This is a genomic window from Lentzea flaviverrucosa (assembly GCF_003350445.1).
In the GTDB taxonomy this organism is placed as follows: domain Bacteria; phylum Actinomycetota; class Actinomycetes; order Mycobacteriales; family Pseudonocardiaceae; genus Lentzea; species Lentzea californiensis.
The window spans coordinates 167,579-218,072 of record NZ_QQAU01000019.1; the positions used below are offsets into that span (position 1 = coordinate 167,579).

A 50,494-nucleotide genomic window follows, 5' to 3' on the forward strand; every position below is an offset into this window, starting at 1 on the left:
GCAGTCGGTGTCGGCGAGGCGGGCCGCGAGCTCGGCGGGCGGCAGCGTGCCGGGCAGGATCGTGAGCACCTCGTCGCGTTCCACCAGCGGCGTGCCGAGGACGGCCGACGCGCCGCTCACCGACGTCACGCCCGGGACGACCTCCCACTCGTAGCGGTCGGCGAGACGTTTGTGCATGTGCATGTAGGAGCCGTAGAAGAACGGGTCTCCCGCCGCCAGCACGACGACGTCGCGTCCGGCGTCGAGGTGCGCGGCCAGCTTGGCGGCGGCCTCCTCGTAGAAGGCGTCGATCTCGCCCTGGTAGTCGTCCGTGTCCTCGGTCGTGACCGGGTAGACGAGCTGTTCCAGTACTTGGCCTTCGCGGAAGTACGGCGCCGCGATGGTCTTGGCGACCGACTTGCCGTGCCGGGCGCTGTGGAACGCCACCACGTCGGCTTCGCTGATGAGTCGCGCGGCCTTGACCGTCACGAGTTCCGGGTCGCCGGGACCCAGGCCGACGCCGTAGAGCTTGCCCGTCATTCCTCTTCGCTCGCAATCGCGTTGATAGCCGCCGCCGTCATGGCACTGCCGCCGCGCCGGCCGCGCACCACCAGGAGCTCCAGATCCGTTGCGGCCAAAGCTTCCTTGGACTCCGCCGCCCCGATGAACCCGACCGGGATGCCGAGAACGGCGGCGGGCCGCGGTGCTCCGGCGGCGATCAGGTCGAGGAGGTGGAACAACGCCGTGGGGGCGTTGCCGATCGCGATCACCGCGCCGTCGAACCGGTCGGCGAGCAACTCCAGAGCCGCGGCGCTGCGGGTGTTGCCGATCTCCTGCGCCCGCGCGGGAGTGCGCGGATCCTGGAGGTAGCACAGGACCTCGTTGTCCTTCGGCAACCGGCGGCGGGTCACGCCGGACGCGACCATGTTGGCGTCGCACAGGATCGGAGCGCCCGCACGCAACGCCGCGCGGGCGTCGCGCACGACGTTCGGGGAGAACGCGACGTCGTCCGGCAAGTCGGTCATGCCGCACGCGTGGATCATGCGGACGACGACTTTCGCGACGTCGCCGGGGAACCTGGTGAGGTCCGACTCCGCGCGGATGGTGGCGAAGGACTGGCGGTAGATCTCCGCGCCGTCCCGGATGTACTGCGTCACCTGATCTCCTCGTAGCCGTCGCCGGTCGCGACGAACTCGATCACATCGCCGGCGGGACGACCGCACCGGCGGGCACAGCCCGACCAGTGCACCGCGCCGGGCCTGTCGGACCTGCTCCCTAGAATTGAAATTGGGGGTACCCGGCCTGGCGCGTGTGTGTGGTGCGGCGCATCGGTCCGTGCGGGCGAATCGTTCCGTGCGGGCGCATGGGCCTGTGCGGGCGCATCGACCCAAGCATGACCATCGACCCAAGCGCGCACATCGGCCCGCACGTCGGAGAGCGACTTCGCGCAGCCGGGACGGCCGGTGCAGGCGCTGACGCCGTGCCAGGGGGAGGCGGGGTCGGTGATCAGGCCGGTGACGTCGGTGCCGGCGGGCACGACCAGACCGCGCCACGGCGTCAGGCGGAGCGCGACGCCGGGGAGCTGGGAGGCGTCCAACCGGCCCAGCGGAACACCTGGCGTCAAAGGTGAAGGTGCGACAGGCGTCACAACGGGGGTGAACGCGGCACCGGACGAGACGCCGAAGTGCGCGGTGATCTTTCGCACACCGCCGTCCACTTCGGACAGGCGCCAGGCGGGTCCGCGCATCGACTGGAACAGGCGGGCGGCGGTCACCACGGCGTCCACCGGGTCGGACACGCGGACTCCTGTATCGGTACCGGAGAGCAGGAGCACATCGCCGACGAGGCCGAGGTCGCCGCCCAGCCCGCTCACCGAAGCGCCGACCGTGACCAGGAAACGCCCTGGTAGCGAGGCCAGCTCGGGGTCCGCGCACAGGGCTGTGTCCAGCGCGTCGACCAGGTCCTGGTTGTCGTCCAGGGGCGCCGCGATGATGTTGCGGATGCGCTCGTGCGACCAGGAGGGCAGCAGGCCCGCCGCACGCAACCGCTCACCCAGCTCCACGCCGTCCGCGAGCCCTCTGATCTGGAGGTTCGCGCGCGAGGTCAGCTCGATCGAGCCGTTGCCCAGTTCGGCGGCGGCGAGCCGGACCACGTCCCACTGAGCAGCGGAAAGAGTGCCGCCGGGCACCCGGATGCGCGCCAGCCCGCCGTCGGCCGCGGCGTGCAGCTCGACGGCGCCGGGGCAGGCGTCCGGGTGACTACGCATAGGTCGGACTGTAACCCGCCGGTTAGGGTGAGCCCGAACGACGAAGCGCAGGAGGAAGCCGGTGTGAATCCGGCGCGGTCCCGCCACTGTGACCAGCGAACACCGCTGGGAGTCAGGAACTCCGCTTCGCCAGTCACCCGCACTTTGGGGCGAGGACCCCACGAGGGATGGAGCCTGCGTGATCCTGCTGCTGTCGACTTCCGACACCGACCTGCTGTCGGCGCGTGCGAGCGGTGCCGACTACCGGCTCGGCAACCCCGCCCGGCTCACCGTCGACGACCTGCCCGCACTGGTGGACGGCGCCGACCTCGTCCTCGTGCGCATCCTCGGCGGCCGCCGGATGTGGGAGGAGGGCCTCGACTGGCTGCTGGCCGGGGGCCTGCCCGTGGTGGTGCTCGGCGGTGAGCAGCAGCCCGACGCGGCGCTGATGGAGCTCTCCACGGTGCCCGGTGGCGTCTGCGCGGAGGCGCACCTCTACCTCGCGCACGGCGGCCCGGCGAACCTCACCGAGCTGCACAAGTTCCTGTCCGACACCGTGCTGCTGACCGGCCACGGCTTCGAGGCACCCGCCGCCACTCCCTCGTGGGGTGTGCTGGAACGGGAGACCCGGCCGGAGGAGGGCCCGACGGTCGCGGTGCTCTACTACCGCGCGCACCACGTCGCCGGGAACACGGCCTTCGTGCACGCCCTGTGCGACGCGATCGAGGCCAAGGGCGGCAGGCCGCTGCCGGTGTACTGCTCCTCGCTGCGCACCGCCGAACCCGAGCTGCTCGACACGCTGCGCGAGGCCGACGCGCTGGTCGTGACGGTGCTCGCGGCCGGTGGCACGAACCCCGCCAAGGCGTCCGCCGGTGGCGACGACGAAGCGTGGGACGTCGGCGCGCTGGCCGCGCTCGACGTGCCGATCCTGCAGGGCCTGTGCCTCACGTCGAGCCGCGAGTCCTGGGACTCCAACGACGACGGACTGTCTCCTTTGGACACCGCGACCCAGGTCGCGATCCCCGAGTTCGACGGCCGGATCATCACGGTTCCGTTCTCCTTCAAGGAGATCGACGCCGACGGCCTCACGGTCTACGTCGCCGACCCGGAACGGGCGCTGCGCGTCGCGGGCATCGCGGTCCGGCACGGCCGTCTGCGCCACATCCCGGTCGCGGAACGCAAGGTCGTCGTGATGCTGTCGGCGTACCCGACGAAGCACTCCCGCATCGGCAACGCGGTCGGGCTCGACACGCCCGCGTCGACCGTCCGGCTGCTGAAGGCCATGCAGGAGCACGGTTACGACATCGGCGACGAGCTGCCGGGCGTCCAGGAGCTCGACGGCGACAAGCTGATCCACGCGCTGATCGCCGCCGGTGGCCAGGACGCCGACTGGCTGACGCAGGAGCAGTTCGAGAGCAACCCGATCCGCATCGCGGCGGCCGACTACCGCGAGTTCCACGAGACGCTGCCCGACGAGTTCCGCGAGTCGATGCGCGAGCACTGGGGTGAGGCGCCGGGCTCGTTGTTCGTCGACTTCTCGAAGTCGAAGGACGGCGAGATCGTGCTGGCCGCGCTGCGGTCCGGCAACGTCGCGGTGATCGTCCAGCCGCCGCGCGGGTTCGGCGAGAACCCGATCGCGATCTACCACGACCCCGATCTGCCGCCGTCGCACCACTACCTCGCGGCGTACCGGTGGATCGAGTCGAACTTCGGCGCCGACGCCGTCGTGCACGTCGGCAAGCACGGCAACCTGGAGTGGTTGCCGGGCAAGACGGTCGGCATGTCGGCGTCCTGCGGCACGGACGCGGCGCTCGGCGACCTGCCGCTGATCTACCCGTTCCTCGTCAACGACCCCGGCGAGGGCACGCAGGCGAAGCGGCGTGCGCACGCCACGCTGGTCGACCACCTCGTGCCGCCGATGGCCCGCGCCGACAGCTACGGCGACATCGCGCGCCTGGAGCAGCTGCTCGACGAGTACGGGAACATCTCCGCGATGGACCCGGCCAAGGTGCCGGCGATCCGCGCGCAGATCTGGACGCTGATCAAGGCCGCGAAGCTCGACCACGACCTGGGACTCGACGACCGGCCCCACGACGCGGAGTTCGACGAGTTCATCCTGCACGTCGACGGCTGGCTGTGCGAGGTCAAGGACGTCCAGATCCGCGACGGCCTGCACATCCTCGGTGAGGCTCCCACGGGCTCCGTCCGCGTCAACCTCGTGCTGGCGATGTTGCAGGCGCGGCAGATGTGGGGCGGTCAGGTCGCCGCGCTGCCCGGCCTGCGCGAGGCCCTCGGGCTCACGACCACGGGCCGTGAAGACGTCGACGTGGTGGAGGAGCAGGCTCGCGTGCTCGTCCAGGCGATGGAGGACGCGGGCTGGGACCGTTCCGCCGCAGCGGGTCTGCACGAGTCCGAGGACGTGCGGAGGATCCTGGAGTTCGCGGCGGACGAGGTCGTGCCCCGGCTCGCGCGCACCACGGACGAGATGACGAACGTCCTGCACGCGCTGGACGGCGGCTACATCCCGGCCGGCCCGTCCGGTTCTCCGTTGCGCGGCCTGGTGAACGTGCTGCCGACCGGCCGCAACTTCTACTCGGTCGACCCGAAGGCCATCCCGTCGCGCCTGGCGTGGGAGACCGGCCAGGCGATGGCCGACTCGCTGCTGGAGCGCTACCGCACCGAGAACGACGGTGAGTGGCCGCCGTCGGTGGGCCTGTCGGTCTGGGGCACGTCCGCGATGCGCACCGCCGGCGACGACATCGCCGAGGTGTTCTCGCTGCTCGGCGTCCGGCCGGTGTGGGACGACCAGTCGCGCCGCGTCACCGGTCTCGAAGTGATCCCGTTGCAGGAGCTGGACCGGCCGCGCATCGACGTCACGGTCCGGATCTCCGGCTTCTTCCGCGACGCCTTCCCGCACGTCGTGTCCATGTTGGACGATGCCGTGCAGCTGGTGGCCGCGCTGGACGAGCCCGCGGAGCACAACTTCGTGCGGGCGCACATGCTCAAGGACCTGGAGGAGCACGGCGACCAGCGCCGGGCCACGTTGCGCGTCTTCGGTTCCAAGCCGGGTGCGTACGGCGCGGGCGTGCTGCCGTTGATCGACAGCCGCAACTGGCGCGACTCGTCCGACATCGCCGAGGTCTACGCGGTGTGGGGCGGCTACGCGTACGGCCGCGGGGTCGACGGTGTGGCGGCGCGGGCGGACATGGAGTCGGCGTACCGGCGGATCGCGGTGGCGGCCAAGAACATCGACACCCGCGAGCACGACATCGCCGACTCGGACGACTACTTCCAGTACCACGGCGGCATGGTCACGATGGTGAAGGCGTTGACGGGCAAGGCACCCGCCGCGTACGTCGGTGACAGCACGCGCCCCGAGGCCGTCCGCACGCGCACGCTGACCGAGGAAACTTCACGGATCTTCCGGGCCCGCGTGGTGAACCCGCGCTGGATCGGTGCGATGCGCAACCACGGGTACAAGGGCGCGTTCGAGCTGCAGGCGACGGTCGAGTACCTGTTCGGCTACGACGCCACGACCGGCGTCGTCGCGGACTGGATGTACGAGAAGCTGACCGAGAGCTACGTGCTCGACCCGGAGACCCGGAAGTTCCTGCAGACATCGAACCCGTGGGCGTTGCACGGCATCGCCGAGCGCCTGCTGGAGGCGGCCGAGCGCAAGATGTGGGAGCACCCGGAGGAGTCCACTTTGGACGCACTGCGGGCGGCCTACCTGGAGACCGAGGGCGACCTCGAGGACGGCGTCTGATCGACCCGGACGCAGCACTGACCCGGTGACGGATCGAGGCGAGCGGACGCACCGCTCACCCCGATCCCGTCCAGCAGGCCGCTGACCAGGCACAGGTTCATCCCGCACACCAGCTGCGTGTGCCGGTGCGCCAGGCTGTGGAACGGGCAGTTGCCCAGCAGGATCGAGCCGCCGTCCTCCCGCGGTTCGAAACCGAAGCCCGCCAACGCTTCCACCACGCCGTCTGGAGCCTGCGCCGCGAGATCCGCGCCCCACTCGTAGGCGCGCCGGTTCAGGACCTCGCGCGCCGGTTCGCCCGTGCTCTCGGCTTCCACCAACGCGTCCGTGAGCAGATGGCTCGCGGCCTCGTACCGCCGGTCGGGCAGCGATACCTCGATCTGTTCCTCCGACCGCCGGTAGAGCTTCGCCGGCCGACCGGCCCCAGGCCCGCTGCGCCCTGTCCGCCGCTGGTGCACCACTGTGAGAAGGCCCATCTCGACCAGCTTGTCGAGGTGGAACGCGGCCGTCGTGCGGGCCAGTTCGACGGCCTGCGCCGCCTCGTCCTTGCTGATGGGAGAGGTCTGGCGCACCACGAAGTCGTAGAGCCTGCGGCGGGTCGGTTCGTCGAGGGCCGCTACGGCGGCGACGGGGTCGGCCATCTCTAAAACCTACTCTTGTTGACTAAATTCGGCCACCGGATCTACCGTGGCGGCATGGACGTCGAAGCGGCGCAGCAGGCGGTCACGGACCTGCTCAAGGCGCTGGGCAAGGACCCTTACTCGGTGCATCTCGCCGACACCCCGCGCCGCGTCGCTGAGGCGTACGCGGAGATGCTGACCCCGCGCGCCTTCACCATGACGACGTTCCCCAACGACGAGGGCTACGACGAGCTCGTTCTCGCGCGCAGCATTCCCGTGCAGTCGTTGTGCGAGCACCACATGCTGCCGTTCCACGGCGTCGCGCACGTCGGATACCTGCCGGGCGAACGGATCCTGGGCCTGTCGAAGCTCGCGCGCGTCGTCGAGATGTTCGCGCGCGACCTCCAGGTGCAGGAACGGCTCACCAAGCAGGTCGCCGACTGGCTGCAGGACCGGTTGCAGCCCTTGGGGGTCGGTGTCGTGATCGAGGCCGAGCACATGTGCATGGCGCACAGGGGAGTGCGGGTCAGCGGCTCCAGCACGGTCACGTCGGCGTTGAAGGGCGTGCTGCGGACGAACCCCGCGTCACGTCAGGAGTTCTTCGCCCTCGTTCACGCGGCCTGAACGGGCCCGAACACGTAGGAGCCGGCGGCGTCGGGGTCGTCGCCCGCCCAGAACTCGGCCCACAGCGTGGTGAACTCGTTGCGCGACAACCTGCCGTCGCCGTCGAGGTCCAGCCTGGCGAAGTCGGTCGCCTCCGCGTGGCCGAGCCAGGCCTCGATCATCATCCGGTACTCCGCCTCGGAGACGTAGTCATCGCTGTCCGAGTCCACGGCGCCGAACATCGCATCCGCGGTCCCGAGCACCGGCTCGATGTTGTCCGGCAGCACGTCCACGACGTTCAGCACGTCGTCCAGGGTCACCTGGTCAGCGCCTCCCGCGGCCGACTGCAGAGTGGTCCACCAGCCCAGCATCACCTGCGTCAGCAGTTTCTCGTCGCTGCCGCGCAACGCCGCCCAGCGCTGGGCGAGCAGCTCGAAGTCCTCCTTGTTCAGGCAGCCGTTGCCGTCGGAGTCCATCGCGTCGAAGACCAGGTCCACCTTGCTGCGCTGAAAGTCGCTCGCCATGCGCAGGACGATAGGCCGAATGCCGCAACGGAAGCCATCGGCCGAATGGGTCCGAACCAGTGCCGTGGTGTGAAATCCCGCCGAGATTTCACGCCACGGCACTAGTCCACGAACAGAGCATCCGCCAGGTGCAAACGGCCTGACACGCCCAGCTTCCGGTAGATGCCGGAGAGCACCCCCTCGACCGCGGTCGGAGCCATGAGCAGCGTCGATGCGATCTCGTCGTCCGAACGGCCACGCGCCGCCAGTTCCGCCACCTGGTGCTCCGTCGGGGTGAGCGCGGTCGGCCCGGTCTGCCGCATCCGCCGAGGTCCGGCGCTCGTCGCCACCAGTTCGGAGTAAGCGCGCGCGGCCATCGCGGCCGATCCGCACTTCTGCGCCAGGTCGACGGCGTCACGCAGGCACGTCCGCGCGAACGCCGTGTCGCCCTGACGCCGCCCCACGACGCCGAGGTCCACCAACGCGCGTGCCAGCTCCAGTCGGGCGGGGGAGGCCCGCAGCACCCGTACGGCCTCTTCCAGCAACGTCCGTCCGGCCGTTCCCGCGGTCACCCGGCCCTCCGCGCGCAACGCCATGCCCAACGCTCTCGGCGCGCCCCAGACGCGGGCGAGCGCCACCTCTTCCTGGGCGAGGTCGCGGGCCCGTTCGCCGTCGCCCATCGCCGCGCAGGCCAGTGCCGCTCCGGAACGCCACGACAGGGCCGCCGGGTTGCGGTACGGCCAGGCGGCGCAGTGCCGTCCGGCGGCCAGGAACGCTTCCAGGGCATCGTGATCGTCGCCTCGCGCGGTCAGCACGCGGCCGCGCACGGTCAGCACGCCGCCGAACGACCACGTGCGCCGGGCCTCGTCCGTCGAGGCTTCGGCGATCACCGCCGCGGCCTCGTCGAGACGGCCCTCCTCGAGCAGGATGTCGGCGAGCAGCGCGGCGTGCCAGGTGGAGACGGCGTGCCAGCGCCGGTCCTGCCGCAGGTGGTCGGCCGCCACCTCCAGGTCGGCGCGGGCGGAGGTGAGGTCTCCCTTGCGGCGCTGGACGTTCGCGCGCATCACGTTCGTCAGCGCGCGCAACGCCGGTGCCTGCGCCCGGTCGACCTCGTCCAGCACGGCCAGTGCCTCGTCCAGCGAGTCGGCCAGGTTCAGCGTCATCGCGGACGTCAGCGCGGCGAGAACACCGTCCGGCGAGACGAGCCGGACCGCCTCGGTGGCGCTGATGTCCCCGACCATCACGTGGTGCAGCACTCCTGCTGGCGTGTCGAGCGAGACGGCCGACGGCACGGCCTCCTGCCACACCAGCCCGTGCACCGCCAGATGTGCTCGTGCGGAAGCGGATTCGCGCGACAGGACCGCCGGGATCTCGGCGGGACTGCCTTCGGCGTGCAGGGCGTAGGACAACGCGATCGCGGACTCGGTGTCGTCCACATCGGACTGGAACGCCTCGCGCAACCGGGCCGTCGCGCCGGGCAGGTCGCCGACCAGTTCGGCGATCCCCAGCAGCCGCAACGCCCGGGACGGGTTCGCCACCGGTTCGCGCAACGCCCGCCACAGCAACCGCGCGGCACCGGCCGTGTCGCCGTGGTTCACCGCCTCCTGCGCGGCCCGGTCGAGCACCTCGCCCGCCCACGGTTCCAGGCCCGGCGAGGTCTCCAGCAGGTGGTCGGCCACCGCCCGGTCCGAGGCGCCGTGCGTCCGCAACGAGCGTGCGGCCCGCAGGTGCAGCTCGGCCCGTGCCGCGGCGGGCATGTCGCCGAGCACCGCGGGCCCGGCCACGCCGAGCAGTTCGACGGTGTGGACGGCCTCGGCGAGCTCCACCGGGCTCAGCCGCGTCAGTTCGGCCAGCACACCGGGATCCGGGGACGGCCCGAGCGCGGCCAGGCAGTGCGCCGCGGTCACGACGGAGGCGGAGCGGCGGCGCAGCCTGGCCGCCATGATCTCGCCGGACACCTCAGCGCCGTGCCGGGCCACCCGCCACGCGGCCTCCGCGGTCGGCGGGACCTCGTCCTCCGCCAGGGCTCTGACGAGCCGGGTCACCGCCAGCGGGTTGCCGCCGGTCGCGTCGAAGCAGGCGGCCGTGAACTCGGGCGCGGCCTCGCCCAGTGCCGCCGAGACGAGACGGTCCGTCTCGGCGGAGGTGAGGTTGTCCAGCGTCACCCGCTGGCACGAAGCCATGATCTCGTTGAACGAGGGGTCGTCACACCGTTCGCCCAGGCCTACGGCCAGCACCACGGCGATGCGCAGCCGCTGCACCCTCAACGCCAGGTAGGCGAGCCAGCGCAGGGACGCGGCATCGGCCCAGTGCGCGTCGTCCACGACGACGAGCAGGTCGCCCCGTGCGGACAGCGCCGCGGCGAGCCGGTAAACGCCGTGCAGCACGGGGAAATCGGCCGCCATCGCGGTGAGCTGCAAAGCGCCCGCCGCCTCCGCGGGCACGAGATCGGAATCGACCAGGTCGAACAGCTGGGCCACGATCCCAAACGGAAGATCGCTTTCCAATGCACTTCCGCGCGCTCGCACGACCTGTCTGCCGGACGTTTCCCAGCGCGTGGCCAGGTCGTCCAGGGCCGCCGTCTTCCCCGTGCCGGGTGCGCCTTCCACGACCGTGGTCGTGCCCGGCACCGCCTGATCACCGATTCCGGCGCACCACACTTTCAGCCGGTTTTCCAAGATCTCTCCACAATCCGCCGCTGAAAGCTCAGCGGAATTGATGCTAGGAGAAAGCGCTCCACTTGCCCAGGTAAAGCTTCCTGAGCTGTGGCCGTCTCAACAGGATGAAGGCCCGTATGATCCCGCGGGCTACTACTCGAATGGGTAGCGTCAAGTCCGGCGACTGCGCTTCGAGGTCGTCCCGACGGCGTAGAGGGGCCGCTCGGGGCTGGTCGCGATGCTGGTCGTCGTGGTAATGCAGCGCTTGTTCTCCGCCGCCGCGGAGCGAAAGGAAGAATGGGTGTCGGGGAATCGGGACGGGATGTTCCGCGGCCGTGAGGGAGAACGGGAGCTCCTGAACGGCGTGCTGGACGCGGGCACCGGTGTGGTGCTGATCGACGGCGCGGCGGGCACCGGCAAGACGCGGTTGCTGGCCGAGATCGCCGCCGTCGCCGCCGGCCGCGGCTTCGAGGTCGCGACCGCGCAGGACGAGCTCGACCAGCCGTTCCTGTTGGCCCGCCTGGCAGAACGCAGGCCCGGCGGTCCCGCGCTCGTCGTGCTGGACGATCTCCACCTGGCCGAGCCGGGCACCCTGGCCGCGCTGCGTGCTCTGTTACCCGCCTCCACCCACGAGAAGGTGGTGTGGCTGCTCGCTCGCCGTCGCGGCGAGGGCACGGACCGCCTGTTCGGTGCCGCGGCCCAGCGCGGTGCCACCAGGATCGAGTTGCGGCCGCTCACGGACGACGTGGTGGAGGACCTCGTCGCCGATCTCGCGGGCGGCGTTCCCGACCAGGACCTGAAAGCGCTTGCTTCCACCGCCCAGGGCAATCCCGCCGCGTTGATCGCGCTCTTCGGGGCCCTGCACGAGGACGGCCTGGTGCTGACCGGCGCCGGGCAGGCCTCGATCAGGGCGGGCCGGCCGTCGCACCGCACCGAGGCGTTGCTGCGCGAGGGCGTGGACGCGTTGAGCGTCAAGGCGAGGCACCTCCTGCAGGTCGCCGCCGTGCTCGGGCCGCGGTTCGAACCCGGCGACGTCGCGGAGATGCTGGCGTCGAGCACCGCGATCCTGCTGCCCGCCCTGGACGAGGTCCTCCGCGCGGGTGTCGTGGCGGCCCTGGACGACAGGCTGGCGTTCCGGCACGAACTGCTCTGGCGCCTGGCCGCCGACTCCGTGCCCCCGCCCGTGCGGCGCGCGTTGCACCGCGAGGCCGGCGAGATGCTGCTGAGGCGCGGCGACTCCGCCGTCCTCGCCGCCGAACACCTGCTGCACGGTGCCCAGCGCGGCGACGCCCGGTCGATCGACGGGCTGGTCGCGGCCGCGAAAGCCGTGCTGTGGAACGCTCCCGAGGCCGCCGCCGACCTCGCGGTGCGCGCGCTCGAGCTGACCGACCAAGCGTCTGCTTCGCTGGTGCACCGCACGGTCATGGCGGTGCGGGCGCTCACCGCGGCGGGCCGGCTCACCGCCGCGCAGGCGCTGGCACAGGAGGCCCTGTCCCGTCAGGTCGCCCCGGAGCCCGCCGCCAAGCTCCGGCACTGCGTGGCCACGACGACGTTGCTGGGAGCCGGGTACGCGGAGTCGCTGGAGATCTCCGAGGCGTTGCTGCGCGAACCCGACCTGGCGCCGGAACTCGCGCCCTGGGTGGAGATCACCCGGCTGATGGCGTTGCTCGGCCACGACCGGCACCGCGCGGAGGAACTGGCCGAGGCCGTCGTGCGCACCCGCCAGAGCGCGCCGGACGACGTGCTGGCAACGGCTTTGGCCGTGCTGGCGGCGATCGCGCGCGACACCGGCAGGCCCGGTACCGCGCTGGAGCTGGCCCGGGAGGCCGCGCGGTCGAGCACGTCGCACGACCTCGGCGCGTACCCGCAACTGCTGCTCGCGACCCTGCTCGCGGGGCTGCGGGAGTTCGCCGACGCCGGCAACGTGGTGCGGCGGGTCCGCGGCGGGCCGTCCGCTGTGGTCACCAGGGAGGTCATGACCGCGGTCGTGCAGGCCCGGATCCTGTTGCAGGCGGGGCGGATCGAGGAGGCCGCGGCCGAGGCTCGCGCCGCGCTGGCCGTGGCGGAGGAGACCGGGCACGAGGCGGTGGTCGCGCCGGCGTTGGCGGTGCTGGCGATGGTCGCGATCCACACCGGCGACCTGCCCGCGGCGCTCGAGCACGTCGAGCGGTGCCGAGGCCAGGTCCCGGCCGACGGCGTCCTCTTCTCGCGCGCCTACTACCAGTGGACCGACGTGCTCGTCACCTACGTCGGGTCCGGGCTCGACAAGGCGCTGGCGCTGCTCGGCGACGAGTACCCGGGCCTGGTGTCGTCGGGACTGTTCGCGGAGGAACCCCGCGCCGCCGGGTGGTTCCTGCGCCGTGCGCTGGAGGCGGGGGACGAGCGGCTGGCGAACGCCGTAGTGGACCACGCGGAACGGCTGGCGCACGACCACCCGGGGTTCCCGGCGATCGGAGCGGCCGCGGTGCACGCGCGCGGCCTGCTCGACGGTGACGCGAAGTCGCTGGAACTGGCCGCGCGCGAACACCGGGACCTGTGGGCGCGCGCGAACGCGTCCGAGGACCTCGGCGTGCTGCTCACGGGCTCGCCGGACCGGTCGGAGTCGGTGAAGGCGCTGGAGGCCGCGCTCGGGCTCTACCGGGAGATCGGCGCGTCACGGGACAGCGCGCGCGTCCTCGGCCGGTTGCGCAAGCTCGGCCGGCGCCGCAGGACCGCCCCGGCGCGGCCCGAGTCCGGGTGGCCCAGCCTGGACGACACGGAACGGGCCATCGCCAACCTGGTGGCCAAGGGTCAGACGAACCGGCAGATCTCCACGCAGCTGTTCATGTCGCCGCACACGGTGAACTTCCACCTGCGCAAGATCTTCCGCAAGCTCGGGATCAGCTCTCGCGTCGAGCTGGTGCTGAGGTCGAGGGACGACCGGTGACCGGCACGGTCCGCTTGGCCTGACGCCGCAGCTGCAGGATCCGGGCGGCGCCGACGACGGCGACCAGCAGCGCGCCGCCGATCGCGCCGAACAGCAGCGCCACGCCCAGGGGCAGGCTGAACTCGCCCCACAGGAAGTGGATCGTGGCGTTGCCGCCGTTCTGCAGGATGAAGACCAGCAGGAAGATCAGCACGACGATCGCCACGAGCACGGCGATCCAGGTGCCGCTGATCCGGGTGGGCCGCAGCTTCTTCGGTGCGGCCACCGGCGCGGGCGGTGCGGCGGTCGGCGGAGCGGCCGGGATGGGTTCGGTGACCGGTGTCTTCGGGGTCTCGTCGCTGGAGGTCGCCACGGTCTGAATTATCGGCGACCAGGGGTGATCTCGCGCGCTGGCGAGCGGTTACAACTTGCGCAGCCCGGACAGCACGCGTTCGAGCAGCGCGACGTTCGGCTGGGCGCTCGGCTCGTGCACGGCGACCAGGTTCAGCGTGATCAGGTCGCTCAGCAGCACCCGCGTGACACCGAGCGGGATCTTCATGAGCGCCGAGATCTCGGCGACCGACCGCGGCTGCAGGCACAGCCGCATCATCGCGGCCTGGTCGTTGGTCGCGCGGTGGAGCCGGTCCTCTTCGGTGGAGAGCAGCGTCTCCAGGCGCAGGTCGTGGCGGGCCGTGGTGCGGCCGCCGGTGCGGGCGTAGGGACGGATGAGCGAGCTGTCCCTGGCGGGGCTGTTGTTCTGGTCTTCTTGCACAGGCCACTCCGGTGGCGGTTCCGGTGGGCGTTGGCGCAACGGTTGCTGACGAGGCAGTTGTTGCGTCTCCGAGCCGTTGAAGTCTTCACTTCCGTCGGCGCGCAGCCGTCTACGGGTCGCCGGAGACCCGAAACGCGCCCCCGTGTAACCGATTTCCGTCGCTTCCTCGTCGTGCACGTGCCCAAGCTATAACGAAGACGCCCAAATGTATGTGGATCACGTTGCCTTTTTGTCAGTCAGGTCGAATCTGACTTGGATTGCAGTGCCCGAGGACGTCGTTTGGGTGCGCACGAGGTCCGCCAAACGGTTGACGAGCAACAGACCGCGACCACCCGGTTCGTTTGCGTGAACAGGGGTCCGGCCAGCCAGAACATCCGTGATGTGGCCGTTGTCGTTGACTTGGCAAACAATACTTCTGCTTTCCGACCACACGCGGACCGTGCTCTCGCCGCCGCCGTGCCGCACGCTGTTCGTCGCGAGCTCGGTCACGGCGAGCGTGAAGTCGTCGACCCGATCATGAGCCAGCCCCAGCTTGACGGCCTGCTCACGGGCGAACGCCCGCACGGCCGCCATCGCACCGGCGCCGACGGAGGTGCTCGCCGCGTCGGACGGGATGGCCAACGGTAGTGAGTGCGCGGCGACGACCACCCGCGCGGGGTGGAAGTGGTCGCTCGGGCGGTGGCCGCTCGCGTCGATCACGACCGGGTGGGTCTTCTCGGCGTCGGCCAGGACGTCGTGGGTGAGGGTGGTGCTGTAGGGGCACAGGATGCTCAGGTCACGTCCGCTGAACGCGTAGTTGACCAGCGCCTCGTGCAGCGTGCACGCCGGGTATTCGACGTCGGTGCGCAGGTCCCACACCGGCTCGCTGATGATGCGGACGGCCCCGCGGTGCCGGTCGGCGAACGCGCGGAGCTCGGGGATGATCCGGCCGGGGTTGCGGCCGGTGTCCGTCATGTCGAGGAACGTGACGAGGTGGGCGAAGCCGCTGAGCGCTTCCTCGAGCAGCTGGAGGTTCCTGCCCGGTACCGCCACCACGACGGGTTCGGCGCTCGCGAGGCCCTCGACCACGAACGGGACCGTCCCGTCGATGTAGGACTCCTCGTCGGAGTAGAACAGCGCCGGATGTGCGAACGTCATGTGCCACCTCTCGTCAACGTCCCAGGGTGCGCACCCGGAGCGTTGTTCAAACCCCATCATTTCTTGACTCTCACACCGTGTCAGCCCCTACACAGGAGCAGTCATGTTCACCATCGGAGACTTCGCCCATCTGGGGCGCGTGTCGGTGCGGATGCTGCGCCACTACGACGCGGTCGGCCTGCTCCCGCCGGCGCACGTCGACCCGTCCAGCGGCTACCGCTTCTACACCGCCGCCCAGCTGCAACGACTGAACCGCCTGGTCGCGTTGAAGGACCTCGGCCTGACGCTCGACCAGGTGCGTGTCGTGCTCGACGAAAAGCTTTCCGTCGAACAGTTGCACGGCATGCTTTCGTTGCGGCGGGCCGAGCTGAGGCAGCAGATCCTCGCGGACGAGTCGCGGCTGCGCCGGGTCGAGGCACGTCTCCGTGCCATGGAAAGAGAAGGCGCCATGCCCACCGACGAGATCGTCGTGAAGCCCGTCCCCGCCGTCCGGGTCGCCCGCCTGACCGCGACCGCCGCGTCGTACGAGCCCGAGGACATCGGCCCGGTCATCCAGCCGCTGTACCCGGAGCTCTTCGAACGCCTCGGCCGTGCGGGCGTCGCGCCGTCCGGCCACGGCATCGCGACCTACGAGTCCGCCGAGGGTGACCAGGTCGTCGTGCGGGCCGGCGTGACCGTGGCCGTCGAACCGTCCGCCGCCTACGACTTCGAGGTCGTCGACCTGCCCGCGCTGGCCGAGGCGGCGACCATCGTGCACCGCGGCACGATGGACGACGTCGACACCTCCTACCAGGCCGTGGCGGCGTGGATCGAGGCGCACGGGTACCAGCAGAACGGGTTCGCCCGCGAGGTGTACCTGAACTACGGCGAGGGCGACCCGGCGGACTGGGTGACCGAGCTGCAGCTGGAGATCACCAAGCCGTGAGCCGGGGATGGTCGCGGCGCTGGTTCCGGTGGATGGTGCTAGTCCTGGTGGATGCGCCGGTGGAGGGACTCCATGCGTTCGTCCAGCTGCGCCGCGATCATCGCCGTCGACATCAGCTCGCCCACGAAGTCCGCGGGCGGGCTGTCGTCGTACTTGTAGAACAGCTTGTGCTCCAGCGTCGCCCAGAAGTCCATGGCGATGGTCCGCAGCTGCACCTCGACCTTCACGTGCTCGACCCGGTCCGACAGGAACACCGGGATGCGCACGATCAGGTGCAGGCTGCGGTAGCCGTTCGGCTTCGGTGCGGCGATGTAGTCCTTGGTGTGCAGGATCTCCACGTCGTGCTGGCGCGCGAGCATCGCCTTGACCCGGTAGACGTCCGAGACGAACGGGCAGATGACCCGCACGCCCGCTATGTCGTCGAGCCAGTCGCCGATCGAGTCGAGGTCGAGCGGAAAACCCTTGCGCTGCAGCTTCTCCAGGATGCCCTCGGGTTTTTTCACCCGATTGGTGATGTGCTCGATCGGGTCGTGCTGGTGGACCGAGTCGAACTCCTCGCTCAGGATGCGGAGCTTCGTCATGAGCTCCTCGATCGCGAACTTGTAGACGAGCAGCCGCCGTTCGAGGTCGCGCAGCAGGCCCAGGTCGTCGGCGAGGTCGGTCACCACACCAGAGTACTGATCACGCTCGTCAGAACTGCGCGACCGCCTCGGGCGCGTAGCCGTAGAAGCCGGGAAGACCACCTGTGTGGAGGAACACGACGGGCACGTCGCTGCGCGGCGCGATCTCGCGGAACTTCACCGCCGCCTTGCCGGTGTAGACCGGGTCGAGGATCACGCCCTCGGTCTCGGCGAAGAGCTTCAGCACGTCCCACATCTCCGGCGTGGGCACGCCGTAGCCCGGCCCGATCGTGTCGTCGGTGACGGTGACGTGGCCGAGTTCCGGGGCCGGCTCGCCGAGGAGGGCGGCGGCGTCCGCGGCGAGGGTGCGGAGTTCCTGCTCGGCGTCCGCGGCGGTGTGCGAGACGCTCGCGGCGTGGACGGTGCCGCGCCAGCCCAGCAGTTCGGTGCCGAGAGCCACGCCGGCCGCCGTGGCGCCGCTGCCGTCCGGCACGACGATGGTGGCGTTGTCGATGCCGCGTTCGTCCAGCTGCCCGACGAGCTCGACGGCCGCCGCCACGTAACCGAGCGTCCCCAGCCCGTTCGAGCCGCCCACGGGCAGCGTGACGGCCTTGTCGTGGTTGACCTTCTCGTACGCCTTGACGGTCTCGTCGGCGTCCGCGCAGACGTGCACGTTCGCCCCGAACATGTGGTCCAGCACGACGTTGCCGGACCGCTCGTACGCGGCGCCCGTCATCGGCACCTTGGCCGTGAGCACCAGTTCGCAACGCAGGCCGAGCTTCGCGCACGCCGCCGCGGTCTGGCGGCCGTGGTTGGTCTGCAGCGCGCCGAACGTGATGATCGTGTCCGCGCCCTGCTCGATCGCCTGGCCGAGCAGGAACTCGAGTTTGCGCAGCTTGTTGCCGCCCGCGCCGAGGCCGTTGACGTCGTCGCGCTTGATCAGGACCGGCGGGGCGCCGAGTGTCGCCGCGAGCCTGGGGGCCTCCTCCAACGGGGTCGGCCAGGTGCCCAGGGAGACTCGGGGGAACGCGCTCAGGTCCATGGACCGAGTTTAAGTGCCTCGTTCGCGGAGGGTTCCTCTCCGATGCCGTGCAGGACGTGGGCGAGGACCTCGATGCCGCGGACCACGCGCGGGCCCGGCCGGTTGAAGTACGCCGGGCCGTCCAGCACCCACGTCTCGGGCAAGGGCTGGTCGGGGAGTTCGCGGAGCGTCCGTTCGGGCGGGAAGCCGCACGGCATGAGCAGCACCACGTCCGGCGCGGCGTCGTGGACCGCCTGCCACGTGATCGGCCCGGTGTGCTCGCCCTTCCCGGCGAGCAGCGGGACGCCGCCGGCGGCCTCGATCTGCTCCGGCACCCAGTGCCCGGCGGGCCAGCACGGGTCGAGCCACTCGATCGCGGCCACGCGCGGACGGACGAGGTCCCTGGTCTGCCGCTCGACGTCGGCGACGCGCTGCCGCAGGGCGGCGATCCTCTCCGCGCTGTCGACGCCGAGCACGTCGCCCACGGTCTTCAGACAGCCGAGCACGTCGTCCAATGTGGAAGGTTCGAGGCTCAGCACCACCGGGCCGGCGTCCATCATGCGGACGGTGTCGGTGACCTTGCGGTAGGAGATGGCGCAGACGTCGCAGAGGTCCTGGGTGAGGACCACGTCCGGTTCGAGGTCGTGCAGCAGGTCCGCGTCCAGGCCGTAGAGCGACGACCCGCGGTGGACCGTCGAGTTGATCTCCCTGCTGCTCAGGGCGTCCTGGTCGACGCCGGTGCTCGTGACGACGGGGACGCCTGCCACCTCTGCCGGCCAGTCGCACTCGTGGGTGCGTCCCACCAGCTGTCCGGCGAGGCCCAGTTCGGCGACGATGTCGGTGGCAGCGGGCAGCAGCGAGACGATCCGCATCAGACCTCCCTGCCGAACTCCGCGTACCGCGTGGAACCGCTCTCAAGGGCCGCCAGGGCGAGCGTGAGGCGGCGGTGCAGTGACGGGTAGATGCGGGGCTTCGCCTCGTCCAGCGTCAGGTACAGCACGCCTTCCAGTTCGGGGTCGCACGCCACGGCACCGTCCACGACACCACCGTCGAACACGAACTGGTGGCAGTCGCGCCAGACCCCGTTGCGCGGCGTCCAGTCGACCACCAGCAACGGCCCCAAGGTCACCGAGAGACCGAGCTCCTCCTGGACCTCCCGCAGCGCCGCGGCCTTCGGGGACTCGTCGTCCTCGGTCATGCCGCCGGGGATGTCCAGCACCGCCTTGTACGTCGGCACGACGAACAGCACGCGTCCGGTGGAGTCACGGATCAGCGCCCCGCCCGCGCAGGTCTTGGTGGGCCGTCGGGACGCCACTCCTGGCACGTGCTCCAGTTCGGCCGGACCCTCGTCCAGAACATCGGCGGCGAATGATGCGGGGTCTCCCGCGTGCAGTGCGGACACGAGCCGATGATCACACCACAGGGTGAATAGTGCACGCCCTGCACGCGGGTTTCGCGCTGGTGAGCGGATGTGCGGTCGATGACGGTCTGCGACCAAACGATCGGGGAGTACGCTTGGCCCTGTAACTCCGTGCGATCAATCGCCGATGTCCAGGCAACATCGGTGGAGGTGACGCCAATGGGGGCAACCGGTGCCGCCAAGCGCAGACATGACGGTGGATCGGCCCCGTGGTCGGTGGTCGGACTGACTGTCGTGTTCGTCGTGGTGGCCCAGGTCCAGTTCGCCATCGCGGTCGCGGAGTCGGTCTGGTGGCCGGCCGTGGTCGGGGTGTTGCTGCTGGCAGCGGCGGTCGCGTTCGTCAAGACGGCGCGCAGGCTGCGTTGGGAAGACAGCGACTCGTACGAGGCACCGCCCGAGGTGGCCATGCCGCTTCCGGCAGAGCACTACGAGAGCCACGTCGACGCCGACGGAAGCCTGGCACGCGCGGTCGGCGAAGTCGTCCACGCGTCACGGCGCTGGCGGGCCTGACAGCCTCACAACGCGGAGACCGGGCCATGAGGTGGTCCGGTCATCTCGTCCTGTCCAGGCGTCTCCCCCCACCCGCGGAATGGATCCATGCCGACGTCTGCCGAGTGGCTCGAAGTGCGCGCTCACCTGCTCGAACACCGCCACGCGCTGGCGCTCGAAGCCGTCGCCGAGTACCCGGACGTGCCCAGGGTCGCCGGTACGCCGCTGCTCACGTCGCCGGACTGGATGCCCGCCGGTCCGGTTCCGCTGGCCGGCCTCTCGCTGGAGCTGACGGCCTCCGCCGCGCTGCCCCCGGTGCCGGCCTCGCAGTTGCCCGACGGGTTCGGCAGCTACTCGGAGGCGATGGCGGCGCTCGCCGCGCCGGCCGTGTTCCAGAACCGCGAGACCTACCGGCTGCTCGGCTTCACCGGGCGGCACCTGACGTTCGGGCTCGGCAGCTACTTCGACGGCATCGACGTGGGCGAGGCCTGCGCGCACGAGTACGCGGCGCGGGTCGCCGGGCTGCCGTTGCGCTCGGCGGTCGGTGATCCGTGCGATCCCCGGCGGCGGCCGGTCAACGTCGCCATCAGCACGCTCACCCTGCGGCACGACGAGGTCTCCGGCGAGGCGACGTTCTTCCTGCACTGGCGTGACCCGAAGCGCGTCGGGCACGCGGGCGGCATGTTCCAGGTGCTGCCGGTCGGGGTGTTCCAGGGTTCGTCCGAGGCGGACTTCTCATTGTGGCACTGCATGATCCGCGAGTTCGCCGAGGAGATGCTCGGGGCGGAGGAGATCCACGACGCCGACTACGCGGCCTGGCCGCTCGCCCAGCGGCTCACCGAGGCGGCTCGCGTGTTCTACCTCGGCATGGGAGTGGACCCGCTGACGTTCGCCACCGACATGCTGACCGTGGCGGTGATCGAGGCTTCGCGGTTCGACGAGCTGTTCGGGGATCTGGTGTCGCACAACGACGAAGGCCAGGTGCTGCGCGGACTCCCGTTCACCGCGTCGAACGTCGAGCGGTTCGTGCACCACGAACCGACGCAGGCCGCCGGTGCCGCACTGCTGTCGCTGGCCTGGCAGCACCGTGCGGAGTTGCTCAGGGCCTGAACGGGTTCGGCAGGTAGGCCCACTTCGTCGTCCGCGGGTCCAGGCGCATCAACGTGAGTGGCTTGGCGGGCAAGGGGTCGTGCAGCAGCGCGTGCCGGTCCGGCGTGTCCGGGACCGTGCGGGCCACCACGTCCCACAGGTCGGCGTCCGGGGCGTCGAGCGCGTCGACCAGCCCGGTCAGCGCGGTCGCGAAGAACGTCGCGAACGTCTTGGCGCGCAACGCCTCCGGGCTCGCGTGCAGGCGTTCGGGCAGGTCGGCGCGCGGGCTGACGCGGATGTCGGCGAGGTCGCGGTAGATCACCCGGCTCGGCCTGCCGCCGACCAGGCCGACCAGCAGGTTCTGCTCGTGCGCCTCCAGGGCCACCCCTTGCGCGAGCAGCGTCATCAGCGGCGGCACGGTCAGCTCGGCGAACTCCGCGAGCCAGCCGACCGGGTCGGCGATCGGCACCCCCCTCAGCGCGGCCAGGGGCAACAGCGTCTCACCCTCGCGCGGCAAGGGTTTGTCGCGCAGGATCACGCCGAGCCGCCGGTCGGGTTCGCCGTCGGTGAGCACGGCGGCCGACGCCCGGTTGTGCTGCAGTTCGACGCCCTCGACAGCGCCTGCCAGGAAGTCGGAGACCGTGGTCGCGGTGGCGATCGAGCCGCCGGAGATGTCCCGCACGGCCGAAGTGATCTGGGCGCTCAGCGTCGTTTTCACGTGCCAGGTGCCGGCCGAGAGCGTGCGCAGCGCCATCAGCGGGCTCGCGTCGAGGGTGCCGGCGGTGGTCACGCCGAGCCGGTCCGCCTGCCAGGGGTGCACCGGGAGGAGGATCCGCTCGCCGTCGCGCAGCTCGTCCGGCCAGTCGCCGAACACCACGTGCCGTGCCACGGGGTGCAACCGCAGGGGCACGACCGGGCGGTGCTCGGGGCCGTAGGCGAGGTGGTCGGCGGCGGTGAACCCGGTGCGGTTGCGGCAGCACGGGTGCAGCGGATGGCCGTCGACCACGCTCTGCTCGTGCTCCTCCAGCGACCTCTGCGCGAACGGGGTCGTGAGAGGGCTCGCCGTGCGGGACAGGGCCAGTCCGGCGACGCTGTGGGCGACCTCGGTGATCAAGCTCTCCGAACGGGGCCAGCGCAGTGCGGTGAGGAGGCCGACCGGGTGGGAGTACGCGTCCGGATCGACGCTGACCTGCGGCAACGGCTCGATCGCGAACGCCCGGCGCAGGCGCGCGAGGATCGCCGCACGGGCTCCGGGCAGCGCCGCGATGAACCTTTCGGCGCGTTCTTCGTCCAGCGCGGCGGCGAACTCGGACTCGACCGGTGTTTGCGTCAGAATGATCTGATCCTGACACATCGCCGGAGGGAAGCGGACACCGGTGGAATCGAGCACTGACCCCGACGGCACCACGACGACGGCCCTGCTGAACTGCCTGCGCCGTGAGGTGGGGGAGTGGGCGGACGGGACGCTCCGGCTGCCCCGCACCGGCACGCTGCTGCGCGTGCGGGAGGGGCGCTGGCTGTCGGACCCCGAGGTGTTCACCGGTTCGTGGCAGCCGTTGTCGTGGCACGAACTCGCCGTGCTCGTCACGAAGGAGCTCGGCGACCCGCCGGTCGGTTTCCTGGACGAGATCGCGGGGTCGCGGTCGGCCATCGCCGCCGTGCTCGACGCCCGCACCGCTCCGCCCGCCGATCTCTACCGGCGCTCCGAGCAGGCGCTGGTCGCCGGCCACCGCTACCACCCCGCCCCGAAGGGCCGCGGCGGCCTTCCCGCGCGGGAGTGGTTGCCGTACTCGCCCGAGGTGCACGCGAGTTTTTCCTTGGCGCAGCTGGAAGGCTCGTTCGTCGATGACGGCGAAGTGCCGTTGCCCGCCGGGATTCTTCCCGCGCACCCGTGGCAGCTTTCGTTGCTGGGACTCGAAGGTCCGGTGTCCGGGCCCGAGGTGTGGCCGACGTCCTCGGTGCGCACGGTGTACGACCCGGCGGCCGACCTGTTCTACAAGTTCAGCCTCGACGTGCGGATCACCAACGACGTGCGCCGGTTGTGGGCGCACGACCTGCGCTGGATCCCGCCGCTCGCGCGGCTGCTGAGGCCGGTGTTCGCGGACATCGCCTCGGTGTTCCCCGGCGCGGCCTTCCTGATCGACCGCGGCTACCGGACGTCACCGGACGCCTTCGAAGGCCTGGCGGTCGTGGTGCGTGACGGTATCCGGCAGCACGCGCTTCCCGGCGTGACCCCGTTGCTGGCGGCGGGGATCAGCGAGGGCTTCGAGGGGAACCCGTTGGACGGCTTGGACTCCGACACCGCGCTGCGCTGGTTCCGGCAGTACGTCTCGGTCGTCGTTCCTCCTGTGCTGCACGCGTTCTTCGCACACGGCGTCGTGATGGAGTGCCACCTGCAGAACGTCGTGGTCGGCGTCGACGCCGAGGGCATGCCGGTCCAGGCGATCTACCGCGATCCCGAGGGCATGCGGCTGCTGCCTCGCCACGCCGAGCTGCTGTCCTCAGTGGACGGCCAGGAAGGTTCGCGGGGAGTGTCCGGGGCGAAGGGGTGGGAACGGCTGCAGTACTGCCTCGTCGTCAACCACCTGATCGAGATCGCCGGCGCTGTGCTCGACCGGCACCCCGGCCTGGACGTGTGGGCGGAGGCGCGGTCCGTGTTCGTCGCCTATGCCCGAGATCACGGACGTGACCAGGTCATGTCGTTGCTGGAGAACCGGTTCGTGCCCGCGAAGGCGAACCTGCTGCTGCGCTGGACGCGCGCGGAGGGCGCGGCGAGCCGGTACGTCGACTGCCCGAACCCGTTGTACCCGGGCTAGCTCACCGGACGTACTCGCACCTGCATGGCAACCTGGACGCTCGCTGCCGCGTGAAGGTTCCGTGCTGTGTCTTCTGGGAGAAGTGAGCGCGGGAGCGGTGGACCTGGGCGCGCCCAGGCAGCGGTGCGTCCTCGCCGCGCTCGCGGTCGACGCGGGCAAGGTCGTGCCGGTCGACCGGCTGGTCGGACGGGTGTGGGGTGCCGCCGCGGCACCGCGGGCGCGCACGACCCTGCACAGCTACGTGTCCCGGTTGCGGCGGGCGGTGGCCGCGATCGGGGGCCTGGCGATCGAGTACCGGTCGGGCGGGTACGTCCTGCTCGGTGACGAGATCGACCTGCTGAAGTTCCACGACCTGCGCGCGCGTGCCCGAGCCGGGGACACGGCCGGGTTGCTGACCGAGGCGCTGGCGTTGTGGCGGGCGGAGGCGCTGACCGGCCTCGACGGCGAGTGGGCGCGCGAGGAACGCGACCGGCTGGAACAGGAACGGCTGGCGGCCTCGCACGAGCTGGTCGACGCGCGGCTGGCGGTCGGCGGGGGCGGGGAACTGGTGGCCGAGCTGGCCGCACGGGTCGCGAGCCACCCGTTGAACGAACGCGTGGCGCACCAGTACCTGCTGGCGCTGCACCGGGCCGGGCGCGGCACCGACGCGCTGGAGCACTACCGGCGGATCCGGGAGCGGCTGCGGGCGGAGCTGGGCGCCGAACCCTCGGTCCCGCTGCGCGAGCTGCACCAGCGGATCCTCGTCGCCGACCCCCGGCTCACCGCGGCACCGCCGCTCCCGGTGGTGCCGCGCCAGCTGCCCTCGGAGCCCACCACGTTCGTCGGCCGCCAGGAGGAACTGGACCGCCTCGACGCCGCCGTCACCGGCACCGTGCTCATCTCGGCGATCGCGGGCACCGGGGGGATCGGCAAGACCAGCCTCGCGTTGCGCTGGGCACACCGCAACGCCGGCCGGTTCGCCGACGGCCAGCTGTACATCGACCTGCGCGGCTTCTCCCCGGCCGAGGAGCCGATGGACGCCGGTGAGGCGCTGGGAGGCCTGCTGCACGCGCTCGCCGTCGAACCGGGCCGCATCCCCGCCGACGTCCAGTCCCGTTCGGCGTTGTTCCGCTCGCTGGTCGCGGGCAGGCGGATGGTGCTGGTGCTCGACAACGCGGCGAGCACCGGCCAGGTCGTGCCGCTGCTGCCCGGCTCGGAGCTGTGCACGGTGCTCGTCACGAGCCGCAACAGGTTGCCCGGGCTGGTCACCCGGTACGCGGCCGAGCACCTGGTGCTGAGCGAGCTCGCCGACGCCGACGCCCGCGCGCTGCTCGCCGGCCGGCTCGGCGCCGGTCGTCTGGAGGCCGAACCGGAGGCCGCCGACCGGCTGATCGCGCTGTGCGGCGGGTTCCCGCTGGCGCTGAGCATCGTCATCGCCCACGCCCAGATCCGCCGCGGCCTGCCGCTGGCGGTCCTCGCCGCCGAACTGCGCGACGCCGTCATCGACGTGCTCGACAACGAGGAGCCCTCCGCCAGCCTGCCCGCCGTGCTGTCGTGGTCGTTGCGCGCCCTGTGCCCGCGGCAGCGCGCCGCGTTCGCCCTGCTGGGCACCGCTCCGGGTCCGGACATCGGCCTGGCCGCCGCGGCCCGCCTCCTCGGCGTCGCACGGGCACAGGCCAGACAGGTGCTGAGGGCGCTGGAAGAGGCTTCCCTGCTGTATCAGGACGTTCCGGGCCGATGGCGGATGCACGGCCTGGTCCGCGCCTACGCCGCCACGGTCGCCCAGGACCTGCCGGCCCCCGTGCGGGAGGAGGCGACGGGCCGGGTGCTCGGCCACTACCTCGAAGCCGCACGGGCGGCGGACCGGACCATGGACCGGCTCCGCTTCCCGCCACCGATCGACCACGTCGTCCCCGATGCGCACGTCGACCCGGTGCCGGACGACCAGGCGGCGCAGGCGTGGTTCGAGGCCGAGTTCGCATGCCTGGTCGCCGCCCAGCAGTCCGCACTCGACCAGCACAGCCACGCCGTCGCCTGGCTGCTGGCGTGGAGCACGACGACGTTCATGGCGCGGCGAGGCCTCGTGCACGCCCGGCTCGCGATGTGGCGGATCGCCGCCGAAGCCGCCGTGCACCTGCGGAACAAGGCCGTCCTCGCCAGCACCGAACACATGACCGGATCCGCCCACGTCGTCCTGGGACACCACGAGACCGCCGTCGAACACCTCCACCGCGCACTGGCCCTGGCCGATCCCGTTCACCTGGCGGGAGTGCACTACTCGCTCGGCGTCGCCTGGGGCCCGAGGGACGCGCGGCAGGCGTTCAAGCACGCCCGCCACGCGCTCGCCCTCTACCGCGCGATGGGTACGCGGGAGTGGGAAGCGCGCACACTCGCCCAGATGAGCTGGCTCACGGCGTTCCTGGGAAGGCTCGACGAGGCCAGGAGCTTCAGCCGCGTCGCGCTCGCCCTGCACCGGGAGCAGGGATACCGCACGGGAGAGGCGACCATGCTCGCGTGCCTCGGTTTCGTCGCGCACGAGAGCGGCTGTTACGAGGAATCCGTTGAGCACTATGAACAAGCCATCGCCGTGGTGCGGGAACTGGGACACCTGCACGGCCTCGCGGACGGCCTCGAACGCATGGGCCACACCCTCGTGGCGCTGGGCCGGCACTCGCACGCCGAGACCGCCTGGCGGGAGGCGCTCGGCATCTACCTCCAGCGCGGCATGGAGGCGGAAACCCAACGCGTCCAACGACTTCTCGCCGGTTGAAAGGAACTCAGGCCCTGGCCGGTGCCGTGTGCACCACGGCATCGTCGAAGACCAACGGCTGCCACGCACTGGCGCCGCTGCGGCCGTGCCCGGGATCAACGCCGATGAACATCCGCCCGCCGACCCGCACCCGCACGTGCCGCGCCTGCCAGTCGACGGTGGCACGCTGCCGGATCCGCCCGTCACACGTCCACCTCTGATCGCCGAAGTGGACGACCGTGGAGTGCCCGTGGATCTGCCCGAACGGCACGACGCCCCCGTACCGCATCCACGGCTCGTGCAAGGCAGCCCCCGACTCCGCCCACAACGGCCCCGTTTCCGGATCACGGCCGTGCGTGCCCATGCGCCAGATCAGGTCGGGCCGTTCGTTGAGCAGATCCGCCGCCTCCGTGGCGGTGGCCGGTTCGCCCAGCCGTTGCCACGCGGCGAGCGTCAAACCCGCGTGGGTCAGGAGGAACTCGTCCCCGCCCGTCGTGATGGCCGCGGCGACCTGCATCCGCCCGTCCGCCCACCACGCGCGCAACGTCTCGACACCCTGCGGCGGCAGGGGATCGGGCCAGAAGACCTCGGAGCCGGGCAGGTACTGGGCCTCGTGGTTGCCCACCAGCTGCACCCAGCCCGGGCCGAGCCGCTCGCCGACCACCTCGAGCACGCCGAGGCTGTCCGGTCCGCGATCCACCAGGTCGCCGACCTGGATCACGACCAGGCCGGCACCCAGTTCCCGCAGCGCCTGCCGCAGCTGGTCCGCGTGCCCGCCCACATCGCCGATGACCGCAATCCTGGCCATGTCCACCCCCTGCGGTCCACGCTACCTCCGCGGGCGGCGGTGAGGCGGAGGACGACCGTGGCACGCCGCCGGTTCCTCAGCAGAGAAATGCCGTGGCGGGCACGGCGTTCCGCGATCCCGTCCCGCCACCCGGCCGCTCAGAGAAGGCGCTTGATCTCTCCCCTCGCCCGGTAGAAGCCGCCGCTCGCCGAGGTGTGGATCTCGGTCACCAGGTAGCGCGCACCGGGCACCCGGATGTCCTTCGGGAACTGCACGGCGCGAGAGCGGTCGTAGCCGTCGGAGATCACGTGGACGCGCATGCGGCCGCCCTCCTGCACGCACTCCACCACCACGCCGCCGGACGGAACCGCACTGGCCACCACGGTCTCCACCTCGGCCGTCGCCTCGACGCGCTGCCAGTGGTCGGCCTTGATGTCGTTGCGCTGCGGCAGTTCGCCCTGCTCGGCCGCGTGGATCGCAGCCGGACTGGCGTCGATGCACGCCAGCGAGCCGTCCGTCGTGACGATGTAGAGGCGCTCGTCGCGGTACTGCATGGAGAACGCGGAACCGCAGCCCGTGCCGAGCTTCCACAGACGCGTGCCGTCGGCCGCGAAGCAGTACACCGACGAGTGGTTGTCGCCGGCGAACACGTAGTCGCCGCCCGGCGAGGTGGCGCACGAGAAAACCGCCGCGTCGCAACGATAACGCGCGGTCTCGGCCCCAGTGGCGCGTGACAGCCGGTGCACCCACCCGCGGCTCGTGCCCGCGAACACCTCGGTGGGCTCCTGCCAGCCGAACAGCACCGCACCCGTCGTTTCGGCGTGCCACACGGGATCGCCGGTGCGCGCCGCGTAGTGGGTGACGCCCCGGGCATGCCCGTGGAACGCGCCCTCCGGCGCACACCGCACCATCCACGCGCTGTCGCCCGCGCTGCGGCGCGACCACTGGAACTCGTCCTCGTGGTCGACGATCGTGATGCCGCCCTGCCGATCGGACACGCCGAGCACGCCGTCGTCGATGTCGAGCCAGTAGATGTCGACGTCGGTGGCGATCTCGTACGCGACGCGCGGAACCTTGCCGCCCAGGTCGTACACGCGCCCGTCGTCACAGCCCGCGTAGATCCAGAAGTCGTCGGCGACGATGCACTTCACGCCGTCCGGCAAGCCGTAGCGCCCGGTGACCCGGCCGTCGTGCGCGAGCGTGAAGACGTCGCCGCGCTCGTTGCCGACCCAGGCCTCGTCCTCGCCGATGAAGATGCCGAACGCGGGCGCACCGGAGTGGAACCGCCACAGCACAGGGGCTTGCCGCGCACTGGACTGCACGCTGGTGATCTCGCGCCGGGTGATCGCCCGCCGCTGCCGCCCGCCCTTGACCGCCGGCGCGTAGCCCTTGCGGACCTTCTCGCCGATCTTCTTCTCGGCGGCGCTCACGGCCTTGGCCTCGTCGGCGAAGGTGGACTCGCGCGTCGAGCCCCGCTCACCGATGCGGCCGAAGGTGATGCTCACCCTCGTGCCGTCGACGACGACCTCGTAGAACTTGTGCGCGCTTCCGCTCGCCTCGGACAGCTCCAGGTACGTGGTGGCAGCAGCCACGGTCTTCCCCCTAGCGTTGATCAGCTGGAACGACCGTAGCAAGGGGGTCTGACAATTCCTGGGGTCAGGCGTTCGCGAGCCCGGTGCGGAACCAGTCCGGCATCTGCTCTTCGGACCGCGGGAACCAGTCGTGCTCCGTCGCGAAGTCGTCCGCCGACGGCGCCTCGTCGAACTTCGGGTCCTCGTCGCGGTTGTAGGTGATGCTGTACCTGCCGGGCGGGTCGAGGACGTACTCGAACTGGACGAACGAGCCGAGCCCTTCGGCGTACATGCCCTTGCGCAATTGCTGGAACTTCCGCCACGCCTCCGGCGTGAACGACCAGCCGCGCACGGTGCCGTCCGGCATCTTCACGCCCGTGTCGGCCTCGCTGTGCATACCGATCATCTTGACGCGCACCACCAGGCGCACCCAGCCCTGCGGCAGGGTCGGCAGGATCTCCTGGGTGATCTCCGCGAGCTTCTCCTGCTGCTCGATCGGGCTGAGCGCCGGCCAGTTCGCCATGGTTGTCCGCTTTCTCCTAGGTCGAGGTGGGGCCCTGCCAGCCTACTGATCGGCCGGGTTCGCCTCGTGTGCGCGCTGCAGTTCGAGCCCGCGCTCGACGGTCTCGCGCAGCCAGCCGCGCAGGTGCTCGTCCGCGCGCGGGAACGCCTCCAGGTCGCGCACGAACATCATCGGGTGCAGCTCCGGCGACCACCGCGGGTCCTCGTCGTAGTTGAACGTCACCTCGGGCTCAGCCTCGCGGTGCAGCACGAACCGCGCCGACAGCCACGCGCCGCGGTCCTCCGAGTACATCTGCTCGCGGAGCTCCTGCAGCCGTTCGGTCATGTCCGCCAGCCGCACTTCGCCCGCGAACCTGCCCTCCGCCGTCTTGGCCGCCGCGGCGAGTTCGTACGCCAGCACGTTCGCCCAGACGTCCAGCGTGACGCGGCTCCACCCGACCGGGGCACCTGCTTCCAGCAGCGTGCAGATCTCAGCGATTCGCGTATCGGTTCGTGGGTCCATAGTTCACCTCCGGACGGTTCGGGAAAGAACGTTCCTTGGTCACCACGTTCTCCACGATCTTATTGCCGTCCTCGTCCAGCTTCGGCTTGCCGTTCGCGTCGACCTCGTACGTGACCTCCCGCCAGCGCATGGTCACCTCGCCCGGAACGCCGTCGGCGTCGCGCGTGGCCCGCACCTCGTAGCTCTGGATGTCCTGGTGGTCCTTGGAGGCGAACTCGACGAGGTAGTTCTCCTTCTCGCGCCACGAAGCGGCGTGCACCCAGCCGTCGCGGATGTTGCCGGAGTTGGACGCGGCCATCTGCGGGTGCATGTTGACGTACTCGCCGAGGCCGCCGAGCTCGTTGGCCAGCAGGTGACCACCGGCCCACTTGACGCGCGAGTTCTCCAGCTCCTCCCGCGTGAGCGTGCGGTCCGGCGGGTCGTTCGGGTACGCGGCCTCGCCCTCCTGGTAGGCCCGCTGCTGCGCACCCTTGCCGGAGTCGTCGTCGCGGAACTTCGTGTTCTGCCCGCCCGCCTCGACCTCGCCGGTCATCGCGTCGGTCTGCCCGTGCTCGTTGGTGTGGAAGGAAAGCACCTTGTCGGGGTTGTGGGTGTTCGGCACCCGGTACTGGGCGTCCGGCAGCAACGGGTGGCTGAGGTCGGGGTTGAACCCGGACCACTTGCCCTTGCCGTCGACCGCCATGTCCTGCCGGCCCGGCGTGGCCTCGACCCACTTGACGTTGCCGTCGCCGTCGGTGACGAACGTCGTGCGCGTGCCGTTCTGGTTGGTGACCGGGTACTCGGTCCACGGCTGCAACGGCTGGTGGTCCCGCAGCGGGACCGGGACCGGATCGGGGTTCTCGATCGGCTGGAGCCGGTCGGGCTGGGTGTTGCCGTCCGGCACCGTCTCGCGGTCGCGGTGCGGCGCCTGGATCTCCTCGTGCCGGTTGAGCGGCTGCCGCGGAGCGTCCGGGTTGTCCGGGTCGACCGGTTGGTGCGTCGGCCGGTTGTAGTCGACGAACCGCTCGTTGTAGCTCGGGTCGTCCGGCCGGATGATCCGATCCTTCGGGATCGGCATGTGCTCGGGATCCGGCCGGCGCGGCGCGTCCTGGTTCTCCGGCGCGGTGCTGTTCTCCGGGCTGTCGGCGTCCCCGCGGTCCCTTGCGTCGGCGCCGTCGGTGTTCCGGTCGCTGCCGGGCGCGTAACCGTCCTCGCTGGCCCTGGTCCTGGACCCGTCCGGGTGGTGCGTCTCCCACTCGCCGTTCGGGGGGATCCGCGGCGAGCGCGTGCCGTCGGGCCCGATCTCCACGTCACTGGTGAAGACCCGCCCGTTGCTGTCCGTCCACGCGGGTCTGGTGGGCGCCACGACCGGCGCGTCGAGGTGCCGGGAGAGCTGCTGCGCGAAGTCGTTGCTGCCGGCGTCACAACCGATCAGCCGGACGGGCCTGCTGCCGTCGTAGCCGCTGTGCCGCAACATGTCCGCGTACTCCGCGGGCGTGTAGTCGTGCCCGCCGATGCGCGCCCTGCCGTCCGGCGTGACGTGCACGTCGGCCGTGAAGAAGCGCGGGTCCTCCGGGACCCGGTGGGGGAGGTCGCCCATGTCGGAGTCGCCGCCGTGGTGCGACACACCGGCAGGGGTCTGCTCGGCGTGGCGCTCGTGGGCCTGCTCCGGGGAGGGCCGCTCTTCCGCGTGCGACTGCGGAGTGTCGGTGTCGGGCCGGTTGTCGGCGTCGTTGTGGTGGCCGGGGCCGTCGGCGTCGCGGTGGGGGCTGTTGGGCCCGTCGCCGCGGCCGTCCGGTCGCGCGGCGTCGGGACGGTTGCCGTCGGGCCTGCTGTCGGGACGGTTGGCGTCAGGCCGGTTGCTGTCGGGTCGTGAGCTGTCGGGCCTGGTGCCGTCCGGGCGGGTGCCGTCGGGCCGCGTGCCGTCCGGCCTGGTGCCGTCCGGGCGGGACGTGTCAGGTCGCGAGCCGTCGGGACGGTTGTGCGGCTGACCGGGCGCGTCGGGACGCTGACCGGGGTGCGTGACGGGGCCGTCGGCACCACGCGGACGGGCGCCGTCGGGACGGGCGCCGTCGGGCCGGTTGGCGTCGGGCCGGTTGGCGTCGGGACGGTTGTGGTCCGGACGCTGGTGCGGCGCGGGGGAGTCCGGCCTGCTCGGTCCGCCGGGGTGGCCGCCAGGGCCGTGGCCGCCGGGCGTGTGCGGGCCTGGGCCACCGGCGTGCGGCGCCCCCGGACCCGGCCCGAAGCCGGGCTGCTGCGCCGTGTGCGGGCTGGTGCCAGGACCACTCGGTCCGGCATGGGGAGCGTCCGCGTGAGTCGGCGAGGTGGTCGACTGCGGACGAGTCGGCGCGTCCGTCCGTGCCGACGGCGACGTGGTCCCAGGACCGTGCGACCCGTCGGGCGAGTGCGGCGCGCCAGGGCCGCCGGGACCCGACGGAGTGTTGGGGCCGTGTGGTGCTGGGGCACCAGGACCGCCGTGTGGTGCCGACGGTGCGTTGGGGCTGTGAGGCGCACTTGGGCCGTACGGCGAGTTCGGGCCCGATGGCGCGTTAGGACTGTGGGGTGCGCCGTGTGGAGCGTTCGGCGTGCCCGCATGCGGCGCCGAGGGGGAGTGCGGTGCGCTTGGGGCGTGCGGCGCGGAAGGGGCGTTCGGGGAGCCGGACGGGCCGAAGTTCGGCTGCGAGGGGGCCGACGGCCGGGCCGACGACGGGGACATGTCCGGGGTGCGCTGCGAAGGCATTCCCGAGCCCAGGTCACCGCGTGTGCCCGGCGTGCCGGTCCAGCCTCCGCCGGAACCCGGACGTGCGCCGCCACCAGTCGGCGAACCTCCCGCGGGGCTGCCGGCGGGACCTCCTGCGGGGCCGCCCATCGGGCCCTGCTGCGGAGTGGTCGCGGAGTTGGACGGCGGTCCGCCGTCCCGTGGCGCGGACGGGGCGTGCTGCGACGGTGCTTCCGGTGCCGCTACGCCGGCCTGTGTGGTCTGGCCGGTGTTGCGCGGCGGGGCAGCCGGGGCGTCGGGGGACGGACCGTGCGTGCTCGGGCCCGACGGGCCACCTGACGGTGACGGCCCGCTCGACGGCCCACCGTTCGAAGGCGAGCCCGGCGAGCCCGGCGAACCCGGAGACGGGGCGTTCGACGTGCCGGGTCCGTCCGGTCCCGGTGAGGACGAAGGTCCGTTCGGAGGAGACGAAGGTCCGTTCGGCGACGGCGCGTTCGGCGAGGACGGAGGTCCGCCCGGCGACGGCGAGGAAGCCGACGGCGAACCAGGCGAAGGCGACGACGGACTCGGACCGTCCGGAGAGGACGGAGAAGAAGGCGAAGACGGTGACGGAGACGGACCGGACGGGCCCGAAGGCGACGAAGTCGTTGGCGCGTCAGGGGAGGACGACGTGGGCGAGCCGCTGGTGTGCGTGCCGCCGGCGTTGGGGAGGTCCGGGGTGCTGGTCGTCTGGAAGAGACCACCGGGCTTGATGGACTTGGTGGAGATCACGTCCAGGCCGGTGACCTTGCCGACGATCTTGCCGACGACCTTCATGATCTTCGTGAAGATCTCGACCAGCCTGCCCAGCAGCGGCGAGACTTTCTTGATGGTCTTGATGAGCTTCTGGATGAGCTCACCGATGCGGGTGGCCCACTTCGAGATCGCGGTCACGGCCTGCGCCACGATCACCGGCGTGCCGAACCCGAGCGTGAACACGGCCTCGAGCACCCACGCGATCAGCTTCCCGACCAGGTCGGCGATCAGGTCGCGCACCATCTCGCGGACGAAGGCGACGACCATGCCCATGATGCCGACGACGGTGCCGACGGAACCGGCGGCGGACGCGGCACCGGTGATCGCGTCACCCTGGGCGCCCGCGGCGGCCCGGTACGCGTCCGCGGCGGATCCCCGCCACTCGGCGGTGCCCTGCACGGCCTGCTGGTAGTCCTGCGCGACCTTGCCGAGCTCCTCGGCGACCTTGTTCCACGTGGCCGAGTAGGACTCGATCACCGGCGGGTCGCCCGCCAGCCAGTCGAGCGCCTCCTTCAGCGGCTGCATGTGTTCCATCAGGAACGACGCCGCGGAGGACAACAGGGTGCCGAACGGGTCGATCGCCATCGACGCGGCGTCCGCGACGAGGCCCACCATGCCCAGGCCGCCCTCGACCCAGTTGCCGTCCTTGATGCCGTTGAACGTGTCCATCGCGGACTCGGCGATGGGGATGCCCGTCGCCCAGCCGTTGTCGCCCGTCCCGGCGTTCATGAACCCCGACGGCTCGGCGTCTGGCTTGACCACCAGAGGATTCGACATCACGCGCCTCCGATGATCTTGGTGATGTCCTCCGGCACGTGCCGTCCTTCCCCCGAAGCGCAGTCGTTCCCCAGGATGACGCAGCGCCGGACGCGCCGGTTCCACCAGGTTTCCAAATGGTCCGAACAGCGCAACGGCGTTGCTCCGACGCGCCCGTCCCCGCCCTGCGAGCGCGGGACGGGGACGGGGGAGGAGTGACGCGTCAGGCCTTTGTGGTCGCGACCGCGGCCGGCTCCTGTTGCAGGCGCCCGAGTTCCGCCGTCGGACGCCGGAAGGTCTCGCGTCCCGTCGCGATCGCGGTGGCGCTGACCGCGCACACCACCGCCGTGAAGATCGCGACACCGATCCAGTCGTCACGCCCGGAGCCGATCGCCGCCACCACGCTGGGGGCGAACCCCGCGACGGCGAACCCGATCTGCGTGCCGATCGCCATGCCGGACAGCCTGACCTCGGTGCTGAACATCTCGCCGTACAGCGACGGCCAGATGCCGTTGATCGCGGAGTACGCCACGCCGAACAGCAGGATGCCGAGCGCGAACACCAGTCCGTACGCGCCGACGGAGATCGACCACAGGTAGGGGAAGATCAGCACTGCGCACGCGCCGCAGCCGGCGAGGAACACCGGCTTGCGGCCGATCCGGTCGGAAAGCCCTGCCAGCAACGGGATCGCGGCCAGGGCCACGACGTTGGCGAGGACCCCGACCCAGAGCATCGGCGTGCGCGCCAGGCCGATCGTGTTCACCGCGTAGCTCAGGGCGTAGACGGTGAAGATCGTGCTGACCGAGGCGATGGTGGCCGCCACGACGACGCGCAGGACGTCGGCCCAGTGCGTCCGGAACAGCGTCGCGACGGGCAGCTTGGCCGGCTTGGTGCGCTTGAACTCCGCGGTCTCGTCGATCTTGCGGCGGATGATGAGACCGACGACCACGACGACCGCGCTGCACCAGAACGGCACGCGCCAGCCCCAGCTCAGCAGGTCCTCCTGGGGGAGTGCGGCCACGGGCAGGAAGATCGCCGTGGCGAGGATCTGCCCTGCCTGCGTGCCGCTCAGGGTGAAGCTGGTGAAGTACGCCCTGCGGTGCTCCGGCGCGTGTTCCAGCGACATCGAGTTCGCGCCCGCCTGCTCGCCCGAGGCGGAAAGTCCCTGCAGCAGGCGGAGGAAGACGAGCAGGATCGGTGCGAGGACACCGGCGGTGTCGTAGGTGGGCAGGCAGCCCACGGCGAACGTCGCCACGCCCATCAGCAGCAGCGTGAAGACGAGGACCTTCTTGCGGCCGAAGCGATCGCCGACGTGTCCGAGCACGAACGCGCCGAGCGGCCGGGCGAGGTAGCCGACGCCGAACGTGCCGAGGGCGAGCAGGGTTCCCGTCGCCGGATCGGCGGCGGGGAAGAACACCTTGTTGAACACCAGCGCGGCGGCGGTGCCGTAGATGAAGAAGTCGTAGTACTCGAGGGCGCTGCCGATCCAGGCTGCCAGCGCAGTCTTGCGGGCCATCGATGTGGTCACGGCGTACTCCCATGTACGACCTAGTTAGTTAATACAAGGTCGGATACGCCACCCCCGTGTGTCAAGGGTCAGATTTCAGCTGGTCAGGTAATCGATCAGCATGTCACCGAGCATGCGTCGGTGGTGGTCGCGGCGGCCGGGGTCGAGCATGTCCCGCCCGAAGATCGCGGCGAACGTGTGCCTGTTCGCGAGCCGGAACACGCAAAAGGAGCTGATCACCATGTGCACGTCGAGCGGGTCGGCGTCGGCGCGGAACCGGCCGGCGGCGCGGCCTCGTTCGAGGAGCTTCGTCAGGCCGTCGAGCGCTGGATTCGCGAGGCCCGCCAGCACTTCCGACCGCGCGATGTGCTCGGCGCGGTGGATGTTCTCGATGCTGACGAGCCGGATGAAGTCCGGGTGCGCCTCGTGGTGGTCGAAGGTCAGCTCCGCGAGCCGGCGGATGCCCTCCTCCGGCTCGAGGTGCTCGACGTCGACCTCGGCCTCCAGTGCCCGGATCGCCAGGTAGGCCTGCTCCAGCACGGCGATGTAGAGCTGTTCCTTGCCGCCGAAGTAGTAGTAGATCATCCGCTTGGTCGTGCTGGTGCGCTCGGCGATCTCGTCGACCCGTGCCCCCGTGTAGCCCTTGTCCGCGAACTCCCGCGTGGCTACTTCCAGGATGTCGGCGCGCGTGCGGTCCTTGTCCCGCTGGCGCTCGGCATCGGATGACGGCGGTGCGGCCACCGAACCCCCTTCGATTCGCGGATGACCAGCCAACTCTAGTCCAGCACTTCCTGGCGGCGACTCGGTGCGCTAACGTGAACTCACTAGTTCGTTCATTAATCGGGGAGGCCGGGTGGCCAACTACCTGATCGGGCTCATCGGTTCCGGCATCGGCCCGTCCCTCAGTCCGGCCCTGCACGAGCGCGAGGCGGCCGAGCTCGGACTGGGCTACGCGTACCGGCTCCTCGACCTCGACGTCATCGGACTGCCGGTGGGCGACGTGCTGAACGCGGCCAGGTCCGAGGGGTTCGACGGGCTCAACATCACCCATCCGGCGAAGCAGGCGGTCCTGCCGCACCTCGACGAGGTCGTCCCGGAGGCGGCCGCGCTCGGCGCCGTCAACACCGTGGTCTTCGAGAACGGCAGGGCGATCGGCCACAACACCGACGCGACCGGCTTCGCCCGCAGCCTGAGCCGGGGCCTGGCGGGCGCCACGATGGCGAACGTCGTGCAGCTCGGAGCGGGCGGGGCCGGGGCCGCCGTGGCCCACGCGCTGTTGTCGCTCGGCGCCGGCCACCTCGGCGTCCACGACGTCGACGAGAGCCGCAGCGCGCAACTGGTGGCAGCACTGGAAAGCAGGTTCGGCACCGGTCGGGCCGCCGTCTGCGCACCAGATGCGGTGCGCACCGCGGACGGCCTCGTCCACGCGACCCCCACCGGCATGGCGGCACATCCCGGCCTGCCGATCGACGAGTCGTTGCTGCGCGGTGAACTCTGGGTCGCCGACATCGTCTACCGGCCGCTGGAGACCGCGCTCCTCGCCGCCGCACGGGCACGCGGCTGCCGGGTGCTGCACGGCGGCGGCATGGTCGTTCTCCAGGCCGCGGAGTCGCTGCGGCTGTTCACCGGCGCCGAGCCGGACCCCGACCGGATGCTCGCGCACTTCGCGGAACTGGAAGGAGAACCCGCACATGCGTCCTGAGTCGCGCACCGCCATCGCCACCGTGTGCCTGTCCGGCACGCTGGAGGACAAGCTGACCGCGGCCGCCGAGGCGGGCTTCGACGGCATCGAGATCTTCGAGAACGACCTGCTCGCGGACCGCCGCACCCCCGCGGAGATCCGCAAGCGCTGCGCCGACCTCGGGCTGGGCATCGACCTGTACCAGCCCTTCCGCGACTTCGAGGCCGTGCCGCCGGACGTGCTCGCCGCCAACCTGCGCCGCGCGGGCCACAAGTTCGACGTCATGGCCGAACTGGGCGTGGACACCGTGCTGGTGTGCTCGTCGGTGTCGCCCGACGCCATCGACGACGACGATCTCGCGGCCGAGCAGCTGCACCTGCTGGCGACCCGTGCCGCCGAACGCGGTCTGCGCATCGCCTACGAGGCGCTCGCCTGGGGCCGGTACGTCAACGGCTACGAACACGCGTGGCGGATCGTGCGCCGCGCCGCCCACCCGTCGCTCGGCGTCTGCCTCGACAGCTTCCACATCCTGTCCAAAGGGGACGATCCCAGGGCGATCCGCGCGATCCCCGGCGAGAAGATCTTCTTCCTGCAGCTCGCCGACGCGCCGACGCTGCCGATGGACGTGCTCCAGTGGAGCCGCCACCACCGCCTCTTCCCGGGACAGGGCGACTTCGACCTGACGACGTTCACCCGCAACGTCCTCGACGCCGGGTACCGCGGCCCGCTCTCGCTCGAGGTGTTCAACGACGTCTTCCGCCAGTCCGACCCGCACCGCGCCGCGGTCGACGCCATGCGGTCGCTGCTCAGCCTCCAGGACTCCTTGCGGCAGCTGGACGTTCCCGCCGCGCCCGTCCCCGCCGGCTACGCCTTCGCCGAGGTCGTGGGGGAGTCGGGCCTCGCCCTGCTGGGCTTCACCCGCGAAGCCGTGCACCGCTCGAAGCCGGTGGAGCTGTGGACGCAGGGCGACGCACGCGTGCTCGTCAACGCGGACGGCGAACCCGGAGCGATCGGCGCACTCGGCCTCTCCGTGCCGGATCCCGCCGCCGCGGCCCGGCGCGCGGAGGTCATGCTCGCACCACCGTTGTCACGGGAGACCGGCCCCGGCGAGGCGTCGCTGACCGCGATCGCCGCACCGGACGGAACGCAGATCTTCCTGTGCGCAGACGACGACTGGCTCGGCGACTTCGTGCCCACCGGTGAGTCGGGCCCGCAGGCCGGCATCACCGGCATCGACCACGTCGCGCTGACCCAGCCCTTCGACAACTTCGACGAGGCGGGCCTGTTCTACCGTTCGGTGCTGGGCCTGGAACCGGGAGCGACGGCGGAGTTCGCGGCGCCGTTCGGCCTCGTGCGCGGCCGCGGGGTGAGCGGAGGGGGCGTCCGCCTCACCCTGGACGCCGCGCTGGTCCGGCGAGGGGGTTGGGCGCCTGCCGTCGAGGAACCCCAGCACATCGCCTTCACCTGCGTCGACGCGGTCGAGTGCGCCAAGGCCCTGCGGCAGTTGGGTGCACGGCTGCTGGACATCCCGGGCAACTACTACGACGACCTCCTGGCACGGACCGGTCTGCCGGCCGAACGCGTCAGCGCGCTGCGCGAGCAGTCGGTGCTCTACGACCGCGACGAACGCGGTGAGTACCTGCACTTCTACACCGAACTGGCCGGGGCGAGGGTGTTCTTCGAGGTGGTCGAGCGCATCGGTGACTACCGCGGGTTCGGCGTCGTGAACGCGCCCGTCCGCATGGCCGCGCACCACGCCGTCCGGAACAGGCCGGGTCTGGAGCGACAACGCTGACAGCCGCAGGCTGGCCCCTCGAGGAGTTCGGGAGGGTCACGCCGCAGAACGTTCCGGGTGTTGTTGTGCCGTGTCGTCTGCGCGGCGCAGCAACACCTTCACCAGCACCACGGCCAGAACCGTGGCGAGACCGGCCATCCACCACAGCACGACGTGCAGACCGCTGGTGTAACCGGGTTCGGCGAGCCTGCCGCCGGTCGTCGTGGCCAGCACGGCGCCCACGACGGCGATGGCGACGGTCTCCAGCCCGAGGCGCACCGTGTTGAACATCCCGGCGCCGGTCCCGGCGCGGCGGGGATCCACGCTGCCGACGGCGACCCCGTCGATCAACCCGGTCGAGATGCCGAACCCGGCGCCGATGGTGAGCAGCGGTCCCGCGATCGACAGCACCGACGACCCCGGCTCGATCACCGTCAGCCAGGCCGCGCCGACGCCGACGAGGGCGACCGCCAGCACCACGACTCCCTGCGGCGGAACGACTTGCGTGAACAGCGGTGCCAACGGCGGCAGCAGCAGCGTCAACCCGGTCATCAGCACCAGCACGACGCCCGCCTCGCCCGTGGACATGCCCAGCACCTCGGTGAAGTAGGCGGGCAGGTACACGATCAGCGGCAACGGCACCGACACGATCATCGCGCCGGCCAGCGAGATCCCGATGAACTTCCCGTTGCGCAGCAGGGCGAGGTCGAACATCGGCTGGGCCTGGCGCCGTTCCACGACGACGAACGCCACCAGCAGCACGACCGAGCCGCCGAACGCGACGAGCACCGCGGGCGACGAGAAGCCCCACGCCGGCCCCTGCACGAACCCGGCGATCAGCAGCAGCAACGCGAGCGTGAACGTCGCCGTCCCGGCCCAGTCGACCTTGCGGGAGCCCGGTTCCGCCGACTCCGGCAGCATCGGCACGAGGCAGAGCACGACGACGCACACGAGCGCGGGCCCGGCGAACACGGCCTGCCACCCGAAGCCGTCGACCAGCAGACCGGCGACGGTCGGCCCGAACGCGAGGCCCACGCCCAGCGCCGTGCCGAAGTAGCTGAACGCCCGGATCCGCGCCCTGCCGGTGAAGGCGGACGCGAGGAGGGCGGCGGAACTGGCGGCCGCGGCGGCCGCACCGACGCCGGCGAGCGCGCGCAGGACGTCGAGCACGACGACGTTCCACGACAACGCGCTGAGCACACCACCGGCGGCGAAGACCGAGACACCGGTGGCGAACACCCGCCGCCGGCCGACCATGTCGGCCATCGACCCGGCGGCCAGCATGAAGCTCGCGAAGCAGGCGATGTAGCCGTTCACCACCCACTGCACGGCGGGCAGGCCGGCGTCGAGGTCGGCGGCCATGTCGGGCAACGCCACCGATGCGCCGGTCAGCGTGATCGGTAACGAGAGGCTGGAGAGCAGGACGGCCGCGAGGACGACTGCGGGGTTGTTTCGCACACGTCCACGGTGCAACCTCGACCTTCGTCCAGGTCAAGTCCCTGCCGTGCTCAGGTCTTGTACGCGTGCTTCTCGCGCTTGTCCCGAAGCGCACCCGCCCACCAGGTGAGCTGGTCGAGCAGCGACGTCGCGGCCAGGTCCGGGCCGGTGGGATCGAGCAGCCTGCCGTCCTCGCCGAACCGCGAGTGCGCCATGGCGAAGCAGACCGCTTCGCGGATGGTGGTCGCGTGCAGCTCGGCGAACACCTGGCGCAGCTGCTCGACGGCCCGGGAGCCGCCGGCCAGTCCGCCGTAGGACACGAACGCGACGGGCTTGGCGTTCCACTCGACGTAGACCGAGTCGATGGCGAGCTTGAGCGAGGCCGGATAGCCGTGGTTGTACTCCGGGGTCACCACGACGAACCCGTCCGCCGCGCCGATCCTCCGGGCGAACGCCCGGACGTCGGGAGACGGGTACACCCCGGTCACCGCGGGGACGGCCTGCTGCACGACGGGCAACGGCACTTCGGCCAGGTCGATCACGTCGACCGTGACGCCCGCGCGTCGGCGGACGTGGCCGAGGACCCATTCGGCCACGGTCGTGCCGAACCTGCCCTCCCTGGTGCTGCCGACGATCAAAGCCAGGTGCAGTGGTGGTTCCGCGGTCACGGGCTCCCCTTGGACGATCCTGCGACAGCCGCTCGGCTACCTTCCGCGACCACGCTAGAACCTGAACATTGGTCGAGGTCAAGGCGTTCCGGGGAGTCAGGTCGAGGACGTGCGGCGACCGTCGATCACCTGCCGGGCGACGTCGGACAGCAGCTGGTTGGAGTTGCGGGCGTGCGTCCGCAGCAACGAGAGCGCGTCCGCGAGGTCGATCTGCAGGCGCACCGTCAGGATGCCCTTCGCCTGCTGGATCGTGACGCCGCTGTCGAGCGCGGTCTGCACCTGTTCGGCGATCATCTCGCTCTGCCACAGCGCGCGGACGTGGAGGATGCCGATCGCCGCGACGTTCGCGAACGACTGCGCCAGCACGGCGACGTCTTCGGACGGGGGCCCCGGTGACGTCCGGAACAGGTTGAGCGCGCCGATCACCTGGTCACGCAGCCGCATCGGCACGGCGTCGACCGCGGCGAAGCCCTGTGCGCGAGCCGCCAGCGCGAACCGGGGCCAGCGCTGCGCCGCCGCACCCAGATCGTCGCACCCCACCGGTTCGCCGGTGTCGAAGCAGTCCAGGCACGGCCCTTCGTCCTCCTGCAGCTGGAACAGCTCCAGCAGCCGCGCCTTCTCGGTGGAGGCCGCCACCAGGTTCAGCACGCCGTGCTGGTCGGCCAGCAGGATTCCGGCCGCGTCCACGTGCAGCAGCTCGACACACCGTTCGGTCAGGGTGTGCAGGAAGTCGATGGTGTCGAAACCGAGGACGAGCGTGTCCGCCAACTCGACGAAGGTCTGCGCCACCCGGTGGTCCACTGCACGCCCCGATTCTCAGGTTTCCGGCATTCGCGTTCTCGCCGGGGACCGAGGCGAGAGCGCTCGCGGTCCATGCTTCCACGTCCCGCCCGAGCATGATTGGTCCATCCGAGTACTAGCCGGGACGTCGTGCGGCGCACCTGAACCCGTTCGGAGCACGCGTGCCCACCGGAGGTCATCGCGCGTCAGCCGCGCATGCCCGGATCGCCCAACGCCGTTACGTCGAGAGTGCCGGCGATGACCGACTCGGCGACCGTGCTGAGGTGCTGGTTGTGGCTGCGGGAGTACCGCCGGAGCGTCTCGAACGCCGGGCCAATGCCGATCTGGAGGCGTTCGGAGAGCACTCCTTTGGCCTGTTCGATGAGCACTCTGCTCTGCAACGCGCCCTGCAGCTGCTCGGCGAGCAGCTCCTGCTGGTTGAGCAGCTTCGCCTGCAGCAGACCGATCGTGGCCACGTCCGCCATCGCCTGCGCCACCCTGACGGTCGAACTGCTCAGCGCGCCCGGCGCGGCGGTGAACAGGTTCAGCGCGCCGATGGTGTGCTCCCGCAGCCGCATCGGCAGGGCGTGCACGGCGCGGAACCCGGCCTCCACGGCGACCGCCGCGAACTCCGGCCAGCGCTGCGGCGACTCGGTGAAGTCGGCCACGGTCACGGGCGCGCCCGTGAGGTAGCACTCCATGCACGGGCCCTGGCGGTGCTGGAGCTCGAACAGCTCCACGAGCCTGGTGCGCTCGCTGGACGCTCCGACCACGTACAGCTCGCTGTGGTGGTCGGCGAGGAGGATGCCTGCCGCGTCGACGTCCAGGGTGTCGACGCAACGGTCCGCCAGGAGGTGCATGAACTCGGCCGAGTCGAAGTCGGCGACCAGGGTGTCGGCAAGCTGCACGAACGTCTCGGCCATATTCTCCACTGACATGGGGCCACCTCTGTTGGTCGGTCGCCGGGCGATCACGCGGGATCAGGCCGTGCTTCCGGGGTTAGTCTCAGACGCCGGGCCACCACGTCGCGGGCGACGTCGATCACCGGCCTTTCTTCAGCGAACGCGTGCGCTCTCAGCCGCACCAGTGCCTCCTCCACGCTGACGCCCAGCTGGACGGACAGCATTCCGGTGGCCTGGTGGACCTCGGCGCGGCGCAACGGCATGTCGGCCAGCAGCGTGTTGTTCTCGACCTGGACGCGCGTGAGCTCGTCCAGCAGCAACGACAGGATGACGTCGCCGAGGACCTGGGTGTCGGACATCTGCTCGTGGGTCATCGGGCCCGGACGCGCGCGGTGCAGGACGAGAAGACCCATCCGGATGGCCCCGCTGCGCAGCGGGAACGCGAACACCGCTCGCACGCCGATCTCAAGCGCCGCGGGCACGAACAGCGGCCAGTGCCGGTGGTTGCGTCCGGTGTCCAGCTCTGCGGCCAGCACCGGCACACCTGTGCGGAACGCGTCCGCGCAAGGACCCTCACCCAGGGTGAACCGCAGTTCCTCGAGCCGGGCGCCCGCCTCGTCCGTGGCGTACCGGGACTCTCCGCGATCAGGGCCGCTCATCAGCGTGAGCTGAACGCCGGTCACGTCGGCCAGGCGGACGCCGGCGTCGCAGGCCGACTCGCTGGACACCGCGGTGCTGCGGGTCGCCGCGTCGGTGGCGAGGTACCCCAGCACCTTGGCCAGCCGTTCACTGCTCACCGCTCAGCCTCCCGTGATCAGGAGCGTCTCCGTCGTGACTTCCGCAGGGAGAACTCACCCTAGTCCCTCGGGACGGCGTTCCGAGGAGGGCCGCGTCGCGGCGAGTTCCTCGCGCGGCACCTGCTGCTGCGGGCAAGGCGGCAGCCCCGGCAACCGTCACGAGGAGTGGGGCCGCGGCACGGTCCCGCACGCCGAACCGGACCGGCTCGTCGTGTTGTTCGACGACGTCGGCCACAAGACGCTGTCGATCGCCGCGGTCCGGGACAACGGCGCTCTCGTGCCGTTGTGACGATCGACCCGCACAAGCCGGCCGGCCGCGGGTTTGACGGCACCGGTGGTGGCAACACCTTCGCCATGTCGATCGCCGAGTCCTTCCACCGCGTCCAGGTTGCCTACGCCGAGGACGAACGCCGCCCGCTGTTCGGGTACCTGGCCTCGTTGTGCACGTTCGGCGCGCTGGCAGGCATCGCCACGGCCGCCGGACGGCGCAGGGGAACACGGCTGCCCGAGCGGTTCACGGCAGGCGACACGGTGCTGCTGGCGGTGGCCACCCACAAAGCGAGCAGGTTGCTCACCAAATCCTCGATCACCAGCGTGCTGCGGGCGCCGTTCACCCGCTACGAGCAGCCCGCCGGTGCCGCCGAGGTCAACGAGAGCGTGCGTGGTCACGGTGTGCGCCACGCCGCCGGCGAACTCATGACCTGTCCGTTCTGCTCGGGCGTGTGGGTCGCGAGCGCGCTCACCGCGGGCCTGGTGCTCGCGCCGAAGGCCACCCGGCTGGTCACGACCACCCTGTCGGCCGTCGCGGCGTCGGACTGGCTGCACCTCGCCTACGACGCCTCCAAGTAGCCGGCGATCCGTCCGTCCGACCCCGTACGCGCAGTTCGCGGAACGCACCACGGGGTTCGAGTGGCCGCTGGCGTTGTGCTCGGTGTCGTGCAGGTCCTGCCCGGGGTGGACGCCGCTGCGCTGGTGCTGCGCGACGACGCGCGGGCGCAGGAGATGGTCAGCGCCAGCGACGGGTGGGCGGCGTCGGTCGAGGAAGTCCAGTACACGCTGGACGAGGGTCCCGCTGCGGAGGCCTTGCAAGCGGTGGCCCGGTGCTGGTCCGGGACGTGAGCGCCGAGAAGAGCAGGTGGCCCGGCTTCGCCGACGCGGCCGCGATGGTCGCGTTCCCCCTGCGGATCGGCGGCATCCGGCTCGGCACCCTGTTCCCCGGTGCCGGCCTAGTCGCAGAGGAGCTCGGCCCAGACGGTCTTCCCGACCGAGTGCGGCAGGACGCCCCACTGCTCGGCGATCTTGTTCACGATGATCAGGCCGCGTCCCCGTGTGTCGCTGAGCCTGGACCGGCCGAGGGTGGGCATGTCCGGTGAGGCGTCGTCCACCTCGATGCGCAGGCAACGGGAGGCCTCGATGCGCCGCAGGCGGAGCTGACGGGGGTGACGCCCGTGGTCGTAGGCGTTGCTGACCAGCTCGGTCACGGCCAGCTGCGCGTCTTCGACCACGTCCTCGGACAGGTCGCCGAACGCGTCGGAGATCCAGCGGCGCATCGCGGACAACGAGGGTGTGTGCTCGTGGAGTTCCAGGGAGAGGGTCGTCGGTGCGGAGGGAGGTTCATCACTGGCGGCCATGGCCGAACCGGTCCTCTTCTGTGAAGACGTTCGAAGTGCTCCGGTACCCGCCAGACGACCGTCGCAAACCGCGGAACCCGATCAGGGCACCGCTGAGGCGTCCGCCGCCGCACCGCGTCCGGATTGGAAGCTTGCCCGAGGCGAACCACTGGCAGGATGAGATCCGTGGACGTGACGACCAGGAACAACGTGACCGTGCTCGGTCGTGACGACGGTCCGGCGGTGGTGCTCGCGCACGGTTTCGGGTGCGACCAGAACCTGTGGCGGCTGATCGTGCCGGCGCTGGCCGAGCGGTACCGCGTGGTGCTGTTCGACCACATCGGCTCGGGCAGGTCGGACGCGTCGGCGTGGTCGGCCGAGAGGTACTCGACGCTGGACGGCTACGCGGAGGACGTGCTGGAGATCTGCTCCGCGCTGGACCTGCGCGAAGTCGTGCTGGTCGGGCACTCGGTGTCGGCGATGATCGCGGTGCTGGCGGCGAACAGCGAGCCGGACCGGTTCGCGAAGCTGGTGCTGCTGACGCCGTCCCCGTGCTACGTCGACGACGGGGACTACCGCGGCGGGTTCAGCCGGGACGACGTCGACGAACTGCTGGAGTCGCTCGACTCCAACTACCTCGGCTGGTCGGCGACGATGGCGCCGGTGATCATGGGCAACCCGGACCGCCCCGAGCTCGGCGGCGAGCTGACCGACAGCTTCTGCCGCACCGACCCGGTGATCGCCAGGGTGTTCGCCAGGGTGACGTTCCTCTCCGACAACCGCGCCGACCTGCCGAAGGTCGCGGTGCCGACGCTGGTGGTCCAGACCGCGCAGGACGCCATCGCGTCGCAGGAGGTCGGCCGGTTCGTGCACGAGCAGATCGCCGGCAGCGAGCTGGTGACGCTGGACGCGACCGGGCACTGCCCGCAGCTGAGCGCCCCCGAGGCCACCGCCGCGGCGATCCTCGGGTTCGTGGGTTCGCCGTGATGTGCGAGGCCGACGCCACCGGTGGTGGCGGAGGCGGCGACGAGGACGGTGTCGGCGCGCTCTTCTCCGCGCTGCTGGAGGACAGCGCCGAGGACCTGTACGAGAACGCTCCGTGCGGCTACCTGTCCACGTTGATGGACGGCACGATCGCCAAGGTCAACGGCACGCTGCTCGGCTGGCTGGGGGCCGGGCGGGACGAGCTGGTCGGCCGGCGGCGTTTCAGCGACCTGCTGACCGTGGGCGGCCGCATGTACTACGAGACCCACATCGGGCCGATGCTGGCGATGCACGGCGAAGCCGGTGGCCTCGCGCTGGAGCTGAAGGCCGCGGACGGGTCGCGGCTGCCGGTGCTGGTGACCTCAACGGTGAAGAAGGGCGGCGACGGCACCGCACAGCTGATCCGCATCACGATCTTCGACGCCCGCGACCGCCGCGCGTACGAACGTGAGCTGTTGCGGGCGCGCCAGGTATCCGACGCCGAACGCGACCGGGCGCGGCAGCTCGCCTCGACGCTGCAGCGGACCCTCCTGCCGCCCTCGCTGATGCCGGTGCCGGGGATGGAGGTGGCCGCCTACTACCACCCGGCCTCGATCGACGAGGTCGGCGGCGACTTCTACGACCTCTTCCCGCTCACCGGCGACAGCTGGGGGTTCTTCCTCGGCGACGTGTCCGGAAAGGGTGCCGAGGCGGCCGTGGTGACCTCGCTGGCCCGGTACACCCTGCGTTCCGCCGCGGTGTACAACCCCGAACCGGTCAAGGTGCTGGACAACCTGAACACCGTGCTGCACCAGCAGTACCGTGGCGGGGACACCCGGTTCTGCACAGTCGTCTACGGCTCCCTCGTGCCCGACGCCACGGGCTGCGCCATCACCCTGGCCAGCGGCGGGCACCCGCCGGCGATCGTGGTGCGCGCCGGCGGCGTGACGGAGTTCCTGCACACCCCGGGCGGAATGCTCGTCGGGGCGATCCCCGACGCGAGTTTCACCGAGGTCACGGCGCACCTCGGGCCCGGAGATACCCTGCTGCTCTACAGCGACGGCCTCACCGAAGCCCGCCCGGTCGGTGCCAGCAGGCAGCGCTACAGCGAGGAGGAACTGCTCGACTTCCTCGCGGCGTCGGCGGCGGCCGGCGCGTCCGAGGTCATCAGCGCGTTGACCGCACTGCTCACCGGCTTCGGTGACGGCGTGGAGGACGACACGGCTCTGCTCGCCCTGAGCATCCCCCTACCAGGAAGCGGGGACTCGTGAGCACCAGGTTCAGCGCCACGACCAAGGCCGTTCCGACCGGACTGGTCCTCACCCTCGCGGGCGAGCTCGACTCGGCCACCGCCCCCGCCGCGAACCAGGCCGTCCAGCGGCTCGCGCTGCGCGACGGTGATCAGCTGATCGTCGACCTGACCGGTCTGACGTTCTGCGACTCCAGCGGAATCGCCGCGCTCATCGCGGCGCGCGCACGCGCACGCGGCGCCGGTGCGACGATCGCGCTGGCGGCCGTGCCACGTCACCTGACCAAGGTGTTCGGCCTGCTCGGCCTCACCGATCTGTTCGTCGTCCACCCGACCGCGGAGCACGCCCAGCAGGCCCCGGCCGCCGAACACTGATCCCGGTCAGGGCGTCGCGGGGCAGGGCACGACGGCCCACACGCGCTTGCCGATCGCCTGCCGGGCGACGCCCCACTGCTCGGACAGCTTGTCCACCATGATCAAACCGCGGCCGCGCACCGAACCGGGGGAGGAAGGCTGCATCTCGGGCAGCATCGGCGAAGCGTCCTCGGTGATGATGCTGACGGAGCAGGGATCGGCCGACTTGCGCAACTTGAGGCGCGCTGGGAACCGGGCGTGGTCGTACACGTTGGACACCAGTTCGGTGATCACCAGCAGCACGTCGAGAAGATCGTCCTCGTGCAGACCTGGGAGGACCGACTCGACCCATCGCCGGACCTTTCCGGTGTCGGGCGCGGTGTCGGCGAGTTCCAGCGTGAGCCACGCATCAGCAGGACCTCCGTTGGCCAAGACATGGCTCCGTTCTGCTGGCGTCACCTGGACGGGGTACCTCGCCCGTAGCGATCAAAACTCCTGCGGGGCGACCCTGCGTGACAGCGCGCACGCTGCACGCGTGCCGGGCGGGTTCCGTGTCGCGACCTCGGCGATTCTCGCTGACCATGACTGGGAGGGACGGACGGAGGAGGGCCAGGTGGAAAGCACGGCACCAGCGGGCCGGCCGCTCGACCTCGTCCGCCCCATGCTCGCCACCCCGGGCAGCCCGCCTCAGGACGACGGGTGGGCCGTCGAGTTCAAATGGGACGGTTACCGCGGCGTCGCGCACTGCCGGGGCCGCGACGTCCAGCTGATCAGCCGCAACGACCTCGACTTCCTGCGGCGCTTCCCCGAGCTGAGCATCCTGCCCGACCTGCTGCACCACCGGACCGCCGTGCTCGACGGGGAGATCGTGGCGATGGACCAGGAAGGACGGCCGGACTTCGGGCTGCTGCAGCAACGCGACAAGCTCGCTCCCGGCGTGCGCGAGCTGCGCCCGAGCCGGCCGCGCATCGCCTACTTCGTGTTCGACCTGCTGCACCTGGACGGGCGGTCGCTGTTGTCGGTGCCCTACGACGCGCGGCGGGCGATGCTCGCCGAACTGGGCCTGCCCGGCGACCACGCGGTGCAGGTGCCGCCGGCGTTCCCGAACACCGATCCCGCGGACGTCCTGCACGTGGCGAGCCAGTACGGGTTCGAGGGGATCGTCTCGAAGCGCGTCAAGTCCCGGTACGAGCCCGGTCGCCGGTCACCTGCCTGGGTGAAAACGCCGTTCCGGTACACCCAGGAGGTCGTGATCGGGGGATGGCGCGTCGGGCAGGGCAACCGCGCGGGCAGGCTCGGATCCCTCCTCCTCGGCGCCCACGACGGCCGGGGCGGCCTGGTGTACGTCGGCCACGTCGGCACGGGCTTCAGCCGGACCGTGCTCGCCGACCTGCAGCGGGAGCTGGAGAGGCTGGAGCGGCCCACCAGCCCGTTCGCCGTCGAGGTGCCGCGCGAGCACGCCCGGCACGCCCGCTGGGTCGAGCCGCAGCTGGTGGGCGAGGTCGAGTATCGACAGTGGACGCCGGACGGCCGGTTGCGGCATCCGGCCTGGCGCGGCATGCGTCCCGACCGGGATCCGTCCAGTGTGGAACTTCCCCCGTCACGGTGAAGGTCGCGGAACCGCTGTCCGCGGTTCCGCGACCTCCACCGGCCGGCCGGGCGTCAGCGAGGAGGCGCCGGGGACGAAGGTCCGGGAGCGGGGGACGGCGGCACCGTGGCCTGCGGAGGGGCCGCCTCCGCCGGGGGCGCCGTCGCGACAGGGGCGGGAGGGCCGCTGCTCACGGACAGGGTCACCGGTGTGCCACGGACCGCCACGCCCTGGGGCGACTGCGCGACGACGGCACCGGCGGGCCGCGGGGAGCTGACGGACACGGTCGTCACCTGGTAACCGGCGTCGCGCAGCATGGCCGACGCCTTGTCGACCGCGGATCCGACGACGTCCGGGACCTTCTGGCCGTCACCGCGCAGGAAGCGCTCCTCGACCTGCGGCAGGGGCTTCTCCGGCAGGTCGGCGTGCACCTTCGTCATCGTGTCGAACCAGGTCGCGGCGGGCACGGTGCCGCCGTAGATGTTGCCCTCGGGGCACAGTCGCGGTGGTCCGCCGCCGATGCAGATGCCCTTGGGCGAGGTGCTGTCGTTGAACACCTGGACGGCGCCCGCGTAGTCGGGGGTGGCTCCCAGGTACGCCGCGGACTTGTACTCCTCGGTCGTCCCGGTCTTGCCCATCATCGGACGCTTCCAGCCCGCCTGGCGCGCGGACAACGCGGCGGTGCCCGAGCCCTTGCTGTCCTCGCTGAGGCCGACGGCGAGCGCGTTGGCGAGAGGTTCGGGCACCGCCTGCTCGCACGGGGGCTTGATCAGCTCGACGTCCTTGCCGTTCCGGTCGACGACCCGCCGGATCGGGGTGGGTTTGCACCACGTGCCGCCGCTCATGATCGTCGCGGCGACGTTCGCGAGTTCGAGGGTGCTCGACGGTGCGGGACCCAGGGTGAAGGAGGCGTTGCCGTTGGACGCGTAGAACTGTGCCTGGCTGACCCGCAGGTCCTTGGGGCCGTTCGGGTCCGGCGGCACTCCGGCGATGTTCGTGGCCATCGTCTTGCGCATGCCGAGCCGGGACGCCATGTTCACCACGGCCTCGAGGCCCGTCTTCTCCTCCAGCATGACGAAGGCCGTGTTGGGTGACGTGGCGAGTGCCTGCTTCAGCGGCATTTGTGGCGGGTAGCGGTCGTTGTGGTTGGACAGGCAGTACCAGTAGGTGTTCGGTTCGCCCGTGGCGGGACAGGAGGTGGCGCCGCCCTTGAAGACCTTGGAGGTGTAGGAGTTGGGGGAGGGGATCACCGTGTCGATGC

46 protein-coding genes and 1 riboswitch (1 of these 47 only partly in view) are annotated in these 50,494 nt (G+C 71.0%); of the genes, 17 read left to right on the forward strand and 29 right to left on the reverse strand.

Features of this window, described 5'->3' with window-relative positions; genetic code table 11:
- The 3 genes in view from DFR72_RS40965 to DFR72_RS40975 are tightly spaced (each overlapping or abutting the next) and all read right to left on the reverse strand, a layout consistent with a single transcriptional unit that may run on beyond the window.
- A protein-coding gene (locus tag DFR72_RS40965) for a precorrin-2 C(20)-methyltransferase (RefSeq protein ID WP_090072610.1) crosses the window boundary here: on the reverse strand, nucleotides 1-519 show its beginning. It extends 933 nt beyond the left edge of the window; 519 of the gene's 1,452 nt are visible here — the first part of the coding sequence; the start codon lies at nucleotides 517-519; its stop codon lies beyond the left edge, outside the window.
- The gene (locus DFR72_RS40970) at nucleotides 516-1,136 is read right to left on the reverse strand and encodes a precorrin-8X methylmutase (protein ID WP_090072612.1); all 621 of its coding nucleotides are present in this window, start codon (nucleotides 1,134-1,136) and stop codon (nucleotides 516-518) included. The genes DFR72_RS40965 and DFR72_RS40970 overlap by 4 nt, the downstream gene beginning before the upstream one ends.
- A complete protein-coding gene (locus DFR72_RS40975; RefSeq protein ID WP_090072614.1) occupies nucleotides 1,133-2,245 on the reverse strand; it encodes a hypothetical protein in 1,113 nt (370 codons plus the stop codon). The genes DFR72_RS40970 and DFR72_RS40975 overlap by 4 nt, the downstream gene beginning before the upstream one ends.
- 8 nt (nucleotides 2,246-2,253) lie before the next feature.
- Nucleotides 2,254-2,388, forward strand: a riboswitch (cobalamin riboswitch).
- Between the two features lie 35 nt (nucleotides 2,389-2,423).
- On the opposite strand from DFR72_RS40975, the gene cobN reads away from it, so the two are divergent.
- Nucleotides 2,424-5,990, forward strand: coding sequence for a cobaltochelatase subunit CobN (gene cobN / locus DFR72_RS40980; RefSeq protein ID WP_090072616.1), 3,567 nt, complete (start codon nucleotides 2,424-2,426; stop codon nucleotides 5,988-5,990).
- Here cobN and DFR72_RS40985 read toward each other — a convergent pair.
- Nucleotides 5,951-6,628, reverse strand: a complete 678-nt coding sequence (locus DFR72_RS40985) for a helix-turn-helix transcriptional regulator (RefSeq protein WP_090072618.1) — start codon at nucleotides 6,626-6,628, stop codon at nucleotides 5,951-5,953. The genes cobN and DFR72_RS40985 overlap by 40 nt on opposite strands.
- 54 nt (nucleotides 6,629-6,682) lie before the next feature.
- On the opposite strand from DFR72_RS40985, the gene folE reads away from it, so the two are divergent.
- Nucleotides 6,683-7,231 (forward strand): GTP cyclohydrolase I FolE, encoded by a 549-nt coding sequence (folE, locus tag DFR72_RS40990; RefSeq protein WP_090072620.1) that lies wholly within the window; start codon nucleotides 6,683-6,685, stop codon nucleotides 7,229-7,231.
- Here the strand turns inward: folE and DFR72_RS40995 are convergent.
- The gene (locus DFR72_RS40995) at nucleotides 7,219-7,734 is read right to left on the reverse strand and encodes an EF-hand domain-containing protein (RefSeq protein WP_090072622.1); all 516 of its coding nucleotides are present in this window, start codon (nucleotides 7,732-7,734) and stop codon (nucleotides 7,219-7,221) included. The two genes, folE and DFR72_RS40995, sit on opposite strands and share 13 nt — an antisense overlap.
- A gap of 101 nt (nucleotides 7,735-7,835) precedes the next feature.
- On the reverse strand, nucleotides 7,836-10,373 hold the full coding sequence (locus tag DFR72_RS41000; RefSeq protein WP_342768727.1) for a helix-turn-helix transcriptional regulator: 2,538 nt from the start codon (nucleotides 10,371-10,373) through the stop codon (nucleotides 7,836-7,838).
- Between the two features lie 298 nt (nucleotides 10,374-10,671).
- Here DFR72_RS41000 and DFR72_RS41005 point away from each other — a divergent pair, with 298 nt between their 5' ends.
- On the forward strand, nucleotides 10,672-13,296 hold the full coding sequence (locus DFR72_RS41005; protein ID WP_143086985.1) for a helix-turn-helix transcriptional regulator: 2,625 nt from the start codon (nucleotides 10,672-10,674) through the stop codon (nucleotides 13,294-13,296).
- Here DFR72_RS41005 and DFR72_RS41010 read toward each other — a convergent pair.
- The 3 genes from DFR72_RS41010 to DFR72_RS41020 all read right to left on the reverse strand — a co-directional run bounded on the left by DFR72_RS41010 (nucleotide 13,250) and on the right by DFR72_RS41020 (nucleotide 15,184).
- Nucleotides 13,250-13,648, reverse strand: coding sequence for a LapA family protein (locus tag DFR72_RS41010; RefSeq protein WP_090072628.1), 399 nt, complete (start codon nucleotides 13,646-13,648; stop codon nucleotides 13,250-13,252). The two genes, DFR72_RS41005 and DFR72_RS41010, sit on opposite strands and share 47 nt — an antisense overlap.
- Nucleotides 13,649-13,696: 48 nt before the next feature.
- On the reverse strand, nucleotides 13,697-14,047 hold the full coding sequence (locus tag DFR72_RS41015; RefSeq protein ID WP_170176632.1) for a DUF742 domain-containing protein: 351 nt from the start codon (nucleotides 14,045-14,047) through the stop codon (nucleotides 13,697-13,699).
- 216 nt (nucleotides 14,048-14,263) lie between these two features.
- Complete coding sequence (locus tag DFR72_RS41020; RefSeq protein ID WP_090072631.1) at nucleotides 14,264-15,184, reverse strand: anti-sigma factor RsbA family regulatory protein; 921 nt, start codon at nucleotides 15,182-15,184, stop codon at nucleotides 14,264-14,266.
- Between the two features lie 103 nt (nucleotides 15,185-15,287).
- Between DFR72_RS41020 and DFR72_RS41025 the strand changes: the two genes are divergently transcribed.
- The gene (locus DFR72_RS41025; RefSeq protein ID WP_090072634.1) at nucleotides 15,288-16,109 is read left to right on the forward strand and encodes a MerR family transcriptional regulator; all 822 of its coding nucleotides are present in this window, start codon (nucleotides 15,288-15,290) and stop codon (nucleotides 16,107-16,109) included.
- A gap of 38 nt (nucleotides 16,110-16,147) precedes the next feature.
- Here DFR72_RS41025 and DFR72_RS41030 read toward each other — a convergent pair whose 3' ends face one another.
- Genes DFR72_RS41030 through DFR72_RS41045 form a run of 4 tightly spaced genes read right to left on the reverse strand, consistent with a single transcriptional unit; the run spans nucleotide 16,148 to nucleotide 19,152 of the window.
- Nucleotides 16,148-16,774: a GTP pyrophosphokinase gene (locus DFR72_RS41030; RefSeq protein WP_245983875.1), complete on the reverse strand. Its 627-nt coding sequence runs from the start codon at nucleotides 16,772-16,774 to the stop codon at nucleotides 16,148-16,150.
- 25 nt (nucleotides 16,775-16,799) lie between these two features.
- Nucleotides 16,800-17,771 (reverse strand): D-cysteine desulfhydrase family protein, encoded by a 972-nt coding sequence (locus tag DFR72_RS41035; protein WP_090072635.1) that lies wholly within the window; start codon nucleotides 17,769-17,771, stop codon nucleotides 16,800-16,802.
- Nucleotides 17,762-18,622 (reverse strand): TroA family protein, encoded by an 861-nt coding sequence (locus DFR72_RS41040; RefSeq protein WP_090072636.1) that lies wholly within the window; start codon nucleotides 18,620-18,622, stop codon nucleotides 17,762-17,764. Before DFR72_RS41040 ends, DFR72_RS41035 begins: the two co-directional genes overlap by 10 nt.
- Complete coding sequence (locus DFR72_RS41045) at nucleotides 18,622-19,152, reverse strand: NUDIX domain-containing protein (protein ID WP_090072637.1); 531 nt, start codon at nucleotides 19,150-19,152, stop codon at nucleotides 18,622-18,624. Before DFR72_RS41045 ends, DFR72_RS41040 begins: the two co-directional genes overlap by 1 nt.
- Before the next feature lie 177 nt (nucleotides 19,153-19,329).
- Between DFR72_RS41045 and DFR72_RS41050 the strand changes: the two genes are divergently transcribed.
- Nucleotides 19,330-19,680: a hypothetical protein gene (locus DFR72_RS41050; RefSeq protein WP_143086986.1), complete on the forward strand. Its 351-nt coding sequence runs from the start codon at nucleotides 19,330-19,332 to the stop codon at nucleotides 19,678-19,680.
- Between the two features lie 87 nt (nucleotides 19,681-19,767).
- The gene (locus tag DFR72_RS41055) at nucleotides 19,768-20,769 is read left to right on the forward strand and encodes a hypothetical protein (RefSeq protein WP_090072639.1); all 1,002 of its coding nucleotides are present in this window, start codon (nucleotides 19,768-19,770) and stop codon (nucleotides 20,767-20,769) included.
- Here DFR72_RS41055 and DFR72_RS41060 read toward each other — a convergent pair.
- Nucleotides 20,759-22,102, reverse strand: a complete 1,344-nt coding sequence (locus tag DFR72_RS41060) for an IucA/IucC family protein (RefSeq protein WP_090072640.1) — start codon at nucleotides 22,100-22,102, stop codon at nucleotides 20,759-20,761. The genes DFR72_RS41055 and DFR72_RS41060 overlap by 11 nt on opposite strands.
- Before the next feature lie 22 nt (nucleotides 22,103-22,124).
- Between DFR72_RS41060 and DFR72_RS41065 the strand changes: the two genes are divergently transcribed.
- Both DFR72_RS41065 and DFR72_RS41070 read left to right on the forward strand, forming a co-directional pair.
- The gene (locus DFR72_RS41065; RefSeq protein ID WP_090072643.1) at nucleotides 22,125-23,564 is read left to right on the forward strand and encodes an IucA/IucC family protein; all 1,440 of its coding nucleotides are present in this window, start codon (nucleotides 22,125-22,127) and stop codon (nucleotides 23,562-23,564) included.
- Nucleotides 23,565-23,646: 82 nt separating this feature from the next.
- Complete coding sequence (locus tag DFR72_RS41070; RefSeq protein WP_211335733.1) at nucleotides 23,647-26,313, forward strand: AfsR/SARP family transcriptional regulator; 2,667 nt, start codon at nucleotides 23,647-23,649, stop codon at nucleotides 26,311-26,313.
- A gap of 7 nt (nucleotides 26,314-26,320) precedes the next feature.
- On the opposite strand, the gene DFR72_RS41075 is transcribed toward DFR72_RS41070, so the two are convergent.
- The 7 genes from DFR72_RS41075 to DFR72_RS41105 all read right to left on the reverse strand — a co-directional run bounded on the left by DFR72_RS41075 (nucleotide 26,321) and on the right by DFR72_RS41105 (nucleotide 36,171).
- On the reverse strand, nucleotides 26,321-27,100 hold the full coding sequence (locus DFR72_RS41075; RefSeq protein ID WP_090072731.1) for a metallophosphoesterase: 780 nt from the start codon (nucleotides 27,098-27,100) through the stop codon (nucleotides 26,321-26,323).
- 137 nt (nucleotides 27,101-27,237) lie between these two features.
- On the reverse strand, nucleotides 27,238-28,671 hold the full coding sequence (locus DFR72_RS41080) for a WGR domain-containing protein (protein ID WP_090072645.1): 1,434 nt from the start codon (nucleotides 28,669-28,671) through the stop codon (nucleotides 27,238-27,240).
- A gap of 64 nt (nucleotides 28,672-28,735) precedes the next feature.
- On the reverse strand, nucleotides 28,736-29,173 hold the full coding sequence (locus DFR72_RS41085; protein WP_090072647.1) for a hypothetical protein: 438 nt from the start codon (nucleotides 29,171-29,173) through the stop codon (nucleotides 28,736-28,738).
- Nucleotides 29,174-29,215: 42 nt separating this feature from the next.
- A complete protein-coding gene (locus tag DFR72_RS41090) occupies nucleotides 29,216-29,674 on the reverse strand; it encodes a hypothetical protein (protein ID WP_090072650.1) in 459 nt (152 codons plus the stop codon).
- Nucleotides 29,643-33,929 (reverse strand): phage tail family protein, encoded by a 4,287-nt coding sequence (locus DFR72_RS47625; RefSeq protein ID WP_281273467.1) that lies wholly within the window; start codon nucleotides 33,927-33,929, stop codon nucleotides 29,643-29,645. The genes DFR72_RS41090 and DFR72_RS47625 overlap by 32 nt, the downstream gene beginning before the upstream one ends.
- A 217-nt stretch (nucleotides 33,930-34,146) precedes the next feature.
- On the reverse strand, nucleotides 34,147-35,451 hold the full coding sequence (locus tag DFR72_RS41100) for an MFS transporter (protein WP_090072654.1): 1,305 nt from the start codon (nucleotides 35,449-35,451) through the stop codon (nucleotides 34,147-34,149).
- A gap of 75 nt (nucleotides 35,452-35,526) precedes the next feature.
- Entirely contained in the window at nucleotides 35,527-36,171 is a 645-nt protein-coding gene (locus tag DFR72_RS41105; RefSeq protein WP_090072656.1) for a TetR/AcrR family transcriptional regulator, read from the reverse strand.
- 112 nt (nucleotides 36,172-36,283) lie between these two features.
- On the opposite strand from DFR72_RS41105, the gene DFR72_RS41110 reads away from it, so the two are divergent.
- Together DFR72_RS41110 and DFR72_RS41115 are read left to right on the forward strand one after the other, a co-directional pair.
- On the forward strand, nucleotides 36,284-37,132 hold the full coding sequence (locus DFR72_RS41110) for a shikimate dehydrogenase (RefSeq protein ID WP_090072659.1): 849 nt from the start codon (nucleotides 36,284-36,286) through the stop codon (nucleotides 37,130-37,132).
- Nucleotides 37,122-38,906 (forward strand): sugar phosphate isomerase/epimerase and 4-hydroxyphenylpyruvate domain-containing protein, encoded by a 1,785-nt coding sequence (locus tag DFR72_RS41115; protein ID WP_090072661.1) that lies wholly within the window; start codon nucleotides 37,122-37,124, stop codon nucleotides 38,904-38,906. Before DFR72_RS41110 ends, DFR72_RS41115 begins: the two co-directional genes overlap by 11 nt.
- A gap of 36 nt (nucleotides 38,907-38,942) precedes the next feature.
- Here the strand turns inward: DFR72_RS41115 and DFR72_RS41120 are convergent, their stop codons facing one another.
- The 5 genes from DFR72_RS41120 to DFR72_RS41140 form a co-directional block, all read right to left on the reverse strand.
- Nucleotides 38,943-40,343: an MFS transporter gene (locus DFR72_RS41120; protein WP_090072663.1), complete on the reverse strand. Its 1,401-nt coding sequence runs from the start codon at nucleotides 40,341-40,343 to the stop codon at nucleotides 38,943-38,945.
- A gap of 50 nt (nucleotides 40,344-40,393) precedes the next feature.
- Nucleotides 40,394-40,990 (reverse strand): NADPH-dependent FMN reductase, encoded by a 597-nt coding sequence (locus tag DFR72_RS41125; RefSeq protein WP_245983876.1) that lies wholly within the window; start codon nucleotides 40,988-40,990, stop codon nucleotides 40,394-40,396.
- Between the two features lie 96 nt (nucleotides 40,991-41,086).
- Nucleotides 41,087-41,779 (reverse strand): GAF and ANTAR domain-containing protein, encoded by a 693-nt coding sequence (locus DFR72_RS41130; protein ID WP_245983877.1) that lies wholly within the window; start codon nucleotides 41,777-41,779, stop codon nucleotides 41,087-41,089.
- Nucleotides 41,780-41,976: 197 nt separating this feature from the next.
- A complete protein-coding gene (locus tag DFR72_RS41135) occupies nucleotides 41,977-42,708 on the reverse strand; it encodes a GAF and ANTAR domain-containing protein (protein ID WP_090072669.1) in 732 nt (243 codons plus the stop codon).
- Nucleotides 42,709-42,740: 32 nt separating this feature from the next.
- On the reverse strand, nucleotides 42,741-43,469 hold the full coding sequence (locus tag DFR72_RS41140; RefSeq protein WP_090072672.1) for a GAF and ANTAR domain-containing protein: 729 nt from the start codon (nucleotides 43,467-43,469) through the stop codon (nucleotides 42,741-42,743).
- A 34-nt stretch (nucleotides 43,470-43,503) separates the two neighbouring features.
- Between DFR72_RS41140 and DFR72_RS41145 the strand changes: the two genes are divergently transcribed.
- Genes DFR72_RS41145 through DFR72_RS41155 form a run of 3 tightly spaced genes read left to right on the forward strand, consistent with a single transcriptional unit; the run spans nucleotide 43,504 to nucleotide 44,588 of the window.
- Nucleotides 43,504-43,758, forward strand: a complete 255-nt coding sequence (locus tag DFR72_RS41145) for a hypothetical protein (protein ID WP_245983878.1) — start codon at nucleotides 43,504-43,506, stop codon at nucleotides 43,756-43,758.
- Complete coding sequence (locus DFR72_RS41150) at nucleotides 43,755-44,318, forward strand: DUF1360 domain-containing protein (protein ID WP_342768725.1); 564 nt, start codon at nucleotides 43,755-43,757, stop codon at nucleotides 44,316-44,318. The genes DFR72_RS41145 and DFR72_RS41150 overlap by 4 nt, the downstream gene beginning before the upstream one ends.
- A gap of 60 nt (nucleotides 44,319-44,378) precedes the next feature.
- Complete coding sequence (locus DFR72_RS41155; protein WP_114773962.1) at nucleotides 44,379-44,588, forward strand: hypothetical protein; 210 nt, start codon at nucleotides 44,379-44,381, stop codon at nucleotides 44,586-44,588.
- A gap of 107 nt (nucleotides 44,589-44,695) precedes the next feature.
- Here DFR72_RS41155 and DFR72_RS41160 read toward each other — a convergent pair whose 3' ends face one another.
- Nucleotides 44,696-45,100 carry an ATP-binding protein gene (locus tag DFR72_RS41160; protein WP_090072679.1) on the reverse strand — a complete coding sequence of 135 codons (405 nt, stop codon included), beginning with the start codon at nucleotides 45,098-45,100 and terminating at the stop codon, nucleotides 44,696-44,698.
- A 165-nt stretch (nucleotides 45,101-45,265) separates the two neighbouring features.
- Between DFR72_RS41160 and DFR72_RS41165 the strand changes: the two genes are divergently transcribed.
- Genes DFR72_RS41165 through DFR72_RS41175 form a run of 3 tightly spaced genes read left to right on the forward strand, consistent with a single transcriptional unit; the run spans nucleotide 45,266 to nucleotide 47,666 of the window.
- Nucleotides 45,266-46,066 carry an alpha/beta fold hydrolase gene (locus tag DFR72_RS41165; protein WP_090072681.1) on the forward strand — a complete coding sequence of 267 codons (801 nt, stop codon included), beginning with the start codon at nucleotides 45,266-45,268 and terminating at the stop codon, nucleotides 46,064-46,066.
- On the forward strand, nucleotides 46,066-47,313 hold the full coding sequence (locus tag DFR72_RS41170) for a PP2C family protein-serine/threonine phosphatase (protein WP_090072738.1): 1,248 nt from the start codon (nucleotides 46,066-46,068) through the stop codon (nucleotides 47,311-47,313). The genes DFR72_RS41165 and DFR72_RS41170 overlap by 1 nt, the downstream gene beginning before the upstream one ends.
- Complete coding sequence (locus DFR72_RS41175; RefSeq protein ID WP_090072683.1) at nucleotides 47,310-47,666, forward strand: STAS domain-containing protein; 357 nt, start codon at nucleotides 47,310-47,312, stop codon at nucleotides 47,664-47,666. Before DFR72_RS41170 ends, DFR72_RS41175 begins: the two co-directional genes overlap by 4 nt.
- 6 nt (nucleotides 47,667-47,672) lie before the next feature.
- On the opposite strand, the gene DFR72_RS41180 is transcribed toward DFR72_RS41175, so the two are convergent.
- A complete protein-coding gene (locus DFR72_RS41180) occupies nucleotides 47,673-48,077 on the reverse strand; it encodes an ATP-binding protein (protein WP_090072684.1) in 405 nt (134 codons plus the stop codon).
- Between the two features lie 181 nt (nucleotides 48,078-48,258).
- Here DFR72_RS41180 and ligD point away from each other — a divergent pair, with 181 nt between their 5' ends.
- On the forward strand, nucleotides 48,259-49,254 hold the full coding sequence (ligD, locus tag DFR72_RS41185; RefSeq protein WP_342768726.1) for a non-homologous end-joining DNA ligase: 996 nt from the start codon (nucleotides 48,259-48,261) through the stop codon (nucleotides 49,252-49,254).
- Nucleotides 49,255-49,307: 53 nt separating this feature from the next.
- Here the strand turns inward: ligD and DFR72_RS41190 are convergent.
- Nucleotides 49,308-50,494, reverse strand: a 1,187-nt coding sequence (locus tag DFR72_RS41190; RefSeq protein WP_114773970.1) for a penicillin-binding transpeptidase domain-containing protein, incomplete at its 5' end; no start/stop codon positions are given.

What these genes read in the sequence shown, in the direction of transcription:
- DFR72_RS41170 (WP_090072738.1), top strand. Translation starts at nt 46,066, where the DNA reads ATGTGCGAGGCCGACGCCACCGGTGGTGGCGGAGGCGGCGACGAGGAC.
- DFR72_RS41085 (WP_090072647.1), bottom strand. Translation starts at nt 29,173, where the DNA reads ATGGCGAACTGGCCGGCGCTCAGCCCGATCGAGCAGCAGGAGAAGCTC.
- DFR72_RS41035 (WP_090072635.1), bottom strand. Translation starts at nt 17,771, where the DNA reads ATGGACCTGAGCGCGTTCCCCCGAGTCTCCCTGGGCACCTGGCCGACC.
- DFR72_RS40985 (WP_090072618.1), bottom strand. Translation starts at nt 6,628, where the DNA reads ATGGCCGACCCCGTCGCCGCCGTAGCGGCCCTCGACGAACCGACCCGC.
- DFR72_RS41075 (WP_090072731.1), bottom strand. Translation starts at nt 27,100, where the DNA reads ATGGCCAGGATTGCGGTCATCGGCGATGTGGGCGGGCACGCGGACCAG.
- DFR72_RS41055 (WP_090072639.1), top strand. Translation starts at nt 19,768, where the DNA reads ATGCCGACGTCTGCCGAGTGGCTCGAAGTGCGCGCTCACCTGCTCGAA.
- DFR72_RS41020 (WP_090072631.1), bottom strand. Translation starts at nt 15,184, where the DNA reads ATGACGTTCGCACATCCGGCGCTGTTCTACTCCGACGAGGAGTCCTAC.
- DFR72_RS41040 (WP_090072636.1), bottom strand. Translation starts at nt 18,622, where the DNA reads ATGCGGATCGTCTCGCTGCTGCCCGCTGCCACCGACATCGTCGCCGAA.
- DFR72_RS41115 (WP_090072661.1), top strand. Translation starts at nt 37,122, where the DNA reads ATGCGTCCTGAGTCGCGCACCGCCATCGCCACCGTGTGCCTGTCCGGC.
- DFR72_RS41160 (WP_090072679.1), bottom strand. Translation starts at nt 45,100, where the DNA reads ATGGCCGCCAGTGATGAACCTCCCTCCGCACCGACGACCCTCTCCCTG.
- DFR72_RS40975 (WP_090072614.1), bottom strand. Translation starts at nt 2,245, where the DNA reads ATGCGTAGTCACCCGGACGCCTGCCCCGGCGCCGTCGAGCTGCACGCC.
- DFR72_RS41135 (WP_090072669.1), bottom strand. Translation starts at nt 42,708, where the DNA reads ATGTCAGTGGAGAATATGGCCGAGACGTTCGTGCAGCTTGCCGACACC.
- folE (WP_090072620.1), top strand. Translation starts at nt 6,683, where the DNA reads ATGGACGTCGAAGCGGCGCAGCAGGCGGTCACGGACCTGCTCAAGGCG.
- DFR72_RS41090 (WP_090072650.1), bottom strand. Translation starts at nt 29,674, where the DNA reads ATGGACCCACGAACCGATACGCGAATCGCTGAGATCTGCACGCTGCTG.
- DFR72_RS41050 (WP_143086986.1), top strand. Translation starts at nt 19,330, where the DNA reads ATGGGGGCAACCGGTGCCGCCAAGCGCAGACATGACGGTGGATCGGCC.
- DFR72_RS41060 (WP_090072640.1), bottom strand. Translation starts at nt 22,102, where the DNA reads ATGTGTCAGGATCAGATCATTCTGACGCAAACACCGGTCGAGTCCGAG.
- DFR72_RS40995 (WP_090072622.1), bottom strand. Translation starts at nt 7,734, where the DNA reads ATGGCGAGCGACTTTCAGCGCAGCAAGGTGGACCTGGTCTTCGACGCG.
- DFR72_RS41025 (WP_090072634.1), top strand. Translation starts at nt 15,288, where the DNA reads ATGTTCACCATCGGAGACTTCGCCCATCTGGGGCGCGTGTCGGTGCGG.